General features: G+C 38.8%; 59 protein-coding genes and 6 tRNA genes (1 of these 65 only partly in view). 10 read left to right on the forward strand and 55 right to left on the reverse strand.

Annotation, left to right across the window (positions count from 1 at the left end; translation table 11 throughout):
* Positions 1–138: 138 nt before the first annotated feature.
* Entirely contained in the window at positions 139–324 is a 186-nt protein-coding gene (locus CARFE_RS15920) for a tyrosine-type recombinase/integrase (RefSeq protein ID WP_322785334.1), read from the forward strand.
* A 103-nt stretch (positions 325–427) separates the two neighbouring features.
* Here the strand turns inward: CARFE_RS15920 and CARFE_RS0106195 are convergent.
* From CARFE_RS0106195 to speE, 7 genes are all read right to left on the reverse strand, one after another.
* A tRNA-Pro gene (locus CARFE_RS0106195) sits at positions 428–504 on the reverse strand.
* A 34-nt stretch (positions 505–538) separates the two neighbouring features.
* Positions 539–1,063, reverse strand: coding sequence for a hypothetical protein (locus CARFE_RS0106200; RefSeq protein ID WP_028052127.1), 525 nt, complete (start codon positions 1,061–1,063; stop codon positions 539–541).
* The gene (locus tag CARFE_RS0106205) at positions 1,054–1,419 is read right to left on the reverse strand and encodes a tetratricopeptide repeat protein (RefSeq protein ID WP_028052128.1); all 366 of its coding nucleotides are present in this window, start codon (positions 1,417–1,419) and stop codon (positions 1,054–1,056) included. Before CARFE_RS0106205 ends, CARFE_RS0106200 begins: the two co-directional genes overlap by 10 nt.
* Positions 1,373–2,230, reverse strand: a complete 858-nt coding sequence (locus tag CARFE_RS0106210; protein ID WP_028052129.1) for a DUF5685 family protein — start codon at positions 2,228–2,230, stop codon at positions 1,373–1,375. The genes CARFE_RS0106205 and CARFE_RS0106210 overlap by 47 nt, the downstream gene beginning before the upstream one ends.
* A 6-nt stretch (positions 2,231–2,236) precedes the next feature.
* Positions 2,237–2,782, reverse strand: coding sequence for a DUF3786 domain-containing protein (locus CARFE_RS0106215; protein WP_028052130.1), 546 nt, complete (start codon positions 2,780–2,782; stop codon positions 2,237–2,239).
* A gap of 1 nt (position 2,783) precedes the next feature.
* Positions 2,784–3,212, reverse strand: coding sequence for a hypothetical protein (locus CARFE_RS0106220; protein WP_028052131.1), 429 nt, complete (start codon positions 3,210–3,212; stop codon positions 2,784–2,786).
* 74 nt (positions 3,213–3,286) lie between these two features.
* Positions 3,287–4,108 carry a polyamine aminopropyltransferase gene (speE, locus tag CARFE_RS0106225; RefSeq protein WP_051250197.1) on the reverse strand — a complete coding sequence of 274 codons (822 nt, stop codon included), beginning with the start codon at positions 4,106–4,108 and terminating at the stop codon, positions 3,287–3,289.
* A gap of 52 nt (positions 4,109–4,160) precedes the next feature.
* Here speE and CARFE_RS0106230 point away from each other — a divergent pair, with 52 nt between their 5' ends.
* Positions 4,161–4,970, forward strand: coding sequence for a hypothetical protein (locus CARFE_RS0106230; protein WP_028052133.1), 810 nt, complete (start codon positions 4,161–4,163; stop codon positions 4,968–4,970).
* On the opposite strand, the gene CARFE_RS0106235 is transcribed toward CARFE_RS0106230, so the two are convergent.
* From CARFE_RS0106235 to CARFE_RS0106340, 22 genes are all read right to left on the reverse strand, one after another.
* On the reverse strand, positions 4,963–6,069 hold the full coding sequence (locus CARFE_RS0106235; protein ID WP_011344152.1) for a DUF362 domain-containing protein: 1,107 nt from the start codon (positions 6,067–6,069) through the stop codon (positions 4,963–4,965). The genes CARFE_RS0106230 and CARFE_RS0106235 overlap by 8 nt on opposite strands.
* Before the next feature lie 16 nt (positions 6,070–6,085).
* Positions 6,086–7,669, reverse strand: coding sequence for an ABC1 kinase family protein (locus CARFE_RS0106240; RefSeq protein ID WP_028052134.1), 1,584 nt, complete (start codon positions 7,667–7,669; stop codon positions 6,086–6,088).
* Between the two features lie 55 nt (positions 7,670–7,724).
* Positions 7,725–8,438, reverse strand: coding sequence for an ATP-binding protein (locus CARFE_RS14500; protein ID WP_034541775.1), 714 nt, complete (start codon positions 8,436–8,438; stop codon positions 7,725–7,727).
* 9 nt (positions 8,439–8,447) lie between these two features.
* Complete coding sequence (locus CARFE_RS14505; RefSeq protein WP_051250198.1) at positions 8,448–9,185, reverse strand: DnaD domain protein; 738 nt, start codon at positions 9,183–9,185, stop codon at positions 8,448–8,450.
* Complete coding sequence (locus CARFE_RS14510) at positions 9,185–10,033, reverse strand: histidinol-phosphatase (protein ID WP_051250199.1); 849 nt, start codon at positions 10,031–10,033, stop codon at positions 9,185–9,187. The genes CARFE_RS14505 and CARFE_RS14510 overlap by 1 nt, the downstream gene beginning before the upstream one ends.
* Positions 10,034–10,104: 71 nt before the next feature.
* Entirely contained in the window at positions 10,105–11,022 is a 918-nt protein-coding gene (locus tag CARFE_RS0106260; RefSeq protein ID WP_028052135.1) for a methylenetetrahydrofolate reductase, read from the reverse strand.
* Positions 11,019–11,687, reverse strand: a complete 669-nt coding sequence (locus tag CARFE_RS0106265) for a methylenetetrahydrofolate reductase C-terminal domain-containing protein (protein ID WP_011344146.1) — start codon at positions 11,685–11,687, stop codon at positions 11,019–11,021. Before CARFE_RS0106265 ends, CARFE_RS0106260 begins: the two co-directional genes overlap by 4 nt.
* A gap of 26 nt (positions 11,688–11,713) precedes the next feature.
* Entirely contained in the window at positions 11,714–12,073 is a 360-nt protein-coding gene (locus CARFE_RS14515; protein ID WP_051250200.1) for a hydrogenase iron-sulfur subunit, read from the reverse strand.
* The gene (locus CARFE_RS0106275; RefSeq protein WP_028052136.1) at positions 12,073–14,754 is read right to left on the reverse strand and encodes an FAD-dependent oxidoreductase; all 2,682 of its coding nucleotides are present in this window, start codon (positions 14,752–14,754) and stop codon (positions 12,073–12,075) included. The genes CARFE_RS14515 and CARFE_RS0106275 overlap by 1 nt, the downstream gene beginning before the upstream one ends.
* A gap of 21 nt (positions 14,755–14,775) precedes the next feature.
* On the reverse strand, positions 14,776–15,633 hold the full coding sequence (locus tag CARFE_RS0106280; RefSeq protein WP_011344143.1) for a CoB--CoM heterodisulfide reductase iron-sulfur subunit B family protein: 858 nt from the start codon (positions 15,631–15,633) through the stop codon (positions 14,776–14,778).
* Positions 15,633–16,166, reverse strand: a complete 534-nt coding sequence (locus CARFE_RS0106285; protein WP_034541777.1) for a 4Fe-4S dicluster domain-containing protein — start codon at positions 16,164–16,166, stop codon at positions 15,633–15,635. The genes CARFE_RS0106280 and CARFE_RS0106285 overlap by 1 nt, the downstream gene beginning before the upstream one ends.
* A gap of 64 nt (positions 16,167–16,230) precedes the next feature.
* The gene (locus CARFE_RS0106290) at positions 16,231–17,022 is read right to left on the reverse strand and encodes a methyltetrahydrofolate cobalamin methyltransferase (protein WP_011344141.1); all 792 of its coding nucleotides are present in this window, start codon (positions 17,020–17,022) and stop codon (positions 16,231–16,233) included.
* 21 nt (positions 17,023–17,043) lie between these two features.
* Positions 17,044–17,976: an acetyl-CoA decarbonylase/synthase complex subunit delta gene (locus CARFE_RS0106295; protein WP_011344140.1), complete on the reverse strand. Its 933-nt coding sequence runs from the start codon at positions 17,974–17,976 to the stop codon at positions 17,044–17,046.
* A 28-nt stretch (positions 17,977–18,004) separates the two neighbouring features.
* Complete coding sequence (locus CARFE_RS0106300) at positions 18,005–18,763, reverse strand: ATP-binding protein (RefSeq protein ID WP_028052138.1); 759 nt, start codon at positions 18,761–18,763, stop codon at positions 18,005–18,007.
* Positions 18,764–18,784: 21 nt separating this feature from the next.
* Positions 18,785–20,680 carry an ASKHA domain-containing protein gene (locus tag CARFE_RS0106305; RefSeq protein ID WP_028052139.1) on the reverse strand — a complete coding sequence of 632 codons (1,896 nt, stop codon included), beginning with the start codon at positions 20,678–20,680 and terminating at the stop codon, positions 18,785–18,787.
* Between the two features lie 32 nt (positions 20,681–20,712).
* The gene (gene acsC, locus CARFE_RS0106310; RefSeq protein ID WP_011344137.1) at positions 20,713–22,050 is read right to left on the reverse strand and encodes an acetyl-CoA decarbonylase/synthase complex subunit gamma; all 1,338 of its coding nucleotides are present in this window, start codon (positions 22,048–22,050) and stop codon (positions 20,713–20,715) included.
* An 88-nt stretch (positions 22,051–22,138) separates the two neighbouring features.
* Positions 22,139–24,337, reverse strand: coding sequence for an acetyl-CoA decarbonylase/synthase complex subunit alpha/beta (gene acsB / locus CARFE_RS0106315; protein ID WP_011344136.1), 2,199 nt, complete (start codon positions 24,335–24,337; stop codon positions 22,139–22,141).
* A gap of 17 nt (positions 24,338–24,354) precedes the next feature.
* Complete coding sequence (gene cooS / locus CARFE_RS0106320; protein WP_028052140.1) at positions 24,355–26,367, reverse strand: anaerobic carbon-monoxide dehydrogenase catalytic subunit; 2,013 nt, start codon at positions 26,365–26,367, stop codon at positions 24,355–24,357.
* Between the two features lie 63 nt (positions 26,368–26,430).
* Complete coding sequence (locus CARFE_RS0106325) at positions 26,431–27,195, reverse strand: carbon monoxide dehydrogenase accessory protein CooC (protein WP_028052141.1); 765 nt, start codon at positions 27,193–27,195, stop codon at positions 26,431–26,433.
* Positions 27,196–27,394: 199 nt separating this feature from the next.
* Positions 27,395–28,384: a hypothetical protein gene (locus tag CARFE_RS0106330; protein ID WP_028052142.1), complete on the reverse strand. Its 990-nt coding sequence runs from the start codon at positions 28,382–28,384 to the stop codon at positions 27,395–27,397.
* 61 nt (positions 28,385–28,445) lie between these two features.
* Entirely contained in the window at positions 28,446–30,071 is a 1,626-nt protein-coding gene (locus CARFE_RS14520; protein WP_051250201.1) for an ABC1 kinase family protein, read from the reverse strand.
* A gap of 31 nt (positions 30,072–30,102) precedes the next feature.
* Positions 30,103–30,408: a phasin family protein gene (locus CARFE_RS0106340; protein ID WP_034541779.1), complete on the reverse strand. Its 306-nt coding sequence runs from the start codon at positions 30,406–30,408 to the stop codon at positions 30,103–30,105.
* 166 nt (positions 30,409–30,574) lie between these two features.
* On the opposite strand from CARFE_RS0106340, the gene CARFE_RS0106345 reads away from it, so the two are divergent.
* From CARFE_RS0106345 to CARFE_RS0106360, 4 genes are all read left to right on the forward strand, one after another.
* Positions 30,575–30,652 (forward strand) — tRNA-Pro (locus CARFE_RS0106345).
* Between the two features lie 29 nt (positions 30,653–30,681).
* Positions 30,682–30,767 (forward strand) — tRNA-Tyr (locus CARFE_RS0106350).
* Between the two features lie 62 nt (positions 30,768–30,829).
* Positions 30,830–30,904: transfer RNA gene (locus tag CARFE_RS0106355), tRNA-Gln, on the forward strand.
* Positions 30,905–30,915: 11 nt separating this feature from the next.
* Positions 30,916–31,001: transfer RNA gene (locus tag CARFE_RS0106360), tRNA-Leu, on the forward strand.
* A 52-nt stretch (positions 31,002–31,053) separates the two neighbouring features.
* On the opposite strand, the gene hemL is transcribed toward CARFE_RS0106360, so the two are convergent.
* The 7 genes from hemL to CARFE_RS0106395 all read right to left on the reverse strand — a co-directional run bounded on the left by hemL (position 31,054) and on the right by CARFE_RS0106395 (position 38,660).
* A complete protein-coding gene (gene hemL / locus CARFE_RS0106365; RefSeq protein ID WP_028052144.1) occupies positions 31,054–32,352 on the reverse strand; it encodes a glutamate-1-semialdehyde 2,1-aminomutase in 1,299 nt (432 codons plus the stop codon).
* Positions 32,353–32,369: 17 nt separating this feature from the next.
* Positions 32,370–33,365: a putative heme d1 biosynthesis radical SAM protein NirJ2 gene (gene nirJ2, locus CARFE_RS0106370; RefSeq protein ID WP_028052145.1), complete on the reverse strand. Its 996-nt coding sequence runs from the start codon at positions 33,363–33,365 to the stop codon at positions 32,370–32,372.
* Positions 33,366–34,343, reverse strand: a complete 978-nt coding sequence (gene hemB / locus CARFE_RS0106375) for a porphobilinogen synthase (RefSeq protein WP_011344129.1) — start codon at positions 34,341–34,343, stop codon at positions 33,366–33,368.
* Between the two features lie 8 nt (positions 34,344–34,351).
* Positions 34,352–35,383 (reverse strand): uroporphyrinogen-III synthase, encoded by a 1,032-nt coding sequence (locus CARFE_RS0106380; RefSeq protein ID WP_028052146.1) that lies wholly within the window; start codon positions 35,381–35,383, stop codon positions 34,352–34,354.
* Complete coding sequence (gene hemC, locus CARFE_RS0106385) at positions 35,376–36,311, reverse strand: hydroxymethylbilane synthase (protein ID WP_028052147.1); 936 nt, start codon at positions 36,309–36,311, stop codon at positions 35,376–35,378. The genes CARFE_RS0106380 and hemC overlap by 8 nt, the downstream gene beginning before the upstream one ends.
* Positions 36,277–37,626: a glutamyl-tRNA reductase gene (gene hemA / locus CARFE_RS0106390; protein ID WP_028052148.1), complete on the reverse strand. Its 1,350-nt coding sequence runs from the start codon at positions 37,624–37,626 to the stop codon at positions 36,277–36,279. The genes hemC and hemA overlap by 35 nt, the downstream gene beginning before the upstream one ends.
* Before the next feature lie 83 nt (positions 37,627–37,709).
* Positions 37,710–38,660, reverse strand: coding sequence for a polyprenyl synthetase family protein (locus CARFE_RS0106395; RefSeq protein ID WP_245570760.1), 951 nt, complete (start codon positions 38,658–38,660; stop codon positions 37,710–37,712).
* 139 nt (positions 38,661–38,799) lie between these two features.
* Between CARFE_RS0106395 and CARFE_RS0106400 the strand changes: the two genes are divergently transcribed.
* Positions 38,800–38,896, forward strand: a tRNA-Sec gene (locus CARFE_RS0106400).
* A gap of 41 nt (positions 38,897–38,937) precedes the next feature.
* Here the strand turns inward: CARFE_RS0106400 and CARFE_RS16170 are convergent.
* From CARFE_RS16170 to recD2, 12 genes are all read right to left on the reverse strand, one after another.
* On the reverse strand, positions 38,938–39,111 hold the full coding sequence (locus tag CARFE_RS16170; protein WP_154652732.1) for a hypothetical protein: 174 nt from the start codon (positions 39,109–39,111) through the stop codon (positions 38,938–38,940).
* Positions 39,112–39,130: 19 nt separating this feature from the next.
* Complete coding sequence (locus tag CARFE_RS0106410) at positions 39,131–40,471, reverse strand: SpoVR family protein (RefSeq protein WP_028052150.1); 1,341 nt, start codon at positions 40,469–40,471, stop codon at positions 39,131–39,133.
* A gap of 16 nt (positions 40,472–40,487) precedes the next feature.
* The gene (yhbH, locus tag CARFE_RS0106415) at positions 40,488–41,624 is read right to left on the reverse strand and encodes a sporulation protein YhbH (RefSeq protein ID WP_028052151.1); all 1,137 of its coding nucleotides are present in this window, start codon (positions 41,622–41,624) and stop codon (positions 40,488–40,490) included.
* A 9-nt stretch (positions 41,625–41,633) separates the two neighbouring features.
* Complete coding sequence (locus tag CARFE_RS0106420; protein ID WP_028052152.1) at positions 41,634–43,529, reverse strand: PrkA family serine protein kinase; 1,896 nt, start codon at positions 43,527–43,529, stop codon at positions 41,634–41,636.
* Between the two features lie 92 nt (positions 43,530–43,621).
* Entirely contained in the window at positions 43,622–43,744 is a 123-nt protein-coding gene (locus tag CARFE_RS16695) for a hypothetical protein (protein WP_264357890.1), read from the reverse strand.
* A gap of 97 nt (positions 43,745–43,841) precedes the next feature.
* Positions 43,842–44,339: a YajQ family cyclic di-GMP-binding protein gene (locus CARFE_RS0106430; RefSeq protein ID WP_028052153.1), complete on the reverse strand. Its 498-nt coding sequence runs from the start codon at positions 44,337–44,339 to the stop codon at positions 43,842–43,844.
* Positions 44,340–44,385: 46 nt separating this feature from the next.
* Positions 44,386–45,270: a YifB family Mg chelatase-like AAA ATPase gene (locus tag CARFE_RS14525; RefSeq protein ID WP_084138840.1), complete on the reverse strand. Its 885-nt coding sequence runs from the start codon at positions 45,268–45,270 to the stop codon at positions 44,386–44,388.
* Positions 45,230–46,855, reverse strand: a complete 1,626-nt coding sequence (locus CARFE_RS0106440) for a recombinase family protein (RefSeq protein WP_028052154.1) — start codon at positions 46,853–46,855, stop codon at positions 45,230–45,232. The genes CARFE_RS14525 and CARFE_RS0106440 overlap by 41 nt, the downstream gene beginning before the upstream one ends.
* An 11-nt stretch (positions 46,856–46,866) precedes the next feature.
* Positions 46,867–47,007, reverse strand: coding sequence for a hypothetical protein (locus tag CARFE_RS16175; protein WP_154652733.1), 141 nt, complete (start codon positions 47,005–47,007; stop codon positions 46,867–46,869).
* Positions 47,008–47,080: 73 nt separating this feature from the next.
* The gene (gene lepB, locus CARFE_RS14530; RefSeq protein WP_051250203.1) at positions 47,081–47,590 is read right to left on the reverse strand and encodes a signal peptidase I; all 510 of its coding nucleotides are present in this window, start codon (positions 47,588–47,590) and stop codon (positions 47,081–47,083) included.
* A 140-nt stretch (positions 47,591–47,730) separates the two neighbouring features.
* Positions 47,731–48,036, reverse strand: a complete 306-nt coding sequence (locus CARFE_RS0106455) for a hypothetical protein (RefSeq protein ID WP_028052155.1) — start codon at positions 48,034–48,036, stop codon at positions 47,731–47,733.
* Positions 48,037–48,110: 74 nt separating this feature from the next.
* Positions 48,111–50,255 carry an SF1B family DNA helicase RecD2 gene (gene recD2 / locus CARFE_RS0106460; protein ID WP_028052156.1) on the reverse strand — a complete coding sequence of 715 codons (2,145 nt, stop codon included), beginning with the start codon at positions 50,253–50,255 and terminating at the stop codon, positions 48,111–48,113.
* 309 nt (positions 50,256–50,564) lie between these two features.
* Here recD2 and CARFE_RS15550 point away from each other — a divergent pair, with 309 nt between their 5' ends.
* Together CARFE_RS15550 and CARFE_RS0106470 are read left to right on the forward strand one after the other, a co-directional pair.
* A complete protein-coding gene (locus tag CARFE_RS15550; protein ID WP_051250205.1) occupies positions 50,565–51,014 on the forward strand; it encodes a helix-turn-helix domain-containing protein in 450 nt (149 codons plus the stop codon).
* Positions 51,015–51,074: 60 nt separating this feature from the next.
* Positions 51,075–51,572 (forward strand): hypothetical protein, encoded by a 498-nt coding sequence (locus CARFE_RS0106470; protein WP_028052157.1) that lies wholly within the window; start codon positions 51,075–51,077, stop codon positions 51,570–51,572.
* Positions 51,573–51,620: 48 nt separating this feature from the next.
* On the opposite strand, the gene CARFE_RS14540 is transcribed toward CARFE_RS0106470, so the two are convergent.
* The 4 genes from CARFE_RS14540 to CARFE_RS15925 form a co-directional block, all read right to left on the reverse strand.
* Positions 51,621–52,454, reverse strand: coding sequence for a GGDEF domain-containing protein (locus CARFE_RS14540; RefSeq protein WP_051250206.1), 834 nt, complete (start codon positions 52,452–52,454; stop codon positions 51,621–51,623).
* The gene (locus tag CARFE_RS0106480; RefSeq protein ID WP_028052158.1) at positions 52,451–52,789 is read right to left on the reverse strand and encodes a hypothetical protein; all 339 of its coding nucleotides are present in this window, start codon (positions 52,787–52,789) and stop codon (positions 52,451–52,453) included. Before CARFE_RS0106480 ends, CARFE_RS14540 begins: the two co-directional genes overlap by 4 nt.
* A gap of 43 nt (positions 52,790–52,832) precedes the next feature.
* Positions 52,833–53,861: an HD-GYP domain-containing protein gene (locus tag CARFE_RS15555; protein WP_051250207.1), complete on the reverse strand. Its 1,029-nt coding sequence runs from the start codon at positions 53,859–53,861 to the stop codon at positions 52,833–52,835.
* A gap of 102 nt (positions 53,862–53,963) precedes the next feature.
* On the reverse strand, positions 53,964–54,116 hold the full coding sequence (locus CARFE_RS15925; protein ID WP_084138846.1) for a Spo0E family sporulation regulatory protein-aspartic acid phosphatase: 153 nt from the start codon (positions 54,114–54,116) through the stop codon (positions 53,964–53,966).
* A gap of 170 nt (positions 54,117–54,286) precedes the next feature.
* On the opposite strand from CARFE_RS15925, the gene CARFE_RS0106495 reads away from it, so the two are divergent.
* Positions 54,287–54,778: an ImmA/IrrE family metallo-endopeptidase gene (locus tag CARFE_RS0106495; protein WP_028052159.1), complete on the forward strand. Its 492-nt coding sequence runs from the start codon at positions 54,287–54,289 to the stop codon at positions 54,776–54,778.
* Positions 54,779–54,937: 159 nt separating this feature from the next.
* Here CARFE_RS0106495 and CARFE_RS14550 read toward each other — a convergent pair whose 3' ends face one another.
* The 3 genes from CARFE_RS14550 to CARFE_RS0106510 form a co-directional block, all read right to left on the reverse strand.
* The gene (locus CARFE_RS14550; protein WP_051250208.1) at positions 54,938–55,681 is read right to left on the reverse strand and encodes an HIRAN domain-containing protein; all 744 of its coding nucleotides are present in this window, start codon (positions 55,679–55,681) and stop codon (positions 54,938–54,940) included.
* A 6-nt stretch (positions 55,682–55,687) separates the two neighbouring features.
* Entirely contained in the window at positions 55,688–56,626 is a 939-nt protein-coding gene (locus CARFE_RS15560; RefSeq protein ID WP_028052160.1) for a HipA domain-containing protein, read from the reverse strand.
* 106 nt (positions 56,627–56,732) lie between these two features.
* Positions 56,733–57,246 carry the 3' portion of an HAD family hydrolase gene (locus CARFE_RS0106510; protein WP_028052161.1) on the reverse strand. 17 nt of this gene lie beyond the right edge of the window, so 514 of the gene's 531 nt are visible here — the last part of the coding sequence; its start codon lies beyond the right edge, outside the window; its stop codon occupies positions 56,733–56,735.

Here is a 57,246-nt window from a genome sequence, read left to right on the forward strand (position 1 = left end):
TTTCCTTTTTCTCCTTCTTTAGATTTTTTCTCCAATTATTCGCCATTATCTAAACAAATTCCTTTTCTATTTGGCCACGAAATCTGAGCATTGGACGGTTATTTTATGTGAGTAGAAACACTTGGGATTCAGGCACGTATTCATGATCTCCGGCATTTTCACGCCACTTTTCTTTTAGCGGCCGGCGTTCCCGCAAAAATAATTTCCGAAAGTTTGGGACATTCGGATATCCGTATTACTCTGGATATTTATTCCCATGTTCTTCCAGAATCCCATCGTTCTGCCGCCGAAATTGTTGACAACCTCTGGAATAAAGGTAAATAAGCTGGTCAAAAAAATTCTTTAGCAATCCTTTAGCAATCATACAATTAAGTGCTCCTGGTAAAAATAGTAAAGCCCCGCAATCTTTGCGGGGCTTTAGTTTCAATGGTCGGGTTGGCGGGACTTGAACCCACGGCCTCCACATCCCGAATGTGGCGCGCTACCAAACTGCGCTACAACCCGTTGTCGCTATTATATTATGCATCATTTTTTTTTGTTAGTCAAGAATATTTGATAAATAATTTAAGAAATTTGCCGGAATATTTTTTCTTATGCAAGTCCATCCGTAAGTTAAAATTAAATAATACACAGCTGCGCCAAAAATTGAAATTACTGTTAAGTATCCAATACTATTTATTTTATAACTTAGGATATAAATAAATTTAAAGTACTTTAAATAAGCTAATAAGTATAAAAATATTCCTCCGCTACCAATAATAAGGGTTAAGATTTTTAAAGAAAGTTTACCATCACCTATTGCCAGTAAGAGTGGCATAAGTAGGTAAAGCAAGAAATATTTTAAAGCAACTATAGGATTAAGAAATAATACCGCTAAAATAGTTAATATCAGCACGTAAAGAAATGCCTGGCGCTTTCCTAAAAAATTGCTGCAAAATAACACCAAAAAACCAACACCAATGCCTATTACCCTTGGAGCGATGTGAAAATATTCTGCAACAAATGTTGCTAAAAAAGCCAAACTTCCAAGAAAAGTTGCCATAAGATCTTTCTTTAACAGCACGAAATGAAATCTCCTCCCATGCATTCGCAGCAGGTGTCTAACAAGCAGGCACCACACGCCACATCACATAAAGAAAGACCTTCTCTGCGGTAGCCACGGGGATGATGGGGATAATAATTAAAAATTTTATCTTGAAGAAATGGTTCTGCTTTTTCAAAGGCCCGAAAAGCTTTTGAAAACTCACCAGCAAGATCGTATAAAATTCCCAATAAATACCAGTACTCACCGCTAAGGCCGTTTTTTAAATCCGCTGTTACGTATTTTATTTGTTCAGTTAGGGGCTTTTCCTTTATCTTTTCCCAGTAAAGTTCAAGATTTTTTGGTAAGTAGGCGCCAAGATTCAGGTAAGTTTCCATATTCATCCTCCCTTAGGGATAAGTTTTTTAAAAATAGCTCAATAGCTTTGATGTGACTATTTTGTAAGATAACTATCATTTCAGGAGCAAACCTGTTATTTAAATCAAATAAGTACTTTTTTATTATTTCCAAATGGCGGTACAAGACGAAATTAATTTCGTAAAAAGTTTTTCCGTACCTTTTATTTTTCAAATCCGGATAAGCTGCTAATATTGCATTAAATCTGCGTAAAATTATATCCTTTTTAAAATCGCTTAGGGCATCAACTAAATAAATATAGCGTCCAATAAAATAAGAAAGATTATAAGCAGCAAAAATTTTATCGAAAGAAACATGACGTTCGACCAATGTATCTGCCGTAATTATACCCAAAAGAACTCCCGAAATTTCTCCATAGTATTCTAGGGTCTGTAATTTATTTTTTTCTCTAAGATGTTGTTCGTGTAAAAGAGAGTCAAATAAATTCCGGGCAACAATATGCTTTATTGGTAGGTCCTGCAAAAAGTCGATTAACTTTAAGCGCATAAAAAGTTTTGTGTAATATGCTGCTTTTACGATGCCAAAAGTAGGTTTATTATAACGAAATTTCTTTTTTACAGTATACGGGCAAAAAAAACTAACCACGTTAGGATTTTCATCAAAAAAAGAATCTATAAAAAGTGCCCAGAAGGTGAAATCGTAATTGTTGAATAGTTTAAAGCCTTCGAATTTTGAGCCTAATTCTTTACAGAGGGTACAATAAGTAGCCTTGAATTTTAACCCGAATTCAGTTTCTGCAAGGTTTTTGGGAAGTTTAAAGAAACCAAACATATATTTTTATATCCCGCCTGTCAAGTAGTTTACCGTTTTTATGCCCAGAACATATAAATCTACGGTTTTCAAGTAAGATAAGCAAACCTGGTCAAACAAAACTTGACTTTTTTTGTTATCCCACTTAATTACAGCAAGAGGAAGCCTGGGTAAAGGGTAAATTTGGTAAGACTCCGAACCAAAGGCTAATTTTACGGCATTTAAAGAACTTAATCTTTCGGGTAAAAACGCCTTTTCAGCCAGAGGCTTTAAGGCTTCATAAATAAATGGCTGGTAATGGTGCATTCCTTCCGGCAAATCTAAAAAGGAAAGCCACCTATTTTTTGGAGGAAAACCACTTGCCTGATAAAAATACCGAATTATTAAAGTTTTATCAAACTCATCAAGTTTTAAAGAACTAAAAGTAAAGCGGGTTAAATCAAAATAAATATTTTGCCCTAAGTATTTAAGATAAATCTTATCACCGCAAAGCTTTCCCCCGGTACGTTCGGCGATACGATGCCTTCCCGCATAAAAGATAAATTCTTTGAGAGCGTTTTTAAAGGGGCTCAAGTTAACCCCTCCTGGTGATAAGAATGTAGAAAAACAAGATAAAAAATATTAAAAGCCAGACCAGAAAGGTATAATTGTTAGTTTGCAGCGAAAGTTTTATGTTTTTTTCCCGAGCTTTTGCATTTAATAAACGGTAAAAGTCGAAAGAGCCCAATGCTTTAATTACAGTGGAATTTAAAGTGTTTATAACCCCTTTATTGTCAAGAACTTCTGACACTATTGCATTTAAATATTTCTCCCGCATTGCCGGATTGGCTTTAAATAAATTTTGGAGATCCTTCCGCAATGCTTTAAGCTCCGGCTCAATTTCTTGAAAATATTTTCGCCGTTCTTCCCGGGTTAAGGAATTAAGTGGCTTTAATAAAATTTTTTCAGAAGCTTTAAAAACAATTTTATCCTGTTTGAGCATTTCCAGTACTTTGCTTTCCATTTCCTTCCCTCATTATTTAATTTATTCGGTTTAAAAATTAAAACTCCTTTTTTTATAAAAAAATCCGCTAAAAATTAGCGGATTTTTAGCATATCTAAGATAAAGTTTGGTAATGCAAAGCAAGCATTATGGATTTCTTCATTGTAGTATTTAGTAGGAAACGTAATGTTGGGAGTTGTTTCTTTAGGATTATAAACTTTTGAAGCAACGGTAAAAGCAAAGAAACCACTAATATATGACGGAACGGGAGCTAAGGCGACATTTACCTTGGGAAAAATATCTCGCAAAGTAGTTACGATTTTAACGAAAATATCGGGGTAGAAATTGGGCGATTCCGATTGAACCGCAGCTATTCCGTCAGCAGTTAAAGCATCAAAAAGGGAACGGTAAAATTCTTCACTGTATAAAACCACTGCAGGTCCCACGGGGTCTGAGGCATCCACAAAGATCAGGTCGTAATAATTTTTTATTTTTTTAACGTAACGGATACCATCATCAATAATAACTTCAACCCGGGGATCATTAAAACTTTCACTTAAAGATGGTAAGAATTGCTTTGAAGCTTTGATAACCTCTTCATCTATTTCAACTAAATCAACTTTTTCAATAGTTTTATGTTTTAATACTTCTCTTAAAGTGCCTCCGTCACCACCTCCTATAATCAGGGCCCGACGGGGAGACTTATGGGTAAAAGCTGCAGGATGAACTAACATTTCATGGTAAACATATTCATCTTTTTCTGTGGTCTGAACCGCATCATCTAAAATTAAGGATCTACCGAATTCAGCAAATTCAACAATTGCCAGGTTTTGATACGGGGTTTTTTTCTGATATAATATATCAGAAACCCTCCAACCAACTTGATAATTTTCATTGTGTTTTTCAATATACCACATTTGCAAAACACCTCCAAATTAAATATTTTTTAATTAGGAAGGAGTATCTAAAATGGCTACAATAGGCTTTGTAGGACCCAGCGGTACAGGAAAAAGTCATAGAGCTGCTTTAATTGCTTTTGAAAATAATTGTCAAATTATTATCGACGATGGCTTAATAATTAAAGGTCAAAAAATTTTAGGAGGAATTTCGGCAAAAAAGCAAATATCAAAAATTGCTGCTATTCGCACCGCTTTATTTCAGGATACTTTTCACCGGGAAATGGCAAAAAAAATCCTGGAAAACTACCAATCGGAAAATATTTTAGTTTTAGGAACATCCAAGGATATGGTCGAAAAAATATGTGAAAATTTATCCCTCGAAAAACCCGAAAGGTTTATTTACATAAATGAAGTCGCATCACCCGATGAAATAAAAATTGCCCGTTTTCACCGTTCGCGCCTTGGAAAACACGTTATACCGGTACCTGCCTTTGAAGTAAAAAAATCTTTTCCAGCAATATTTTTTGAACCAGTAAAAATTTATTTTAAAAGAGGAAAAAAAGTAAAGACTGTTTTCGATAAAACAATAGTTAAACCGTTTTACAACGAATTGGGTAAATTGTCGATTGCGGAAGAAGCGTTAGAAAAAATTTTAGCTTTTATTTTATCCCAAAATAAACCTGTAAAAAAGGTTTTAAACATTGATCTAACTTATTCATACGGACTGTTAGCCGTAACGGTGGAAGTAGCTGTGGAAAAAAGTTCAGATATCCCCCAGCAAATTAAAAAATTTATACCACACGTTATCAAGGAATTTGAAGGACAAACCGGTATTGAAATTGTTAAGTTAGATGTAATTGTCAAAAAGATTATTATTTAACTTCAATTAACTTGTATTTTCGGGAGCCAAGACCTATTGCTTCCCCATAAATCAACTGTTTCTCCCAGTTAATTGAAGGCTTGTTAGCTTTAATCTTATCAACCCCCGGAGCTAATTTACCTATAACGGAGTTCTCAATAGACCCAGCATTATTCACTAAATCTACGGCTGCTTGGTCAATAGCTATGGGATCAAAGGAAGCTAAAATACCTATATCTGGCACCAAGGGAACATCATTCCAACTGCAGCAATCGCAATCCGGGGAAATGTCAGTTAAAAAAGTAATAAAAGCAGCTTTTCCTTTTTTGTCTTTTAAAACGCCATAGGTGTATTCAACAATTTTTTCCTGAATAACATCATTTTCATCTTTCCAGTTAATTTTTATGGCATGGTAATTGCAGGTTACGGTACATTCACCGCAACCTATGCAGAGCTCATAGTTTATGACGGCTTTGCCGTTTTCATACGAAATGGCTTGAGCCGGACACCAGCGGGCACATTTTCGGCAGCCGGTACAGATTTCCGCATTAACTTCCGGCAGCAGATCGGAGTGCATTTGCTGTTTTCCCGAACGGCTTCCCAAACCCATTCCTATATTTTTCAGGGTTCCGCCAAAACCGGTAGCTTCGTGGCCCTTAAAATGGGTTACAGCAATTAGGGCATCGGCTAAGACGGCAGCACTTCCAATGTTTACTTCTTTAAAATGTTTTAAATTAACTGGCACTTTTATGTAATCTTTTCCGGTAAGACCATCGGCAATTATTAAGGGAGCACCCACTACAGCATAGTCAAAACCATTTTCAATAGCAGTTTCCAGGTGATCGACGGCATTGGCCCTGCTCCCGACATACAAGGTATTGGCATCGGTCAGAAAGGGTTTTCCTTTTTTGGCTTTAACTTTGTTAACTATTCTCCTGATAAATTGAGGTCTAATATAAGCGGTATTTCCCCTTTCGCCAAAATGAAGCTTAATTGCCACTAAATCATTTGGTGCTACAATATCCATTAACCCGCTCCGGTCAATCAAGCGTTCCAGTTTTTCCAGTAAACTTGCTCCTTTCTGGGCACGCACATTCACAAAATAAACTTCGGAACTCATAAATCTCCCCCTTCGTTTAATGCCATTTTCCTGACTTAAAAATTAAATAAATTAAATAACCGGCGGCAAGTATTGATAATATGTAGGTGGCAGTCCCTAAAGTTTGCAAAAGCCGGCCATCGGCAGCCACAATTAAACCTGAAGCAATAAGTAATGAAGAAATTATTAACCCAAAAGTGATTCTCATTGAAGTCCTGTCCAAAGCTTTGATGAAGATTTCTAATCCGGCATGCCGAAAAATTACCTGGAAGGTTCCCTCATCAAACTTTTTTAAGATTGAAAAGAAAAGCAACGGTAATTTTCCCTTAATTTCCAAGTGCCTGTATAAATTTAAAGCTATATCGGACGGTGCCAATGTGTTTAAGGTAGTTTTTATTAAAGCTTCTTCGCCATATTTTTTAGCGATTTCAAAAAAATTAAAACGCGTTCCCAGGGAAATAGCAGTACTTTCCAGAGTTAACGCAGCTTTACCGATATAAACAAGATTTACCGGCAAATTAATACCATACTTGATACTAATTTTAATAATATCAAGAATTAGCTTTCCCGCCAAGACCTCTCCCTTACCCACTTCCGAAACGAGTTCAAGTAACTTGTACATTTCCTGGTAAAAAGTAAACTCATCAATTTCTCCCCGGTATTGTCCCAGGCGAAAAATTAAATTAATTACTCCATTTAAATTTTTTTCACATAAATAAATAAATAGTTCGGCCAGGATTTCAACGGTGCTCGGGTCTACAAAACCAACAGCACCCAAGTCCAAAAAGCAAAGCTTTTTATTTTTGGTAAAAATAATATTACCCGGATGAGGGTCTGCATGAAATATCCTTTCCCAAAATAAAAGACGGCAAAAGTTATGGATTAGCTTTTCTCCTAAGGTTGGGTAATATACCTTTTGCTCTAAAAAATTTTTTAAAAGATTGCCGTCCACGTACTCCATTACTAAAACATTCCGTCCCGATAATTCCTTAAATGCTTTCGGAATTATCAGGTCTTCATAATTTTTAAGAGCCCTGTGAAATATTTTTAAGTTTTGCAGTTCGTTTAAAAAATCTAATTCTTCTTTAAGTTTGATTTCAAATAGATTGAAAATCTTGGTCAAATCGAAATGGGAAATAAATCCTAAAGCTCTTAATTGTGGTAGTAAATACTTTTTGATAACTTCCAAATCGGTTTTTATAGTTTCTTCTATATCTGGCCTTTTAATTTTAAGAACAACTTTTTCCCCACTTTTTAAAATTCCGAAATAAACCTGAGCAATTGATGCACTGGCTATAGGTCGGGGGTCAATTTCCTTAAAGTTAGCAAAGTAATTTACCGCAAAAGTTTCTTCAATAAATTTTTTGCACACCGTAAAGGAAACCGCTGGTACGTTATCCTGTAAATTACGAAGTACTGTTATAAACCTTTCGTCTACCAGGTCAGGGCGCGTACTTAAAAACTGCCCAAATTTTATAAACGTAGGGCCTAAATCGGTGAAAAGTTGTAAGACCTGGGAATCCGTTAATACAACTTGTTTTTGTAACTTGTTTTTCAGGACCGTTAGCCCATATTTACTTAAAACCCGAAGAATTTCTCCAAGCCTTTGGGATTCTTGCATGTCAATCAGCCCGTTGTTTTTTTTTAAACAGTAATAGTTTTCCCTAATTATTTTTCTACATTCCTCCGGTTTTCCTTAGGCGAATATCTAAATCCACCGGTAGCCAGTAGTGATGGCAAAGCTCAAAAATGCGCGAAGTGGTTCTTTCTCCTAAGTAATTTTCTAAATCTTCAAGACTTATATTTGTGGTTATTACTACCGGTAATTGATAGTACAACCGGTGATTTATTATTAAATACAAAGTATTTTTTGTCCATTCGGTATAATTATGAGCACCCAAATCATCTAAAATTAATAGTTCGGTGGATAACGCTTTTTCAATTAAGTAACCATCGTTTTCATCACCAAAGCTTTGCTTAATTTTTTCTAAGTATTCAGGTACAACTACAAATAAAACATCTTTCCCTGCTTTAAGCGCTTCATTGGCAATTATCGCTGCTAAAAGCGTTTTCCCACTCCCCACCGGTCCAGAAAAATACAATCCTTTTACCGGTTGATTGGTGGTAAGAAGTTTAACAAAATTTATAGCAGCCTTTAAAGCCCTTTGGGCACTTTCGTAATAGGAAATGTTTCTCTCGCGGTCGATGTGATATTTTGAATAATAGCTCAAATCAAAATCAGCAAAAGTCATATTCCGGTATAATGGTGGAATAAAACTTTTTTCCTGCTTTAAGCTTAAATCTTTTTTGCTAAGGCATTGGCATTTTTCATATTCTCCCTTTTCATTTAAAATTAGCCCACGATCCTGGCAAATTAAACATTTTGGCATTTAAATCACCTAACTTAAATAAAGTTTTTTAATTAGCTCCTTCTTTTTCTCGTCCATGTCATTATTTTCATTTTTACTGGCTTTAGCAGTCTTCTTTTTCTTCATTTGCTCTTCAAAGTTATTAACTTCTTCAATAGTTTTAATATTATTACTTTCCCAGCGGTAAAGAATAGCATCAATATACCGAAAACTTTTTTTATTTAAAATTACTGCCCTTTTTAAGGCCTCGTAGATTAATTCTTCTGAGTATTTTTTTTGATTTAACCAGTTATCAATAAGTTCAATTTCAATAGGAGATAGTCCTCTTCCAAATTCCCGGCTAAAAACCTCTACCACTCTTGCCGCAGAATCTACGCTACCTTTTTCTAAAGGCCTATTGTTTACTTCATTTAAAACTTTTTGGGCAGCCCATAGATCGGTTAATTTTTCGAAAAGAGGAATGTAATCAATTGTTTCTACATATTTTCCAGATTTTTCATCAAATTTCTTGCTCACAGAAATAATGCCTTTTTTTATTAACTCGCGATAATTCTTTTTAATTTCTCCTAAATCCTCTCCTAAGCTTTTGGCTAAAAACTCAGCCGAAGGTAATAAGTTTCCTTCATTATTAAAACTCATCAGTTGAAGTAAAAATACCAATTCTTTTTCCGTTAAATTTAGATGCCGGTAATTTTTTAATAAAAAAACGGGAACACTTAGCAATCCTTGATTAAATAGCTCAGCTAAAAACAAAGTTAACCCGCTCATCAGAAGTCCTCCCAAATTACCCATTTGCCTCTTGCCAACGAAACCGGCTTTAAATTATATTTTTTAAGAAGTTCTAACGCTTTTTGGCTTTCATAACCAAGCTCCGAAAGGGTATGGGCATCGGACCCAATTACAAATTTATCGATACCTGCCAAGAGCAATTTTTCAAAATAAAATTGATGAGGATGAATGAAATTATGACCGCGCCTGAGCGCCGAGGTGTTGAATTCAATAATTTGACCTTTTTGCTTGATCAAATAGAAAATATCCCTAATTTTTTCATCAAAAACCAACAATTTTTCGAGCTCAAAAAAATTAAGCCCGTATCGCAAAAATAAATCCAAATGCCCTATAACTTCAAATAACCCGGATTTAACAAGGTTTTCAAGCCGCACAAAATATTTATTAATGATTTCTTCAGCCGAATACCGAACAAACAATTGATATGCTTCTTTTTTTGAAGAAATAGCAAGATGATCTAAGGTATGAATGGAACCTATTAAAAAGTCAAAGGGGTACTTTTCTTTTAATTTGCTAATTTTTTCTTCAATTCCTTCAAAATATCCTACCTCTAACCCAATTTTTATAGCTAAGCGGTCTTTATATTCTTCTTTTAACTTTTCTATTTCGGCAAAATAGAACTTTAACCATTCATCAACTTCCATAGGTCGTATCTCGCCGTTTACTCTTACAAACCAATCCAGGTGCCTTCTTTCTGGCTCTGCCTCAAAATGCGTTGTAAAGGCAATTTCTTTAAGATTTAGGGCAAGAGCTCTTTCGCAGTAATCTTTTAGCGGACAATCGGCTGCATCTATTGAGTAACCGGGGTGTATATGGTAATCCTGCAATCCTACCCCTCCAATCTCGCAATAATAATATATCAGAAAATCAGGAAGTTTAAAAGAAAAAAGCCTGAAGTTTAAACTTCAGGCCGTGGAAGCAGTCCAGCTCTTTCCACAATAACCGGAACAATATCTTCCCAGGCAATTGCCATGATATGAACCCCAGCAACGCCTTTAACATTCTTTAAGTGTTCAATCATTTCAACGGCAATTTTTACCCCTTCTTCTTTTTGGTCTTCGGCTTTCTCCATCCGTTCTATTATATGGTCAGGCATTATCATTCCGGCAACGTTTTTCATATACTTAGCAGCTTTCGCTGATTTTAATGGCGTAATGCCTGCTAAAATATACGCCCTTTCGTGGAGCCCTCTTTCTCTAACCATTTCCATAAATCTTTCAAATCTTTCCATATCAAAGATACACTGGGTTTGAATAAACTGGGCCCCCGCTTCTATTTTTTTCTCAAGGCGTAAAACTCGAAACTCAAAGGGATCACCAAAAGGATTTTCTACGGCTCCAATGAAAAAGCGCGGTTCATGTTCTTTAATTGGTTCACCGGATAAAAATTGTTTTTCATCTCTTAATTTTTTGATAGTTTGAATTAACTGGATCGAATCCAAATCGTAGACGTTTTTAGCAGTAGGATGGTTACCGAATGATTGGTGGTCCCCGGTCAGGGCCAAAACATTGCGTATTCCAAGACTATACGCTCCTAATAAGTCCGATTGAAGCCCAATGCGATTTCTATCCCGGCAGGTCATTTGAATGATTGGTTCAACTCCCTCGGATAATACATGAAAACCAGCGGCAATACTGGATAATCTAACCACCGCCGTTTGGTTATCGGTTAAGTTTGCTCCATCAATGTAATTCTTTAAGTTACGAGCATGTTTGCGTACTACTTCTCCGTTACTGTTTTTGGGAGGTCCAATTTCTGCCGTAACCACAAAATGACCTTCGGCAAATAATTTTTCCAGGCGGCTTTCCGTTATCATAACCGGACCTCCTCCTTAATTACTTTCCTGGGGCCACCATCCCGGGCTTTAGACCAATCTTTGGGTGGTTGAATCTTAAGGATTAGGTCAAGGCTATTTAAACTTTTTAGCCGATCATAAATCAACTGCCAAGCACAGTCGATTTCACTGGAAACCTCGCATTTGCCGTTCTGCGAGCCACCACAAGGACCATTTAACAAGCTCTTAGAACAACGGATTACCGGACATACCCCACCAGTTAGGTGTAAAATACATTCTCCGCAAAGGCCACATCTTTCTCCCCAAACTCCCAACTCTAAATTTGCTCCAGCAAACTTTGTATTTAGAGCAGGATAAACCCATTTACCAGGATAGTTCTCGGCCATAAATTGAACTCCGACACCGCAAGCGGTTGATAAAACAGCATCGACTTTGGCAACTTCTTCCGCAACGGACTTAACATATTCTGGATCGCACTGCCGGGTAATAGTGGTGGTAATAGTTTTAAACGGTTTGTTTTCTTTTTGGAAGTAAAGCCGCAGGGTCGTAGCGAGCTGTTCTGCTTCTTTCTCACCCCCGGCCAAACATACCGTAACGCAACCGCCGCATCCCAAGACTAAAATACTTTCATGCTTTTCCACCATCTTAATTATTTCTTCGAGCGGTTTTCTTTCAGCAACAATCAAGGTTTGGTCACCCTTTCCTCAGGTAATTAAATCGTACTTAAGATGTTTTTCAGACTATCAACATCTCCCGGCTTTAAGCCGTAAAAAGCAATGGTTGCTCTGTCATAACCGATTTCCTTTAAAATCTTGACCGCCTCTTCTACTCGTTTTTGTGCCCTTTGACTACCTTTTAAAAAGCGGCAATCATTACCGGTTCCGCCTAAAACAAATACCTTTTCAAAACCATTTTCTACCGCTTCTAATAACATATTTACTGATATGGTGCCGGTACAGGGGAGATCGGTAAGAACAATGTTATCCGGTAAATGGACTTTATATTGACTTAACAAATCAAAAGTTAAGTAGGAACAGTATGAACACTGATAAATTAAAACTTTAGCTGTCATTATTTACCCTCCCCTGCTAATACCCTTATTTCAGCCAATACCCCGTGATGGGGACGATTGTTCTGAACAATTGCTTTGTTAGGACATTCGGAAGCACATATACCGCAGCCCTGGCAGGAAATTGGATCGATATATGCAACGTTTTTGCCATTAATCACTACTGGAACCGAGTATGGGCAAACCCGAACACAGGTTAGGCAGGCAGCGCACTTTTCTTCAATAACTTCACTGTAATTGATTTTTAACTGGGAATTTTGTAATTGATTTAGATAAGTCAACACATTTTTTGCGGTGTTTTGAGCAGAATAGAGGATTTCCCTTACAGTTTTGGGTCCTTGAGCTTCACCGGCCACAAAGACTCCCCATTTGGGGAAGTAACCTCCAGAAATATCCTGGTGGGATTCCCGTAAAAATCCAAATTCATCAAGCCCAACTTTGAACAATTCGGCCAGCTTTTCATTTTCCTTATTGGGAATAGCCCCTTCGGCTAAAACCAGTAAATCAAGGACAACATCGTCTAAATAGTTCTCGTTGGTAACAACTTGAATTTTACCGGCGGTAGATTTAATTTCCGGATATTGACCGCGATTATAAACCACAAACTTAATTCCTAACTCTCTTGCTTTTAAGTACTTGTATTCATATTTACCGTAAGCCATTATATCCTGATGAAAGATAAAGACATCCTTTTCCGGAAACTTTTCTTTAATAAAGATTGCCGCATCTAAACTTGAAACGCAACAATTGCGACTGCAAATGGGGTTTAAATCATTTCGACTACCGGCACATTGCAAAAAACCAATTGAGTCACATTGCGAAAGCAAGTCCGCCGAGGAAAATAAGTCTTCCTGGAAGATAACTTGCGAAGTTTTTTTATAGCGGCCGTAACTCTTTTGCGTTCCGGTTGCTAAAATGACGGCAGCAGCGTTGATGTTCAAACGCTTACCAAAGCGTTCAATAATTAATTGATAATTACCTGGCCCACCTGAGACTTCCACAATTTCTGCATTTTTTAGTAAAAGAGCCCCGCGGTTTTCTAATTTTAAAAGGATTTTTTCAATAAACTCCTTTAAATTAATTCCCTCTAAGGGTATGACTTTATTTTTATGCTTACCGCCAAAGGAATCTTGTTTTTCAACAACTGTTACCGAAACGCCTTTTTCGGTTAGTGCTTCCGCTACTTTTAACCCTGCAAGACCACCGCCTATTACAACTACATCAAAGTTGATATCATTTTTCACCTTAAGTGCCGGGTTAGTGCTGAATTTTAGGCGAGCTAAAGTTCCTGCTACCAATTTTGGCGCGATAGCTTTAAACTTTTCCTTGCCGTATAAAGCGTACCCCTGTTCTTTCAGGTTAACCACTTCAAACCTTGTACCGATTGATTCCTCATAAGCTAACTTTTCCAACCCGGGCAAAATTTTTATCTTGCTACAACCGGCAAAAACTGCATTGCCAATTTGGTTGTCGAGTAAGAAACTTCTTACTTTGCCCAGCTCGTCTTCATTCAAACAGTCGGAAATAGTAATATTTGGTAAATCTGCTGCTGTACCTTTTAGCTCATCAACCGGCAATGACCCTCGACAATTACAGAAAATAATACCGGTGTTGGTAAAATATTTAATTTCCCTGGGGCTTTGGACATTTTCTTTTAAATTTATTTCCGGAAAAGTTGCAGAACCTGCGGAGACCATGCTGTCTGCGCCATCCATTGGATTTAAGAACGAACCGGCAAAGTATATTCCCGGTCGAATTTGATGGGGATTTTCCGGTGTACCGTAAAATTCCAGGAGCTCATTTTCGGCAATGTTGAGACTGGCCAAAAGAGTTTTAATATTTGGGCTTATTTCTGCTCCCTGTGCTAAAACTACCAAATCAAAAAGTTCATCTTTAAAACGTCCATTGTTTAAATAACGAATAATCGGCTTATAGCTTTTTGGTTCTTCTTTTATAGCCGAAATCATGTTGCGAATAAAACTTACATTATTTTCGACCGCTCTCTGATATAACTTTTCAGCACCCTTATTGTAAAGCCTTAAGTCCAAATAAAAGACCTTGACAACGGTATCAGGCAAAACTTTTTTCAGAAGGTCAATTTCTTTTAAACTATATAAACAACAAAAGCCAGAGCAATAAGGCTTTCCAGCCCCAATTCCGTTATTTCGGGAACCTACACACTGGATAAACGCCACTTTTTCCGGTGGATTCTTTTTTATTTCTCCAGTTTTTAGTAAATTCTCTAATTCTAAGCCCGTTAAGACAAAATTATTTATCCCGTACAAGTATTCGGCTCTTTCTTCAGGATTAAAGGGCACAAAGCCAGGGGTAAAATACACTCCATCAAAAACTTTGGTGTAGTTTTCCTTAGGAGCGATAATTTCGGTATAAAATTTTCCCTTTTCTTCATTAATCACCGAAACCTTTGAACCATAAAGGACCTTTACCCGTTTGGAAGCCATCAGACTTACTGCTTTGCTGGTAAACAAATAATCTCCGGGATGGTAGGTTCCGCTAAAATAAGCAAGGTTTATTCCCGGTTCCAAAGGTTTTTGGCTGTTAAACTTTCCTCCCGGCATGGCTGATTCTTCTACCAGCCAAACTTCATGCCCATTTTCTTCTAAATCCTGGGCTATTTGTAATCCCACTGCGCCGGCACCGATTACCAGATAGCTTTTTGTCATATAAACCTCCCCACCTTCCCCTTAAGCTTTTAACGAAGGGGGAACAAGATGTTTGGCAAACCACTTTTCTACAGGTAAACCCAAAGCATAACCAATTAGCTCCGAAATGTATAAAACCGGTAAAAGCTGTTTGTTTTGTTCCGGTGAATCCCAGTTTATCTGCCGTCCATCTAAATTTGCCTGGCAGAGGGGACAAGCCGTAACTATCAGTTCTGCTTCATTATCGCGGGCATTGGCAACAATATTATTAACCAGTTTCACAACCAATTCCGGTTTTGAAAGAGCTTGGCTACCACCGCAGCATTCATTTTTTGCATTCCAACGAACCGGCGAAGCTCCTAAAGCTTCCAGAAGTTTTTCCATTTTTGTTGGCCTTTCGGGATTATCAAATCCAACTACATTGTGTGGTCTTAAAAGCAAGCAACCGTAGTAAGCAGCAACTTTTATTCCTCCTAACGGCCTTTTAATTAATTTTTTTATTTTTTCGATATTTTCTGGTTTTAAAACATATTCAATAAAATTTAAAACGTTTATTTTATTTTGGTATGTTAACCCTAATTGATGTTCCATGTCGGCAACTAAATCTTGCTTTTGTCCATGGGCAACTTCAAATTGTGCGGTTTTGAAAAGATTATAGCAAGCCGCACAGGGCACCAACAATTCGTCAAATCCTTCCTTTTCCGCAAGCATTAAATTACGAAGGGGAAGTCCAATTGCCAGTTCCGATGAAGTGCTGTGGCCGGCGGTAGCTCCACAACAATTCCAATCATCGATTTCTTTTACCTCGTTGTTAATTGCCTTTACAACGGCCAAAACTGACTCGTTATATTCGGTAGCCGTTGAATGAAGTGAACATCCGGGATAATATCCGGTTTTCATTACTCACTCCCCTTTACACTGGAAAATAAATTTTTGACTTCCCATATTTTGTTGATTTTATGGGGAGCAATCTTTATTTTTCCTTTTAAAAACATCTGTAACCCCATTTTCATATCCTGAGTAAAGTTTTTGGTCTTTAACTTGTGTTTCACTATCATCCCTAATTCGTAAGCCCGTCCATAGTCATAAACCGTATCCAAAAAGCTTTCGTAAAAATCAGCAACCGCTTTAACTCCGACAGGTAATTTAAGTTTAAAATGAATATTTTTAAGAGCATCGTGGATAGCCCCAATATCAATACCATTTGGACACCGCTGAACACAGGTTTTGCAGCTAACGCAAATCCAAGAGGCATTGCTGCCAATTAATTTTTCTGAAAGGTTTTTATTTATTAAATCAACTACCTGGTGGGGAAGATAGTCCATTTCTTCCGCCACCGGACAGCCTAAACTACATTTTTGACATTGAAAGCAGCGACTTACCGGCTGATGGGATAGTTCCGCAATTTCCATAGTTAAGGTGTTATTGGCCATTACAATCCCTCGCCTTAAATTGAATTAAATAAATGGTATTAAGACGGGGCAGAGCCCCGTCCTTTTACTTCTGTCTAAAGGTTTTAAGATAAGAATCGCAGTAAATTTCTTTATTAAGCAAGATATGTGCAGTGGCCGCCGCATCTACCAGGGCATCATCATCAACATCCATTATTGCCGCATCTAAGCCGGCAGTCATAGCCATAACCAGATAAGTTCTATTGATAAGCGGCCGATCCGGGCATTTTTGGGAAACGTTGCTTAAGCCCAGAACTGTTCTTGGAGCCGGATTAGCCATTAGTTTAATTTGGCGGATAGTTTCTAATACCTCAACCGCATGTTCCTGGGCAACGTTTACCGGCAAGATAAGGGGGTCAATATAAAGCTCAGTCATAGGAATACCATGAGCATCAGCATTTGCCACAAGTTCCATTGCCAATTGGGAACGGTCATTGGCATCTTTGGGCACGCCCTTTTCATTCATGGTAAGACCGATAATCGCTGCTTCGTATTTTTTGGCCATGGGGAAGAATATATCCATTTTCCACTGATCTGCCGAAGTAGAGTTTATCATAGCATGACCCCGGTGAACCTTTAAACCGGCTTCGATGGCATCAGGGTTAGTAGAGTCAAGGCAACAAGGTAAATCAACAACTTCTTGAATTGTTTTTACCAGCCATTCCATTACGCGCACCGGATCATCGGCAGTTGGACCGGTATTAACATCCAAGTAATGGGCACCCTTCTCAGCCTGCCTTCTCGCCCATTCTTGAATCGGACGTGGGTCCTTATTTAAAATAGCCTCCCGAATGTCCTTAAACATTCCGTTAATACGCTCACCGATCATTATAAACATCTTAAATTTCCCTCCTGTAAATTATTTTAAAATTCTTTTTAGATGTTCTTTAACTTCAGCCAAAGACTTGGGATGGCGCATAACAAAGAGGTGCCCTCCCGCTTGAATAAGCGCAACGGTAGTTACGGTTTCCCAGTGGATTGCCCGCAGGGCATAATCACCCCATTCGGCAACCTCGGGATCTTTAGCTTCCTTTGCTTTCCAGGCTTCCTGACCAATAAAACAGACTACCGGCATGGCCAAAATTTTATCACCGGTTAAGGCTCCCAGGCGCATTCTTTCAATAATGGAATACGAATATTCAATACCGTATCCCAATGCGCCAATAAGCGGGTCCATAATGATGCGGTTAGGAGCAAGGTTCATTTCCATTATCATGATGTTTAGCTGTTTTGATAAGTTAATATCCAGAGGCGCGGAAGCCACTACCGAATGACCGTGAACCATACAGGTTGCAACTATTGGCTTATAATTGTCTTTTGTTGCCGAAGAAAGCAGGCAGTTTCTTCCCGATAAAGCTTCCCCAATAACCGGGAAAATCTCCGCATCTTTTTCTTCCACACCACAGCCGATAATCATCAAGGGAACGTCAATAGCATCAGCAACAGCCTTGCAAACTTCAGCTAACTCTGCTCCGGACCGGTTTTGGCCATCGGGGTGAGCGGATACCAGCCTTAAAGCTACGATGTCTGCTCCGTACTCAACGCATTTTTTGGCCCAAGCTACCGGGTCGTTTATTACATCTTTGAAAGGCTCAACTAAAATATCTGGCCAGTCGGTGGGCGGTGTATCAAATACTTCTAATGCAAAGCGAGGTGGATTTGGCATTTCCCCTTCAAAAGTTAAGAAAGGTAGAGTACTGTCGCCACCCAAAGTTACCGTTTTATCGCCAGTGCCTAAGGTTACTTCTACAACTTTTGAATTCCACTTTTCTTTTAAAACCTCAACAGCCATCTAAATCTCTCCTTTCCGTTATTTCTTATCAGATAATACCCGCATTTTGTAAAATTTTCTTGACTGCCACTACCGCTTTACTATCCTCGGGTAGATTAATTAACGGTTTGCTATACCGGTCAAATTCCATCACTAACTCATCATTGGGTATTACACCAATTAACTTTAACCCGGTTTTCTCAATTTCTTCTTGAACTTCAGGGATATCTTTTTCCTCAATCCGGGTTATAACTAAGTATTTTTCTTTGATTTTTAAATCCAAGGAATCGATAAGCTGTTTGATTCTTCCTGCCGACCTTATTCCCCGCACACTACCGTCACTTATGACAAAAAATACATCTACCTCATCGGTAGTTCTACGGCTCAAGTGCTCCATACCAGCCTCGTTATCCATTACGATATAGGGATAATTATTGCTGAGAGTTAAAATAAACTGCCGTAATAAATTATTAGCATAACAGTAACATCCTTGACCCTCGGGGCCTCCCATTACTAAAAGGTCCACATCATCCCCCTCGGAAAGGGTTTCATGAATTTTAAAACTTATATACTGGTCTTTAGTCATACCTGCCGGAATGGGATCCATATTTTTCGCTAACCGGTTTATTACATCGGAAATCGCCTGTTCAACTTGTAAACCCAGAGCTTCATTTAGATTAGCATTGGCATCCGCATCCACAGCCAGGATGGGCCTTTTACCAGACATTAGCAACTGTTTGATAACTAATGCCGAGAAGGTGGTTTTTCCCGTACCGCCTTTTCCTGCAACCGCAATTTTAAAGGCCATGACAACTCCTCCTGCCTTTTCTTATTCTACTGAAGGAAATAGATGCAAATCGGTATGGGGAATAAACGATGCCGAAACAAACTCATCCATGAAAGTAGTACCTACACTTAATTCAAGGTAGGTCATTTTCCTGGCTATTTCCTTAACCTCAGCACAAGCTTTTCGGGAAAGCAAGGCTTTCCTTGCACCTTTTAGCGAGCTATTCCCCACATAGGAAAACTTATTAATATCGATGTCCGGTAAAAGGCCGATGGTTATAGCATCTTTTATGTTGAGATATTTACCAAATCCTCCAGCAATGATAACCCGGTCAATAGCTTCTAAGGGCAAATCAACCATAGCCAACATCGTCCGAACTCCTGCAAAAATAGCAGCTTTAGCCCGAATTAAATTTTGGATGTCCGCTTCGGTAATGACTATGTCCTTATTGTTACCGCTTTCATTGGCCCAGGCTAAGACAAATTCCAGCCCATCTTCCCCTTCGCGGATTCGTTCTTTATTTACTGTTCGGTCGATTTTGCCGCTACGGTCAATAATTCCGGCCCTTTTTAAGTTAGCAAGCAGGTCAATTAAACCCGAACCACAAATACCTACAGGCGGTATTCCTCCAACGGTTTGGTATTTAACATTTAAGCCTGCTTCAGAAATGCTAACCCGTTCAATGGCTCCCTGCATAGCCCGCATACCGTGCTTAATTCCGCTTCCTTCAAACGCAGGACCTGCTGAGCAGGCACAGGTTACAAGCCAGTCTTTATTACCAAGAACCATTTCTCCGTTTGTCCCGATATCGATAAATAGGGTTATCTCGTCGGAATTTGCCAGCCCGGTATATAAAACCCCTGAGGTAATATCACCACCCACGTAGCTGGCAACGTTGGGCATAACGTAAACAAAGCCCTTGGGATTCATTTCAATTTTAGCTTCTGTTGCCGGTACCGGTGGTATAAACAGAGCAGCTGGAGTATACGGTTCTAAACGGATATATCGTGGATCTATCTCTAAAAAGAGGTGGGTCATGGTAGTATTGCCGGCAACTACTGCAGCCATAATTTCCTTTTTCTCTACACCATGTTCCTTGCAAAGTTGAAAGATAAGCTCGTTTATTGTGGATAATACAGCTTTTCGTAATTTTTCTGCACCATCTGGATTTTCGTCCACATAGATAATTCTGCTGATGACATCATCACCAAAAGCTGCTTGTTTGTTATAATTCCCTTTTGTTCCCAACACTTTACCAGATACAAGATCCACCAATTGCACCACAACAGTAGTGGTGCCAATATCAATTGCTAAACCAAAGACCCTCTGGCTTGCACTTCCGGATTTAATATACAGGGCTTTATTCAGTCCCAGATAATCACTAACTCCCACCGTTACGGAAAAGTTTTTGTTTCGTAAGATTTGTGGAAGGTCCTTTAACTGTTCGTATTCTACAATCAGATTACCATTTTCCTGGCGGGAAAAGGTTGCCGTAAGTCTTGATAGATCATCCCTTGGGTCATCTAAGGTTGGTACCGGTAATTCCAGTGATACTTCTTTAAAAAGTGGGTCCAATTCATCTTCTTCAGCTAAATCTAATTCATTCATAACTCCAGAAGCTTTTTCATCATCAGTTACTATTTGGTGTTGAGTAAGGCGTGAGTCAAAAGGAATTTCAATAATTAAATCACTTTCGGGGTATGTTTGACAGGCAAGCACATAACCTTGGGCAATTTCTTCTTGTTTTAATTTTCCGTAGCTTTCTACTCTTTTTTGCCCGTCCACCACCCGAACTAGGCATTTACCGCAAGTACCGGCACCACCGCAAACAGTTTTAATATTAATTCCCGCTAAATTTAAAGCTTCCATTAAATTGGTATTTTCGGAAATTGCTACTTCCTTTTGGTCTGGTTTAAACAAAACTTTATATTCTGCCATTACAGTACCTTCTTTCATTTTTAAAACTCAGATTAGACATTCCAGCGTTGCTTTATAAACGAGTTAATACCCGAAGATTCTCTCGGACCCACCAAGATTTCCCAGCCCGATAATTCCTGAAGTTTTCCGCTTAATACGGCAACCCCACCGGGGAGGATTGCTTTTCTGTGGTTAACTTTTTCAGCAATTCCGCTTTCCTTTAAGAACTGAGCTATTTTTTCAGGAGTGAATTTTCCGGCTGCCCAGGCTGTTAATACGGAAGTTCCGTCGGTATCCACCGGAAGGATATAAGCCGGAATTCTTGCTCCTTCTACATCACCGGCAACGCAGAAGTAAGTCAACGAGAAGTTGGTGGTTATAAATACAGGAGCATCCGGACCGGGATTCAAAATTTCGTAAACCTTAGGTTCAACCGCAATTGGTTTCTGCGGGTCGGTGTAAATGTTAAGTCTTAAGGTTATTAGAGGTAAAATATCTGCCGGTTCTACGGTGTTTAAAACAATGATACCGGCATATTTGGCAATGTAAACCGAAGCTTCCATCACTGCCTGATACGGATTTTCATCTAAGGCAAAGGCTATGGTTGGGTAGCCAAAAGGCCGGAAAAGTTTTTTGATAGCCAGGCGTCTAATTTGCGTTTGATAGAATAAGCCTTCACTAATGTTTTCCGGTTGCGGATCTAAAATAAGGTTTTTATAACCTAAAGCAGTTATCTTTTGCACTAACTCCGCCAACGCATCTAAACCTTTTGCACTAACAGTTAACGGAACATTGTATTTTTTAGCAAGTTCTACCATTTGCTCGTAATTATCAGCAGTTGCTGCATAAAGTAGCGGATTATTCGCGCCTTCTGTTTCTAATGCTGCGGCTAATTGTTCAGGGGTACCGATTAAAATAAAAGGCAGATCGGTAACTTCCCGGGCAGTAGCAACAGCTTTGGCAAAGGTCGCCGCATCTTGAGAGCTACCTTTTAAAGCTACAAGATTTACCGAATGCATTTGCCCAACCCGGTCAAAAACCAGTTTATTTATTTTTTCAACTCTTTCTTTAATTTCTCCCTCACTTAAAGTATCTTCTACCAAAATAGCCAAACCGCAGGGATGTTCAAACCGTTTATCGTGACGGAATAATACCGTTTCGTGACCGATTTCCAATACTTTTTCCCCTTTACCCACTTTAATTAAAGCTACCGGTGGAGCTGAAGCGGATTCCAAAAGCTCTTTAGCCTCATCACTGACATATGGACAAGCATCCAACCCCGCCTTACCGGCGGCAATTTGCATGGCAAAAGCAAGACAAGTTGGTTGACCACATTCTTTACAGTTTTTCTTTGGCAGATGCTTATAAATTTCCAATCCCGTTAAGCCCATTTCCGATTCTCCTTTCTTTAGTTATTTTTTAAATCTTTAAATCTTTAAGCAGGCGGAAGGAAATTCCTTCCGCCTGGAAAGTGCTTTTTTAGAGTAGTGGCTCCATGGAAAGAGCTGGATGCCCTTTTTCTTCTAAGAATGGCAGAACTTCGTCAACGGTAGTACCTACTGTTTCATCGGCAATTTTATCAATAAAGTCCCTACCAAGCCCTTCTTCTTCAGCTCTTTCTTCAATAATTGACCGTAATTGTTCTTTTAAGTCTTTTGGCATCCAAACTACCCGGGCAAGGCCTCCATCGGCTTTAACAAATTTGCGCGAGCCGATATAGGACTTACCAATTCCCATAAACCCTGGAGTCTGGGTACCTCCACCCACCATACCGGCTAAAGTGGAGAAAGTCATACCAATAGGAGTCATCCCGCTGTGTTCCCGGTTAACAATCATGAAACCATTTAATTCGGGCAAGTAGGCCATGATCGCTTCAAAACAACCGCAGGAAGTCATCGGGTACTCCATAATGGTATAGAGGTTCATTCTTTCAATGGTGCGTTGTGAATTCTTGTAAATGTACTCGTTAAATGACTCCCACTGACCTTTAACCGGGTCAATTAATCCTTCCTTAGGAATGGGCTGGTTGGGACCATTGGGGTTAATTTCGTAAGCCGCCTTAGCGTCCAACCAGCTGATCGCTCCGCACAACCCCACTCTTTCCGGTGAAACTATGCACACGTGGGTTGGAGCAAACGACTGACAGAGCAAGCAGGAGTAATAGGTATCTACAGCTTCATCACTTAATTCTCTCAACCGTGCATCCCGTTCAGCATATTTCTTCCGGGCAATTTCCCGCAATTCTAAGACTTTTTGTTCATCGGTATAAATTGTTACCTGGACCCGGTCAACGATAGATGGAAACTCTTGCTTGAATTTAGCATAAAGAAGTTGTCCTAAATGTTTCAGCCGCGCTCCCTTGGCAAATGCTTCTTTACTAATGCGAACCCAGGTTAAATCCCGCTGCGCGGTATGCCAGAAACCTTCACCGTAGTTGGTAAAGTAGTGAATCCTTCTTTCCAGCACCGGTTCAAAATCTTCCTGCATCTTTCGACCGTAAATGTCAACGACAATACCAATGGGCAGTCTACCACCGGGCTCCACCGAATCAATATCCGGTCCAATTACTTCAACTTTACCGTCTTCAATTTCATCTGGTCCAACCATTCTTACTAATTCAAAGCTTGGAGTCTTACCACCGCCAAATTCAACGTGCATATCACCCTTCCGAATGGACTCGCCTTCAAAGGCAGGTCCAAAGTTAATAGGAAGGTCAATATCGATAGAAGTTATCTTGATACCACGGACTTCTAAGGCAGTTTGTACAATTTTATCATAATCCGGTTCAGAAATAAACCAGTCTTTAATTTGTTTGTCTTCGGGAAGAGGCTGGTCGGTAATCACCGGAAAACCGGTAAAGATAGCTCCCATTGCTGCCGCAGTCTTGACCATATCATGTTCGCCAAGATAGAGAACAAAAGCTAAAACCCGGCGGCGCTGGTAATCCCTATGAGCATCACGAAGTCCTGGAGCAATACCTCCAAACATCAAACCTGCCCGTAATGCATAGTTTGCCGCATGGACCACCTGGGTAAAGTTACCCAAAGGATAGGCAATATAGTCAACTCCCAGTTTAACATTTTCTTCTAAAAGCTGTTCAATAATTTCATCACAAAGGAAAAGCATTAAACCTTTACCCATCAGGTCATCGACAATCTTCTTCGCAGCTTTGCTATCTTTTGCCCGTCCAATAATAATCGCTTCTCCGGGAATGGTCCAGTCAACCATTTTTATACCGTACTGCCGGACCACCGGGTCACCAATAAATCCGGTCCAGGGAGGTACAACAATCGGGTTTTCCGGAGTGTGTTTAAGATAGCGTAAAGCCTCGATAATTTCTGCTGCGTACCAGGTTGCTTCACCGGCCAAGCGAGCATTTTCAAAAGTAAGCTCGCTTTTAATTTGAGCACGCATCCGGTTTAAAATTGGTACCATATCTTTTAATGTTCTGACTTCTTCACCGCTAAAAGCCCGAATTACCGGCAGAAAATAGGCAGTATCAGGATAACCTACCGGATGGTCGGGTCCATATTTTTCAATGGCCCGGGAAAGGAGAATTTCCGCATAACTGGTCGCAGTTATTGCTCCTTCATAAACCTCTTTAAAAAGCCTTTTGGGTTCTTTACCCGGTTCAATTGCCCCTTCAAAAATTTGATCAAAATTAATAACTTCGCTCATATACTCCCCTCCTTACCTTAATAGTTTTGGCAGAGGGCGGTCTCGAACTTTTCTGCCGTTTGCTTGTGAACGCCCAACTTCCAAGTTCTGTATTCAAGCGCATTTAATATCTTCCTGGCAGCAACCACTGGATCAACTTCAAACATGAAATAACCACCGTAAACATCGGAAGCAATTTGCGTGGTAATGCTATAGAACAGTTCACTTCCTTCAAGCGGCGGCATGGTACCTACGTGTACCGGCACACCGAGTGTTACAAACCAGGTACCAATTGATACTGCTTTACCGCTCATAGCTTCAGGAGCTGACGCTACAAAAGGTACTTTCGGTGTATCCACACCAAGATCTTTTGCCATGGCTACCAAAATATCCGAAGCGCGGGTATTATCTACGCATGAACCCATGAAAAATGCTGGGGGTAGTTGACCCTGAAGTCCTGCTTTTTCTTCAAGCATCTTGATAAAGGACTTAAGGCCTTCTCCTGCAAGTTCTAATGCTTCAGGCCGTAAGAAGCCGTGTTTTGCAAAAGCTTGAGCTGAACATCCGGTAGCTACTACAAATACATCGTTTTTGAGCATTTCCTTTAAGATAGTAATATGGCTTTCATCCTGCGGCCGTTTTAAGTTGTTGCACCCGGCAAACAAGACAACACCTTTTAATTGACCGGATAAAATAGCATCGTTTAATACCCTAATGGGATTTTCCTGATTGACATGGGCGAATATTTCCATTAAAGCTTCATAGCTAAATCCAGCCACAACTTTATGTTTAACCTCAGGAATATGAACGGGCTTGCCAACTCTTTGTTTGAATGCTTCAATTCCTAAACGGACAATTTCCTTGGCGCTTTCAAAGGCGTTTTCTATATGGAAAGGAACATGGTAGGTTCCGGGCATTTTTGCAATGTTTGATGTGGTAATAAGTCTGGTATGATAACATTCGGTGACTTGTTTTAATCCCGGCATTATGCACTGTACATCAACCACAACGGCATCCATAGCTCCGGTAACGATCGCAAGTTCGCTGGAAGCAAAGGAAGTTGCTAAATGAACACCTCTTCTCATTAATACTTCATTTCCGGTACAGCACATACCCACAATATTTATACCTTCCGCTCCGGCAACTTTAGCTTCCTCTTCTAATTCTTTCGCCGCATCTACAACTTTTTCACTTAAGAGGGGGTTGTGTCCGTGGACAGCAATATTCACTTTATTAGCATCTAAAACCCCCAAGTTTGCCTCCGTAACAATTGGTTTAGGAGTACCAAAAAGAACATCCGAAAAATCGGTAGCAATATGCATCCCGGCATAATCGGTTAAGGCAACCCTTAAAGCACTGAAAGTAATGTTAACCGGGTCATCGTCATTTCCAATATGAGCTTGTGCTAAAAGATCGGAAATATCCCCAAAAATACCGGAAGGCATAATATTGCATTCATCATATTTTTCCAACCGTTCTTTATTTAAGGTAGTTTTGATCCAGAGGTTTTCACCAAATCCGGGTAAACGCGCAAAATCTTCAAGAGCTAATTCGGCAACTTCCTTTGCTAAGGTCATATCGTCTTTTCCTTGAGTATCCAGCCCAAGCCTTTGAGCAATTCTTCTTAATTTGTCCGGGTCAGTAATCTTATAATCGGGAGCTTTACCTTCTGCTAATTCCTTTAAAGCATGGGCAATGTGGCGAGCGTGTTCATTATGAGCAGCCGCTCCGGTCAAGATTAATGTTCCGACAGACCTGGCTGCAATGGTCCACGCGGAAGCTCCACAAATTCCCTTCTTGCTAGGATCATCGTTTGGTAAACGACAAGGTCCCTGTAAGCAAAAACGACAGCATAATCCCTTATAACCAAACTGACATTGGGGCTGCATTTCTACAAAACGATCAAACGCCGTTTTAACCCCATCTTTTTCGGCTTTCTCCAGCATTTCCAAAGCAGCAGGATCGGTAGTTCTTTTCCGATTCTTGGGTTCCCAAACCCGATCTGCTTTGGAAGGTTTTGAGGTATGTTCTAAATCTCTAAACCTTGGCATTTAATAACCTCCTTTTTAAATAATTTTTAAGAAAATTTTAAAAGCACCCCCTTCTTGTTTCGGTTATCCCACCTCCAAACGCAATTTTTGGTATATGTCATGAAGATTTATAAAAGCCGGATTTGTAGACCGCCAAATCTCTTCGCCTTTTAATGAAAGTTCTATAAATAGTTCATTATACGGTATAATGCCCAGAATCTTATCTTCGGGCAAATGCTTTTTAATAAGCTCTTCTTCCTTAATATTCCTAACTTTGTTAATCACATAGCGCACCTTTTTTATGCCCAAATCCCCCGCTAATTTTTCAATATTTAAGCCAGTTTTAATGCTGTTTAAATTCGGTTCAATTACCGCAATCATCATATCAACCGCTTTGGCCGTACCCCGGGTTAAGTGTTCAATACCAGCTCCCATATCCATGACAACCGCTTCTTTTTTATCCAAAAATAACGCACTTACAACTGAACCCAAAAAAGAATTTTCCCGGCAGTAACATTGGGATCCACCTTTTTTTATTTCCCCCATGCGAATTAAGAAAATTTTGTCATCAATATAACGACCGTACCTCTCAAGATCGCCATCAACTTTAGGATTTAAGATTAAAAGCCCCCCATCCCCGGTTTTTTCTCTTATTTCATCTTTCATTTCAATTAAAGGAGTTATAGCATAAGCTTCTTCAATGGACAAACCCAAGGCCTGCCCTAAACAGCTATCAGGGTCGCCATCAACGGCATAAATCTTATCGTAATCGGAAGCCATAATTTTTATTAAGCCTGCTGCCACTGTGGTTTTTCCCACTCCGCCTTTTCCTGCAACCGCTAACTTCAACTTTTTCCCCTCCACTGACCGTCGTTTAACTTAAATATTCGACCATTTAACTTAATTTTCCTACCACTCACGGAAAAGTTTTTCAATTTTACATAAAAATTTTTTCGACATTCTACTTAAAATTCCTGCTTATAAAGTATAAAATTTTCTGAATTATTTGTGATTTTTATAACATTAAAAAAACAACCCTTTACCGGGTTTAAAAAAGCAAATATTTCTTTTTTAAGAATTTATATTCAAGGAAAAGCACTAACAATCCTGTTATAAAGATGAGTAATGTTAAAAGTTTTAATGCTGAAATTAACCTATTTAACTTTTTTATAACAACGGTCAAACGCTGGTTTTCAGCGTTTTTCACCGCTAATTTTGTTAAAAGTTTCTCTTTTTCTAAAGAATATCTTGCAATTTCTAAATCTTTATCCTTCAGTGACTGTCGAAGCTTTAAAACATAGTTCAAAATTTCTTTTTGCTCTTTAAGCTTATTTTGATTATCCTTTTCCCAGTCTCCGGTATAGATTGCACTCCATAAAATTGGACCCCATTCCCCCTGCGGATAAATACCTAATGCTAAAGAAATTATTGAAATTATTCCATCATCCACAAGGATTTCTGCCCGGGTATTCTTTTTAAGTTTTTGGGCAAATACACCAAAAACTCCTTCATTGCCGCTCCCAATTATGGCAACAACTGTATTTTGGAGACTACCTGTTTCATACAGCTTTTCTATGATTTTATCAGCTAATTTTTCTTGACCTTTTTTAAAAGCGAGAATAAAACCGTATTTTTCCTTTGAACCGAGCTTTGTTTCAAAATAATTTAAATTAGGCAGGTATTTAAACCCGGAATAATTTTTTAAGTTAAATCCATACCCATAAACCTTATAACCATACTTTTCAGCCAAAACAGGGAAATTCGTTGCAAAACCTTTTAATTTTAATACCCGTTCAATTGTTTTTTGAAAAGCCATATCTTGACCTTCAATTACACCGCTATATCCCATTTCGTAAAGATTAACTAAGTTTGGAAGGTAAATTTGATAAAGTTTCTCTCGATTAAAATCTTCAATAAAAATTAATACAAATTTCGATGTGTTCGTAGTTGTTCCTTCGGTGGATTTTAACTGTTCGGCATAAGCGAGAGAATTTAAAAGAAGAAAAATAATTATTACTTTAAAAAAATTTTTTAACATTCTCCCGTACCCCCTTAGGGTTTATTCTAAAAAAAAATATGCCCTAAGAGGACAATCTATGCTAAAGCTGATGCTTTTTCCATAAAATGTATCCGCCAGTAAAATAAACAACAGTTATAAAAATAAAGATTTTACCTTTCTGGTCTGCCGGAAGAGCATTTAAAATTGCCGGAGAACCCAAAAAATAAGCTGCATAAAAGATAACCATTGCTAAAAACTGAATACTTTTAGCAAAAGAAGTTACTTGTCTTTCCAATTGACGTTCTTCTATCTTGAGAGTGAATTTAGCTTTTTCTAAGTTTGCTAAACTACTTTCTAACATTCCTGGCAAAGCAAAAAGCTTGTCAACTAAGTTATATAAATCTAAAGCAACTTTTTTAAAAGATGGAAACTTAAAAATTCGTCTCCGTAAAAGATTGGTTGCTAACGGCTCCGCTAATTCGGCTACCGATAAGTTACTGTTTAAATTCTTCACTATTCCTTCTAAAGCAATAATTGTTTTAGCTACTAAAACAATTTCCGGTGGAATTATTATTTCGTGCTTTTGGGCAAGGCTTAATAACTCTTTTAATAATTCTCCTAACGATAAAGAAGATAATGGGACGAAATAATAGCGATTTAAAATTTCCCGAACATCTTTTTTTATTTCAGCTGGAATTATGTCCTGTCTTTGACTTAATTCAATTAATAACTCGGAAATCCTTGCAAAATCCTTCCTTACTACACTTATTAATAAAGTGATTAGTATTTCCCTTAACCACGGATTTAAAAAACCTACCATCCCAAAGTCATACAAAATAATGTCCCCCAGCGGAGTTATTGCAATGTTGCCCGGATGGGGATCAGCATGAAAATAGCCGTCTTCTAAAATCTGCAAAATAAAAATTTCCACTAAATCTCGAGCTAACTGGTCCAAATCGATACCCATTTCAATTAGCTGGAAGCGTTCACTTACTTTAATACCGTAAACCGCTTCTAAAACTAAGATGTTTTCATTGGTAAAGTTCCAGAACACTTCGGGAATAATTAGTTTTTTATATTTTATATTTTGCCTGAAATTTTCTATATTCCGTGCTTCCCCGGTGTAATCTAATTCCCTTTCCAAGCTTGATTTTAATTCTTCCCACATTCGCAAAGGTTTATTAATTTTTCCCCAGTTGGTTTTGTTTTCAATAAAAGAAGCAATCTGGTATAAAATTTGCAAGTCAGTTTTAATTAGTTCATCAACCCCCGGTCGTTTTACTTTTACGACCACATTTTTTCCGTTTTTAAGCTTGGCCCGGTATACTTGCCCTATGGAAGCGCTGGCAATGGGATTTTCATCAAACTCAATAAAGATATCGTGCAGGGGAGAGCCCAAATTCTTCTCAATATATGAAGCTATAATTTCAAAAGGAACCGGGGTTACTTTATCCTGTAATTTTTCCAATTCAGCTTGAAAGGGCTTGGGAAGTAAGTCTCTTTGCGTACTTAAAACTTGTCCAAGTTTGATAAATGTTGGTCCTAATTTTTCTAACATTTCCCTTAAATTCCCGGCCAGTTCAATTAAACGGTATTCGTTGATTTCCACTTTATCCAGTGCTGCTGGCCTTTTTAAATAAGTTAAAATAAAGCCAAAACCAAATTCAGTAAAAACACGGGCAATTTCACGAAACCTTGAAAGGTGCTTTGGTGTTAAAGGAAACACAATTGATCCCCCTTAAAAAAACAAGGGGTTGCTACCCCCTGTTTTGTTCCTGGATTTTATTTTCTAATTCATTTAAGCGGTTTTCTAAAAGCTTTAGTTCATCCCGCGTTACTAAGTTTAACTCTTTAATTATTTTTTGCAATTCCTCTTTTATTTCCGCTTTTAATTCTTCCTTATGGGTTTTGCCTTTTTCAATTATTTCATTTAGAAAACTCTGGGCTTCATCTTTACTCATTTTCCCTTTTTCCATTAGTTCCTTCAAAAACTCCTCGGTTTTTTCTTTCGTAAGAGTTATCAAACCTAAACCTAACAAAATGCTCCGCTTAAAGATATCCATAAATATCACTCTCCTTATGGCAAATTATAACATAAAATTTAATTGCATACCACTATTTTATTCTTTAAATAAACATGTTATACCTTGCTTTTTTTAATTTAATACTTGACGACCTTACACCAAATATATATAATAAAAAATGTCCGGAATGAACAGTTCAAAATTGCGGGATGTAGCGCAGTTTGGCTAGCGCGCCTGCCTTGGGAGCAGGAAGTCGGGGGTTCAAATCCCTCCATCCCGACCAGTGAAAAATAAAATTACTTTAGATAACTCGGAGGGGTTCCCGAGTGGCCAAAGGGAGCAGACTGTAAATCTGCCGGCGAATGCCTTCGTAGGTTCGAATCCTACCCCCTCCACCATTATAAGAATAAACGTCAGAGGTCACTTGATCTCTGACTTTATTTAACTTAATACATTTTACTGGGGCGTCGCCAAGCGGTAAGGCAGCGGTCTTTGGAACCGCCATTCGTTGGTTCGAATCCAGCCGCCCCAGCCATTTTTATATGTGCGGCAGTGGCGGAACGGCAGACGCGCTAGACTCAGGATCTAGTGGGTTTATACCCGTGGAGGTTCAAATCCTCTCTGCCGCACCATTTATGAGAAAAAACCCCTTGAAGTTTTACTTCAAGGGGTTTTTCATTGCCATTAGTTTTCTGCTACAGCTTTAAATGCCTTATATGAAGCTTCAATGGTTTTATCTAAATCGTCTTTGGAATGGGCAAGGGATACAAACATGGCTTCAAATTGCGAAGGTGCAATATAAACTCCATTTTCTAAGAGAGTCTTAAAGAACACCGCAAACTTTTGAGTATCGGAAGTGCAAGCAGTTTTATAATCCACCACTTCCTCCGAGGTAAAGAAAGTGCAAAGCATTGATCCGACCCGGTTAAACCAGAGCTTTAAGCCCGCGGCTCTTGCCGCTTCTTTTAAACCGCTTTCCAGATAACTTGATTTTTCTTCTAACTGCTCATAAACCCCTTCTTCCTTTAAAACAGTTAACGTGGCAATACCGGCGGTCATTGCCAAGGGATTACCCGAAAGAGTACCTGCTTGGTAAACAGGTCCGGCCGGTGCCACCATTTCCATGATTTCCCGCCTGCCACCATAAGCTCCTACCGGTAAGCCTCCACCAATAATTTTTCCGAGCGTTGTTATATCCGGTTCAACGTTATAGAGAACCTGAGCTCCACCCCAGTGAACCCTAAAACCGGTCATAACCTCGTCCATTATTAGTAAAGCACCATATTTTCTGGTAAGCTCCCGAACCCCTTCTAAAAAGCCGGGCTTAGGCGGGACTACTCCCATGTTTCCGGCAACCGGTTCTAAAATAACGGCAGCAATATCATTACCTTCCTGGGCAAATATTTCTTCTAAGAGAGCTAAGTCATTAAATTGAGCAGTTATCGTGTTGTTGGCAATATTCGCCGGTACCCCGGGGCTTGTAGGAACACCTAAGGTTAAAGCTCCAGAACCTGCTTTAATCAACAAAGAATCCGCATGGCCGTGATAACAACCTTCAAATTTTACAATTTTATTTCGTCCGGTAAAACCCCGGGCCAAACGGATGGCACTCATGGTTGCTTCGGTACCCGAGTTTACCATCCGTACCATATCCATTGCGGGAAAAGCATTAACAATAATTTCCGCCATCTCGGTTTCCAAAAGAGTTGGAGCCCCGAAACTCGTACCTTTTTTTAAGCAATTGGCTAAAGCTTCTTCCACTTTGGGGTGGCGATGCCCTAAAATAAGCGGACCCCATGAGCCAACATAATCAATATAACAATTCCCGTCAATATCGTAAATTTTTGAGCCTTCGCCCCGTTCAATAAAAACCGGATTTAAGCCCACCGATTTAAAAGCCCGAACGGGACTATTAACTCCACCGGGAATAACTTTCTTAGCTTCGCTAAAAGCTTCGATTGATCTATCGATTTTTAAAGGCATTCTCTCACTCCTTACTTTTAATATCCCTTACGCCCCTGGTATAGGCACCACGGCTCTTCAGCCATGTAATCGCCATCATGGTAGAAATAAGCCCGAGCCCGACAACCGCCACAAATTTCTTTGTATTTACAGGTACCGCATCCACCCTTATAGTTTAATGTACGCAGCTCGTTTAAAACCGGATTATTTTTCCAGATTTCACTAAACGGGATTTCCCTTACGTTACCTAAGGGAATATTAAGATAGGCACACGGTTGCACATCGCCTTTAGGGCTTATAATGCAGTAAGAAATTCCCGCCAGGCAGCCTCTTCCAAACCGCAAATCCATGCCCATTTGTTTGGCAATCCGCATAAACTGGGGAGCACAGGTAGGTTTTAATTCAATAGGGACTTCCTTTTGCTTTTTCATTATACGATGAAGAAGTTTTTCGTACTGTTCAGCCCTTAAAGACTCTTGCTCAATATTTACCGCACGTCCGGTTGGAACTAAAAAGAAGATATGATGAGCTATTGCGCCTATTTCTACGGCAAAATCGGTTAATTGCTCTACCTCATCGTAATTCCATTCCACCACTGTAGTGTGAATTTGAAAGGGTAACCCTGCAGCTTTACAATTTTTCATCCCTTCCACAGCCTTTTCCCAGGAGCCAGGAGAAGCCCGAAAACGGTCGTGTTTGTCGGGGTCAACGCTATCCAAGCTAATTCCCATAGCTAAAGCTCCGGCTTTTTTGAGCTTTTGCGCCATTTCCAGGGTAATTAAAGTGCCATTAGTACCAAAAACCGGTTTTAAGCCTTTTTGGGAAGCATATTCTACCAGTTCAAGGATATCTTCCCGCATTAAAGGCTCGCCCCCGGAAAATATCATTATCTTAAACCCGGCTTTAACAATTTCATCAATTAATGCCTTACCTTCCTCAGTAGATAGTTCTTCTTCAACCTTTGCTCCCGCATCCCGGTAACAATGTTCACAATACAAATTGCATTGATTGGTGGTATTCCAGGAAACTAACATTTATTTTGCCTCCTTTAGCCATTTAACAACATCTTTAGCATGATAAGAAATGATTAAATCTGCTCCGGCCCGTTTCATTGAGGTTAAGATCTCCAATACAATCCGCTTTTCCTCAACCCAACCATTACGGGCAGCAGCTTTTACCAAAGCGTATTCTCCACTAACATTATAAACACAAACCGGATAGCCAAACTCTTGTTTTACCCGCCAAACTATATCGAGATAGCTTAAAGCCGGTTTTACCATTACTATGTCAGCACCTTCTTCAATATCTAACCATACTTCCCTTAAGGCCTCATTCCCATTGGCCGGATCCATCTGGTAGGAACGGCGATCGCCAAATTGCGGTGCTGACTCAGCTGCTTCCCTAAAAGGCCCGTAAAAAGCTGACGCATATTTTGCTGAATAAGCCATGATCGGGATATGCGAAAATCCATTTTCATCCAAAGCCTCACGAATAGCCCTTACCCTTCCATCCATCATATCCGAAGGCGCAACCATGTCCGCTCCTGCTTTGGCATGTGATACGGCGGTTTTTGCTAAAAGTTCTAAGGTTTCATCGTTTATCACTTCTCCGTTACGCACAACACCGCAATGACCGTGACTGGTATATTCGCAAAGACAAACATCGGTTATAACATAAAGTTCAGGAATTTCTTTTTTTATTGCTTTTATAGCCCTCTGGACGATACCATCGTCCTGATAGGCTTCACACCCAAACTCATCTTTATGCTCGGGAATACCAAAAAGGATCACCGCTGGAATACCAAGCTCATGCACCTCTTTTGCCTCTTTAACTGCTTCATCAATGGATAACTGAAATACTCCGGGCATGGAACTAACTTCTTTGCGGTATTTTTCCCCCGGTGCGATAAATAAAGGATAGATAAAATCTTCGGGATGTAAGTGGTTTTCCCGAACCATAGAACGTATTTTCTCATTAGCCCGAAGCCGCCGCATCCGTAGCTTTAAATCCATAACCCAATTCACTCTCCTTGCCAATGATTTTTCAAAGTTTGCCATAAACCCTCAAGGGTATGTTCTGAGGAAAAATATTTTCTCCGAATATCTTTTTGCAAAAAAGCCTCAAAGGTGGTGGGCCCAATAGCAAAATGCGGTAGATTTTTTGCTAAGTTTTCATCACCAATAAATTGATAGAAATTATTAAATGTTGAAGGACTTGTAAAGAAAAGCACGTCAATTAAATTAGCTTTCAATAAACCATTTAAAAAAGGTTTAATATCGACATTGGGAGCATTTTCATAAACAACCAGTTTTTTAGTGGGAATATTATTTCGGGCCAAAATCTCCAAAAGCTCGGGTCTTCCAAGATTTCCTTGAATGACTATAACCCCTTTTTGAATCATCCCGGAGGTAGTTAGCTCCAGGGCTAAATCTTTTGCCGTAAATTTTTGGGGAGAAAAATCCGCGGTAAGACCATATTTTTTTAATGCTTTTGCTGTTTTTTCCCCAACAACCGCAATTTTCCCAATGAAATTTTCTAAACTTACATTAAAATAATTTAAATTGAAAAAAAAGCCCTCTACACCGTGGGCACTGGTAAAGATAAGCCAATCATAAGCGGAAAAATCTAACTGTAAAATCCTTTCATCAGGAATATACGTTATTTTTAACAACGGTACTTCAATACCTATGGCACCAAAGCGCCCGCATTCTCGCTTTTCATCAACTTCTGCCCTTGGAATTAAAACCCGCACTCCCGCCAGAGGACCATTATTTAAAAAATGTTGTAAATTGTAAAAACAATAATTTTTTAAAGGAAAAGTCTTTAACAAATCTTCTTTTTTAGTAATTAATATTACATCTTCTCCGGTAACGTTGCTGGGCAGGTTATTTACCAATTGAGTATTTACAAAATTTTTTAAAATAAAATCAAGTTCTTCATCAAAAAAATAAATATTTTTTGCGTCCCGTAATCCCCGAAAAAACAATTCCGAACTTAAAAAGTAATCAACTTTTTCTCCTACCAAAACCCGGCAGGTAAGCGAATTACTCATTGGCATCCCGCCTGATTTCCGCTAAGATTTTTTGGGCGCCTTTCGTTAAAAGTTCCTCCGCTAAACTAATCCCCACTTTCTCCGGCTCCTCAATATTTCCCTCTTTTTCCCCTTTAATAATTAACTTCCCATCTAAACTGGCAACAACGCCTTTCAAAAGAAGTCGGTTTTCTTTAACCTCAGAATAGGCACCAATGGGGATTTGACATCCTCCTTCCAAGCGCTTTAAGAAGGCCCTTTCTGCTCTAATAGCTCGATTTGTTGCAAAATGATCGATTGGTTTTAAAAGCTCTTCGATAAAAGTATCATCGGTACGGATTTCCACACCTATCGAACCTTGACCAACCGCCGGTAAACAGAGGTCAAAACTTAACATCTCGGTAATTTTATCCTCATACCCCAATCTTTTCACACCGGCATAAGCCAAGATAATGCCATCTAAGTCCATTTCCTCCATTTTACGAAAACGTGTAGGTAGGTTTCCGCGCAGCGGTATGGCTTGTAAATCCGGCCTTACGGCTAAAATTTGGGCTATCCGCCGCAAACTGCTGGTACCAATTCTCGCCCCCTGAGGTAGTTCCAAAAACTTAAAACCCTTGGGGGAAATAAAAACATCTCCCGGGTACTCCCTTTCACAAAACGCACCAATTTTCAAGCCTTCGGGCAAAACTGTTGGTAAGTCTTTCATGCTATGGACAGCCATATCTACGGTTTTATTTAACAAGGCATGTTCTAATTCTTTAGTGAAAAGCCCTTTATCCCCAATTTTGGCCAGAGCTACGTCCAGGATTTTATCCCCTTTTGTTTTCATGGTTACAATTTTAAAATTTATTTCGGGGTGAATTTTGCTTAATCTTTCCACTACCCAATTTGTTTGCCATAAAGCTAAGGCACTATCTCGACTCCCCACAATAACCTCTTTCTTCATCGTTTTCCTCCATTTCGTCTCTCGGATGGGAGATATTTTTCGGGCGTTCCCCTTCAACTTGTAAATCAAATAAGTTTTGCAAAATTTCGGTGTACAAATGGCCCTGAGGAGTTAAAGCATACTGTTTTAACTTCACTATAGGCGTATGCAGTAATCGATTAATAATAGTATGAGCAAGGGCACAAACGATATTTTTTTCCCGTTCACTGATATTTCCCAGTTTATTTAAAGCTTTGGTAAGCTCCTTTTGCTTGATCTCCTCGGCTTTTTTCTTAAGGGCTACAATGGTTGGAACTACAAACTGGGTGCTATGCCATTCAATAAAAGCTTTTAGTTCAGTTTCAATGATGTTTTCAGCCATTTCAGCCAGTTTTTTTCTTTCTTCCAAATTTTTGGTGACCACATTTTGCAATTTATCAATATCATAGAGAAAAACATTTGGAAGTTTAGCTATTTCGGGATCAATATCCCGGGGAACTGCTATATCTATAAGGTATAATGGATGCTGCCTGTTTCCGATAACTAACTCTAATTGCTCTTTATGGATAATTAGGTGAGGTGCTCCCGTACAGCTTATTACCAAATCCACCTCGGCGAGGATATCATAGATTTTGGCAAAGGGAACAGCTATTCCATTAAACTCCCGGGCAAACTGTTCGGCTTTCTCAAAGGAACGGTTAGCAACAATGATTTCTTTAATTCCATAGTAATTTAAATGCTTCGCTGTTAAACTACCCATTTTCCCAGCACCAATTAGAAGCGCCTTCTTGTCCTTTAAACTGCCAAAAAATGAACACGCCAATTGAACTGCGGCATAACTAATCGAAACTGGATTTTTGTCAATGCCAGTTTCGGTTCGAACTTTTTTGCCCACAGTTATAGCGTGTTGAAATAGGGTATTTAATATTTTATTGGACGCTTTTAAAGATGAGGCTTTTAAAAAAGCATCGCGAACCTGACCCAAGATCTGGGTTTCCCCTAAAATCATGGAATCAAGGCCTGATGCTACGCGAAAAAGATGATGAACAGCATCGTACAATGTATAATTGTAAGTATAATTCTTAATATCCGACAAAGATAAACCGGCCCAATTCGCCAAAAATTCCCTTACTACCTTTAATCCGGTATCAACATCCAAGGACGCCACATATACCTCAGTACGGTTGCAAGTAGAAAGAATAACCGAACCATCAATGGAAGGATAAGACAGCAAAGCGGAAAAAGCATCTTTTAATTGGTGGTCGGAAAAAGATAACTTTTCCCGCACCTCAACCGGAGCAGTCCTGTGATTTACCCCCACAACCACTAAATACATACTAAACGCGCTCCTTTATCTAAGGATTAAATACGGTTTTCACAAATTATTTCTACAAAGTTGATTAAATCTCCTGCTAATATTTAATAATTTCTTTGCACGATAAATTGGGCAATTTCTAAAAAAGTATCTTTAACTGGTGACTTTGGCACCATTTCAAAAGCAGAAATTGCTTTTTCAATGTAATTTTTTGCCCAGGCATAAGCTTCACTTATACCGCCAAGGTTTTTTATCTCCTTGATTATTTGCTCAATGTTAGCATTATTTCGGGGAAGATTTTGTAACTCCCGCCAAAGCTCATGCTTTTTGTCCCTTTTCAAAGCCAAGAGCACCGGTAAGGTTATTAAGCCTTGCCGTAAATCACTACCAACCGGTTTTCCCAAAACCTTTTCATCAGCAGTAAAATCCAAAATATCATCGATAATTTGAAAAGCCATCCCAACATATAAGCCATACTGTTTTAACGCATTAACAACCCTGGGCGAAACGTTGGCCATAACTCCACCAAGTTCACAGCTTGCGGATAATAATAGGGCTGTTTTTCTTTTAATTTTTATTAAATAGTCTTTAATACTTGTAGAAATGTTTTTTGCACCGTTTAACTGTTGAATTTCACCGGTAGTCATTTTAACACTTACCTCAGCTAAAACTTTAGCCACATAATTATTTTTACAGGAATCGATTAAAAGTAAGGATTTGGCAAAAATTCGGTCGCCAATATGGATTGACATCTTATTACCCCAATTAGCTTTAACCGTGGGAAGCCCCCGGCGCAACATTGAGTTATCAACAACATCGTCGTGAACTAAAGTAGCCATATGAATAAGTTCCAAAGCTACAGCTAAAGGTTTAACTTTCTCGAAATCATAATCCCCTAACTTTGCTGCTAAAAGAGCAAAAGCAGGTCTTAACCTTTTTCCTCCGGCTTTTAGCAAGTGCGTTGAAGGGTCGTGTAAATATTTGTTCCTCTCGCTAACTTCATTAATTAACTCCTGTTCAATTTTTCTTAAATCATCTTTTACAAGTTCAAACAATTTCTTTTCCTCCATTTAAAATCTTACACAACTACATTTAAAATATAAAAAAGTATTCTTCCTCTAAAGTCCAAAATCCTTCTACGATTTTGACTAATGAGTAATTTTATTATATAATAAACTTTGCAGCAATAAAAGCGGGAGTGACTGGGTCCTGGTGGGCCCCGCGGGCTTCAAACCCGTTGTTGGGCGGTAAAACCGTCCATGGTAGGTTCGATTCCTATTCACTCCCGCCAGAAAAAATCACCGGTCCCTTGGACCGGTTTTTTTATAGATATTAATTATCTTCTTTATTGGCATCAAAAAATTTTGGTGTTGTAGTTTTTAAACCCATTGGAAGTTTTTCTCTTTCCGCTGAAATTCCTTCCTTAGTTTGATTTACTTTTCGCCAAAAATGTTCCGTTTTGTTCTCAAGTAATTCTCCGTAAGGGTCTGGTTTTTTAAGCTTCATCGTTATAACCTCCTCTTTTTTAGTATTTGCCCGAGCCTTCAATAATTTTTCTTAAATGTTTTTCCCCATTGAAGGTAAATAATACATGTTTTCTATCCACTACCGTTTCCAAGTGAACCGGCTTACCCCAGAGTTCATAAACGTACGGTAGGGTTCTTTCTAAGTAATAAATATCCAATTCCATACCTTCATAACGATGTCTTAGATAAAGTTCACCGTTTTTTCCATAATCATCATCTAAAATTTCAATATAAGGAAACCCGCAATTATTTAAACTTAACACTAAGTTATCTCTTACTTTTTCCCAGGATTTTTCCGTAACCCGCCATTCGCTCCCCACCTTTTGAAAATTATACAAATCAAGTTCCTCCACCAACTTTTCGTTTAAATAATTTCTTAAAAAAGAAACATCGCAATCAATTTCTCGAACCTCAAATATCATTTCTTTACCAAACCTTTTTTCAATATCTTCAAATACTTTAAGTCCTAAAAGATAAGGGTTTATACCAAAACGCGTTGGCTGTAATATTTGAGCGTTTAATTTGGCATATTCAATACTTTCATTTTCATCCAAGTCCAATTCCCTCATAATTCTAATATGCCAGTAAGCAGCCCACCCTTCATTAATAATCTTTGTTTTTAACTGGGGCCAAAAGTATTTCATTTCTTCGCGGACCATAAAAATAATTTCTCGCTGCCAATCGTCTAAATACCTGCTATTATTTCCAATAAAACCCAGAATGTCTTTCACAGGCTTTTTTTCTTTTTCTTCCTCATCTTTCAAAACATCCGTTTCAAACCAAAGATCCGCATACGGGTTCTTAGTTTCTTTTGCTTTTTTCTTTTTACTCTGTTCTTTTATTATTCCCTCAAAAGGATCGATATGTTCTTCTATGGAAAGGACTGCGTCTAAAAATTTTTCTACTTTTTCCTTTCCATAACGAAAAGAAAACTCATCAATTCTCCGGGCATGTACTGACATGGTTTCCAGCATTTTTCGATTAGTATTTTTAAAGTGCCAGTTATTTTTAAAAAAGTCGGAATGACCGTAAACATGGGCAATTACCAGTTTATTTTGAACCAAAGAATTACCTTCCAGCAAAAAAGCATAGCAGGGATTGGTATTGATAACTAATTCATATATTCTACTTAGATTGTAGTCATACTGGGTTTTCATTTTATGATACGCTTTACCAAAAGTCCAGTGGGAAAAGCGAGTGGGCATACCGTATGCTCCAAAGGTATAGATAATTTCCGCCGGACAAATTTCAAAGCGCATCGGAAAAAAGTCAAGTCCTAAATTTGCAGCTATTTCCCCAATTTTTTCCACCGCCTCTTCCAAATACGTTAACTCTTCCATAACAATTCCCCCAAAATTAACCATCTTTTTTTAAAAAAGCTTTTAACGCGGTATAAATCCCCGCTTTATCTTTGATTGAAGTCAGAACAAAGTTGGGACTGGTTATTTTTTTAAACTCATTTTTCAAAGTGGCGGTATAATAATATGGGCCTTCGATTTCTCCGTAACCGACTAAATTACATACCTTTAAAAGTTCAAGCACAAGCTGTAAACACCGTTCATTATCTGAAGATAAATTATCCCCATCCGAAAAGTGAAACGCATACAAATTGTATTGCTGCGGATTATAACGCTGTTTAATTATGTCTAAAGCTAATTGGTATACCGAGGAGCATTTGGTACCTCCGCTTTCACCCTTGGTAAAAAACTCCTTTTCCGTAACTTCTTTGGCTTCGGTATGATGGGATAAATAAATTATTTCAACATTTTGATATTTTAATTTTAAAACTTTCACCAACCAGAAGAAAAAAGTTCGGGCAATGTATTTCTCAAAAGGCCCCATGGAACCGGAACTATCCATCATGGCAATAACCACTGCTTTGGACTCGGGTTTTTCTACTTCGTCCCAGGTCTTAAACCTTAAATCGTCTTGGGTGATTTGATACAGATTTTCACTATTTTTTAAAAGATTTCTTTTTAAAGCTTCATATACTGTTTTTTTCCGGTCAATATTACCCATTAAGCCTTTTTTTCTAACATCGCGAAAGTCGTAATTTTCATGGGTTATTTTATCTTTACTTTTGTTTTTTAAATGGGGGAGTTCTAAATCTTCCAAAAGAATTTCCGTTAATTCGTCAAGCGAAACTTCCGCTTCATAGTAATCATAACCGGGTAAACCTCCTGCTCCTTTGCCTTTGTCACCCTTGGCACTCCCACTTTCTTTACCTAAAACATCTCCAACTTTTGTACCCCCACTTCCCTGCCCGGTATGTTTTTGTTTATTAAAATCGTAGCGAAAGTGATAATGTTCAATGCTGCGAATCGGAACCTTGATTATTTTTTTGCCATCGCTCATGATTATGGCTTCGTCACTTAATATTTCCGGCAGGTTTCTTTTAATTGCTTCCCGTACTTTTTCCTGATGCCGTTCTTTATCTAATTCTCCTTTGCGGTGAAGACTCCAATCTTCTCTGGAAATAATAAAATTGCCCATTTCCCTCACCTACCTGTTTAACAAACTCCCCACGTATTTTAAAAGTTCATTGGCACAAACCGGACAATAACCATGGTGGTTAATAAGCCTTTCGCCTACTTCGTTTAACTTTTTCAGCTGCTGGGCATCCGGCGTTTTGGTGGAAGTGGTTATCTTTACCACATCTTTTAAATCAGCAAAAAGCTTTTTTTCTATCGCTTCTTTTAAACGCTCATGCGCGTTATAATCAAAAACCTTACCTTTACGGGCATAAATCGATAGCCGAATTAAAATTTCCTCCCGAAAACTCTTCTTGGCCGTTTCCGAAATACCTATTTGCTCTTCTATAGAACGCATCAACTTTTCATCCGGGTCTAATTCTTCGTCGGTAATGGGATCTTTTAGTTTTGTACCGTTACAATAGGCTTCAACATTATCCAAATAATTGTTAAATAAGTTTCTGGCCGACTCCTCAAAGGAGTAAACAAAAGCTTTTTGCACCTCTTTCTTGGCAATTTCATCATATTCCTTTCTAACTAAAGACACTAAATTTAAATACCTTTCTTTTTCCTCTTTGGTTATGGACGGGTGCTGATCTAAACCATCTTTTAAAGCTCGCAAAACATCCAAAGGATTTATACAGGCAGTATCGGTTTTAATTAAAGCTGAAGACAGCCTATTTATAACATACCGGGGGTCAACTCCGGACATGCCTTCTTCTTCTACCTCGTTTTGTAACTCAGCCACATCTTTGGGCATAAATCCTTCCACATGTTCACCGTCATAAAGCTTCATTTTCTTTATTAAATCCATCCCCTGCTTTTTACTTTCTTTTAATCTTGATAAAACCGAAAACATAGCAGCTACCCGCAGGGCATGGGGAGCAAGATGAATATTGGTTAAATCGCTTTGTTTAATTAATTTTTCATAAATTTTTACTTCCTCGGAAACTTTTAAGTTATACGGAATTTTTATGACGATCATACGGGAACGCAAGGCTTCATTTTTTTTGTTGCTGATAAACGCCTTATATTCCGCTTCGTTGGTATGGGCAACGATTAGTTCATCGGCATATATTAAGGCAAATCGCCCGGCTTTAAAATTCCCTTCCTGGGACAAACTCAGTAAGTTCCATAAAAATTTTTCATCACACTTTAACATCTCTTGAAATTCCATTATTCCCCGGTTGGCGATATTTAACTCACCATCAAAACGATAGGCCCGGGGGTCGGATTCGGCTCCGTATTTGGGCAGGGCGCTAAAATCAACACTCCCGGTTAATTCTGCGATATCCTGAGATTTGGGATCCGAAGGAGAAAAAGTTCCAATCCCGATACGTTTTTCTTCCGAGAAAAAGATTCGCTCTACTCTAACTTCCTCAATATTTCCCTGGTATTCTTCCTCAAGCATGACCTGACACCTGGGACATAGTTCACCTTCAATATATACACCAAACTCTTTTTCAAAATCTTCCCTCAATTCTTTAGGTATTAAATGGAGAGGTTCTTCATGCATTGGGCAACCTTTGATAGCATATAGGGCCCCCTCCTCGGTCCGACTGTACTTTTCTAAACCCCGTTTTAATAATGTTACTAAAGTTGATTTACCTCCGCTCACCGGACCCATCAGAAGCAATATCCTTTTGCGTACATCAAGCCTTCTGGCTGCGGGGTGAAAGTATTCTTCCACCAATTTTGCCAAGGTTTTATCTAAACCAAAAAGTTCCGAGGCAAAAAAGCGGTATTTTTTGCCTTCCTCGGTCTCCTCTATACCATATGATTTAATCATGTTATATATACGGCTATGAGCAAGCTGAGCAACATACGGCCGCTTTTTAACTATATCTAAATATTCTTTAAAACTGCCTTCCCAGGCAAGTTCCCTTTCTCTTTTTTTGTAAGCCTCAAGTTTTTCTAAAAACTCCATGGGCTTACCTCCCTTCGTGTTATTACATTATATGCAAAATGAGTTTTAAATAAGAAAGCTTCCTTTAACAAAAATACCGGCAAAAGCCGGCATTAGTTTTGTAATTTAACCACAATTAAATTTTTATCTAAAAGGTCCCAGGATATTGTTTTAAAAACTTGGGTAAAAAGATACCGCACTTCCTCCCCTTCGCAAAAAGTGATTAAATAAACCACTTTTAAACCCCCGTAAATGTTTTCTTTGGTAAATATATATGTATACATAATCCATTTATGCTAAAAACAAAAAAACCGCCAATTTGGGCGGCCTGGATTAACGGTAGTTCGTAAACTGCAATACAAGCCCAAACTCTTTTTCTTTTAAAAGCTTTATTACTGCCTGCAGGTCATCCTTCTTTTTCCCGGAAACCCGAAGTTTATCGTCTAAAATCTGTGTCTGAACTTTTAGTTTTGTTTGTTTAATCGTATCAATTATCTCTTTGGCTTTTTCCCTTGGTATACCCGACTTTAACTTAATTGTTTGCTTAACGGTTCCACCCAAAGCCGGTTCAATCTTACCGTAATCTAAAAATTTTAAAGAAACCTGTCTTTTGACAAGTTTTGCTTCAAGAACATCAACCGCACTTTTCAGGCGATACTCGTCATCGGCAGTAATTCTAATTTCTTTTTCTTTTTCATTTAACTCAATTTCCACATTGCTACCTTTAAAATCATAACGCTGGGAAATTTCTTTTAGGGCCTGATTTACCGCATTTTTAACTTCCGGAAGATTAACTTCCGAAACAACATCAAAACTATAATCGCTGGCCATTTTTGTCCTCCTTAAGCTTCTTTTTATCAATTATACCAATATTTGCTTAAACTTGCCAGTATTTCTGCTCCAAAAGCCTAAACTGCAAAGCCTCAGCAACTTCTTCAACATCAACCTGTTCTTTTTCTCCTAAGTCGGCAATGGTCCGGGCTACTTTTAACAAGCGGTCATAAGCCCGGTTAGATAGGACTTTTTGCTCAAATACTTCTTTTAAAAAATCCTGAGCTTCTCTTGTAAGCTTAAGATACCGTTTTATCTGCCGCGGTGAAAGCTCAGAGTTAGTAGTAATATTTAACTTAAGCTCCCGGTATCTTTGTGCCTGGATTGCGCGAGCTTTAAGTACTCGGGTACGAATCTCGGCCGAAGTTTCATTATTTTTAATGTTTTCCATCTCCTGATAACGAACCCGCATGACTTCAACCTGTAAATCAATTCTATCTAAGAGAGGACCGGATATCTTTGCTTGGTATTTATGTACCTGGTGAGGTGTACAGGTACAAGGCCGTTCTTCATCCCCAAAAAATCCGCAGGGGCAGGGATTCATGGCAGCTATTAGCATAAACCTTGCCGGATAAGTAACCACCGATTCCACCCGGGCAATGGTTACCTCTCCCTCTTCCAAGGGCTGACGCATCGCTTCTAAAACATCTTTTCCAAACTCCGGCAGTTCATCTAAAAACAACACCCCAAGATGGGCTAAAGTAATCTCCCCGGGACGGGGCTTTTTACCGCCGCCGGTTAAGCTTATTTTGGACGCGGTATGGTGGGGACTGCGAAAGGGTCTCTGGGTAATAAACGGCTTATTTTTTAAAAGTCCCGCCACACTGTAAATTTTGGTCACTTCAAGCATTTCTTCATACGTTAAATCCGGTAAAATTGAAACTAAGCGTTTAGCAAGCATAGTTTTCCCTGTTCCCGGCGGACCGATCATCAGCACGGTTGGGCCTATTTCCGTCTTTTTGTTGTTTCATCGGCAAATCAAACGGCCATTCAACCGTTATACTTTTATCCTGCTGAACAATTACTTTTATGTCAAGCAGGTCTATTATCTCCCGCTTTTCTTCAAAGGTTAGATTGTCAATTCTGTTTAATACCCTGTCAAGGAGTTTTTTCGTATCATTTATAATTTCTTCTGGGGTTTTTAGTGCTGACAATTTGCTTTTAATTTCAGCGATTTTGCTTTCTGTTTCGTTTAGTTTTACTTTTAGTTTTTCTGCCCGCACTTTTAGTTCCCTTTCGGTTATTATTCCTTCTAAAAGCCAGTCAAAAAGTTTATCCTTCTGTTCAAGGATATTTTCCTTTAACTTTATAAGCTTGTTCAATTCTTTTTGCAGTTCTTCCCACTTTTCTTCCTGTTTTTCAGGGGCAAGCTGGTTTTCAAGTTCCTGAAGTATGGCTTCAGGATTTTTTAAAACTTCCTGCACCGCTGACCAGACTATTTCGTCTACCCCTTTTGTTCTGCTGTTGCTAATTGCAGGAACGCTTGGTGATTTGCAGGTATTCTCTCCTGCTATTTCTCTTTTGCTTCCTGCACATCGGTAGTACGGTACTCCGTGACCGGGATAGGAATAATACCTTCTTCCGCAGGTTCCGCAGTAAATATGACCAGATAGGAGGTATTTATAAGTATAAGCCGAATTTGTTTTTACCCTGTTTTCAATGATTTTCCTTTGTACTAACTCCCAGAGTTCCGCTGAAACAATTGCCGGTACCTGAACAGCTATCCAGTTCTCTCTTGGCTGTAAAACAACTTTCCGAATTGTTCCTCCTTCTTTTACAGCTTTTAAGCGATTATGGTAAAATTCGCCTTTATAAAGCGGGCTTTTAAGTATTCTTGAAACGGTTGATTTTGCCCACTTACCACCTTTTGGAGCAGGAATTTTTAGTTTGTTTAATTCCTGAACAACGCTGCGTATGCTCTTGTTTTCGTAGGCAACCCATTCGTACATTTGCCGGACTATCTTGGCTTCTTCTTCTACGACTTCCAGTTTCGGGTTTAAAGGGTCAAGATTGTAACTGTAGCCGTAAGCTCCGGGATGCCCTGCCCAGCCTCCCGGGTTAACTATTTTCCCGGCAAGTGCTTTTCTTTTCCTGCCGGAAAGAGTTCTTTGCCGTATCTTTGCCCTTTCGTATTGAGCAAATGCCCCTTTGATTTGGAAGAAAAGCGTATCCTCCGGTGAATTTGGATCTCCCCGGCGGTGAGTGTAAAATTCTAACTTGGCGTATTTTTCTACCATTTCCGTAAAAGCAAGCTGGTCGCCCAGATCCCTTGCCCACCTGTCAATATCATAGCAAACCACAAGGTCAAACTTCTTTTCGGCTACTTCCTGCAATAATCTTTGTAATGCCGGTCTATTTGGATCTGCTCCGGAATAGCCGTCGTCTATGAAATGTTCAAAATGGGTTGCACCAAGTTCCCTTGCAAGTTCTTCGCATTTGGCTATCTGGTCTTGAATGGAATATCCAGTTTTTGCCTGTTCCTCCGTTGAAACCCGTGCGTAAATTGCTGCAAACAAAATAACCACCCCTAAATCGCTTCTCTTTTTTTCTCTTTGTCTTTTTCTATTTCTTTATAATCACTTAAAACTGTTTCAACCAGCTTCCTAAATATCTTTTTCAGGTTTTCCTCTGCTGTTTTGTTCTCTACTTTCTTAAATTCTACACGCATTACTTTTTCCCTCCCTGATGTGCCCTGTAAAAAATAAAACCCGGCATTTGCCGGGTTGAAGAAAGGGGAGTGGTTATGGAATATTTGCAAAATGAAGTTGTTTCCCAATTATGTCTGCAATTTTACCAACCGTTATGTTGTTGACGTAAGCTATAACCTTACCCTCAAGATTTTTGGCCATCACAGGGCCGTAGTGTCTGCTGTCCTTACTGATTTCCCGGTTGTCTCCAAGCAGAAAGTAACTGTCTTTGGGAATATTAAGGACATCTGTGAAGTACCATTCGGTTTTAGTTCCTTTTGGAAGATAGGGCTCATTTAAAACTCTGCCGTTTATATAAACCCTGCCGTTCTTGATTTGGATTTTTTCTCCGGGCAAACCGATTACCCGCTTAATTACCACTTCGCCATCGTTGGCTTTAATGCTTACAATATCTCCACGCTTGATTTCGGCAGGTTTAACCTTTTCGATTACGCATACAGCGTTGTAAATGTTAGGGTACATAGAAGACCCCACAGTATAACCAAAGGTGATGTTTGAAGTTAACAAGCCCCATAACGCAAAGACTGCTAATGCTTTCTTCATATCATCATCCCCCTAAAAAACAAAAAAGGAGAGCAAGGCAACTGCTCTCTTGTAGGAAGGGAGGGGGAGATGGGGGCTTTTCAAAAACTAAAAGGCCGGGAAACCTGATTTGGTTAAACCCGACCTTTTGTTTGTGGTTTTTAATAAACTGCAAGTATCATACTTACAGAAAATCCGGGAATGCAGTAGATAGTGTAGGGATAAATTGTCCCCGATGCTTTGATTGTTTTTCCAACATACTTGGAAAAATCAAACGGCCCGGATAAAACGTACTTCATACCTGCATACATACCCGTGGTTACCCACAATTCATAGTGAGGCTTTTCAATCGTGGAATAAACCACTTTACCCGTTAAAGTAACAGTGGTTGCGGCAGAAGCCACAGCGGTAAAGACCATCAATGCCAGTAGGCCAAGTACAAGAAGCAATGCGGCCTTCTTTTTCACGGTTTCACCTCCTTCCCAAAAAGAAAAACCGGAGAACAGGATAACCTGCTCTCCGGTAGGAGTGGGGGAGGGGTCTATATGGTACTGGCAAGAATTCCTTGTTCTTGCAGGAACTCCGCCAGCCGGGTTTGCCTTTTCTGGGTGTTCTCACGGCTTATTGCCATCATCAGTGCTTTGTACTGGCCCACTATTGTTATGCCCTTCTTCGCCCGGGTTACTGCCGTGTATAAAAGGCTTCGGTTAAGCATTATATAATGTTCGCTTAGCAATGGTACTATTACATAGTCGTATTCAGAACCCTGTGATTTATGAACGGTGATGGCATATGCCAAATCCAAGTTTTTCAGATCGTCGTAGTCGTACTGAACTGTACCCTGCGGGAATTCTACTTCCAGAGTTTCTTCTTCAAGGTCTACCGTCTTGATAATACCTACCTCTCCGTTCATCACGCCCTTGTAATAGTCGTTCCGGCATTGGATTACTTTATCTACAACCTTGAAGATCTTACTGCCGTACTGTATGCCTTCGCTGTGCGGGTTCAGCATTTCTTGCAGTTGTTTATTTAACTCCTGCGTTCCGCACAGGCCTTTTTTCATCGGCGATAACACCTGCACTTCGCCTTCCTGCGAAAGTTTCTTTACTGCCTCCAGAACTTTAAACTGCGTTTCTTCCGGCGTTGAAGCAGGGATAAAGAAAAAGTCCTTTCCGGTTTCTAATTGCTTTATGCCGTCCCTTATTCTCTGGGAGTTTAATACTATCTGGCTTTCCCCTGCCTGCCGGAAGATTTCTGTTAAGTGAACTCTGGGTATATCTGACGCCAGTATGTCCCGCAGAACACTTCCCGGCCCGACGGAAGGAAGCTGATCCGTGTCGCCTACGAATAAAACCCGTGTTCCCGGCTTGATTGCGTCCAGCAGGTATTTTGCCATGAATATATCCAGCATTGAAGTTTCGTCTATAATGATTAAATCATACGGCAGGGGATTTCTGGCGTTAAATTCAGGTGCCAGTATCTCTTTTATGCCTTCTGAAGACTGAATTTCCTGCTTTCGCCAGCCTAACAGGCGGTGTACTGTCTGTGCAGGATAGCCAATCAGTTCTTCCATTCTTTTGGCCGCTCTTCCGGTGGGAGCGGCCAACGCTATGCTTTTATTCGGGTAGATACTGCCGAATACTTCAACTACCATTCTTACCGTGTAGGTTTTTCCTACCCCGGGCCCTCCGGTTAGTACCGAAAAGCCGTTGGTTAGTGCCATCAGCACGGCTTTCTTTTGCATGTCTGTAAGACTGGTGTTTTTGGCTTCAAGGAACTCTAAATACTTCTTAACTGCCTTCTGGTCGTAAAAGAGTATTCCTGACAGCCTTTTTATGCTTTCTGCGATTGCAAGCTCTATGCCAAGACTTTTTGTAAGCCCGACTATGCTGTTTTCAATGTAGATTTTGTCTTCCGCAATCAGCTGTTCCAGTGCCTCCCGGTTGGCCTTGCTGTATATCAGCCCGATTTTCTGCAGTTTATCGAAAAACTTTTTTATTTCAATGCAGGTATGCCCTTCGGTAAAAAGTGTTTCGGACAATAAGTAAAGCATACCCGCTCTTGCCCGGTATGGACTGTCTTCGGGTATGCCAACCAGTCTGGCTATTTCGTCAGCTTTATAAAAGCCGATTAAGTCCACTTCCGTAAGTGCATAAGGGTTTCTCTGGACTATTTCCGGAGCTGTTGCCCCAAACTTCTTGTAAATCCTGATTGCTGTTGCTGGTGTTATGCCTAAAGCAGTAAGCTGACTTACAACGGTGTTTATTTCGTACTTCTCCCTTACTGCTTGAACTATTGCCTCTTTTTTGCTGCCCAGTCCTTTTATGCCTTCCAGAACTTCTTCGCCGTGTTTATAGATTAGCTCCACCGCCCGGTCTCCTAAATGTGCCACTATTTTTTCGGCAGTTTTTCTTCTCACGCCGGGAATTAAGCCGGACGCAAGGAATTCCACCGCACTTGTCCGGTCGGTTGGGAGTGCTTTGCTCCAAGCTAAAACGGTGAACTGCCTGCCGTATTTTGTGTTTTCCCAGTTGCCTTCAACTGTAATTACTTCGTTTGGTTCAAGTCCGGCAAGCTGACCGACTATTTTTATTTCAGCCTCGTTACTTTCGGCTACGTAAACGCCGAAACCTGTTGGTGATGAAAAAATTTCTTTTTTGATTTTACAATTTATCTTCAGGTTAATTCCCCCTTTTTTTGCAAAGCTTTACAAAAAAAATAAAACCTGCAGAGTTTTCTCTGCAGGTTTGTTTTTCATAACCTTGTAAATGTTTTGCATGATTAATCCTGTTCTATTCCTTCCGGCTCAAGCTTTGTGAAGCGTTTATAATTGTCAATTTTTACACCCACCCCCGGTCGTGGGGTGCAATTTGTCTACTTTAATGATAGTACAAGGCTGCTTGTTTGTCAATAGTCTTTGAAATTTTTTTTGAAAAGTAAAAAGGTTTTTGTTAAAATTTAGCTGAAAATACTGGTTAAAAAGGAGTGGTTAAAATTGGCGAGACGGAAGAAAGACGCAGAAAAGCTTGTTGATAAAATTGACTGGGTTAGTGTTGGCAACAGAATTCGCAGTTTGATAAAGCTGTTCGGAGTTTCCCAGCCTCAGGTGGCTGAAGATATTGGTCTGGACTTTAGAAGCTTGAACAACGTAATTCTTGGAAGTGCTCAACCTTCCCTGAACACCATTCTTTCCATTGCAGAGTATTTCAATGTTTCAATTGATTATCTTCTCTGCAGAAGCGATGTTCCGTTTATTAACCTGTTCGATGATGCAGGTCAGGTAAAAAACCTTGATGAGGACAGTATTTTTCTTGCCCGGCAGTTTCAACTGCTTTCAGAAAAAGAAAAAGATGCTATCCGTGTTATTGTAGGATCATTAATTGGCGGGTTAGATAATTCCCCTCTTTTGAGTGAGGGGAACAAGGATGAAAAAGTTGACGGGTAGCTTGTTGTTTGCTATACTTTTTATCGAACAGCTGTTCTATTCAATAGTGGGGGGATTTTTATGGTACGTCCCAATTTGGTTAAGGTAGCGGCACAGAGGGTTTATGCTGAAATGGGAAGTCCCGTTCAGGTTTTAATGCCACATATTCTGGAATATATGAAAAGAAAGAACATTACAGTGCAGTTTGTTGAAGGTGAAGAAAAAAAGGTCTGGGCCAAAAAGAAAGCTGGCGGGTATGTAGCTTATGTTCCTGCTCTATCCGGCAGGACTTACTGGCTATGTAAGGCTCTTGGTTTTATCGTCCTTGGACATGCCGATAATTTTCTGGCGATAAAATACAGAAGAGACCCCTCTGAGGCCGAAGAAGAAATGGAAATGTTTGCAAAAGAATTGTTGCTTTTTAACAGTGGTGCACTGGCAAAAGAGTTTTTTGACGAAAACGAAGAACTTTTCCGGGAAATGACTGGAGCCGCCGGAATACCGTTTAACTGGGCTAAAGAGGAACTTGGCAGGGAAATAGAACGGTTAAAGAAATTTAAACGTGTGAAAAAGGCTTAAATAAGAGTACCCCGGGAATCCGGGGTTTATCTTAGAAGTTCACTGCTTTTAAAGGTCGTCATTTGACTTTTGAAAAAAATGTTTTTTGATAGCATTACACTTTAAACTTGCTTGGTTTATGCAGTAAAAAATATCATCAAAGATTTTAGTTTTTTCTGAAATAGTAACTTCTTTAATGCCAACAGCACACTTTAAATCTATATTTTCGGGCCATTGAACATTTTCAAAGGTAGTTAAAAGTTTTTTAGTAAAATCATTAGCTTTTTCTTCTTCAAAGGGCATTATCACTATAAATTCATCTCCGCCGTATCTTGCGGCAATCATACTTTCATCCAGTTGTTTTAATATTTCTGCAACTTTGATTAAAATTTGATCCCCCACTACATGGCCGTGCTTTTTGTTTAATTCTCCAAAATTGTTCAGGTCAATAAAAGCAATACTGCAGGGTTTGTTATTTTTAATAAGCTCAATACATTTATACAAAGCATATTCCTTCTTTGGCAGTCCTGTCATTGGATCGAAATATGAACCTATATATCGCTCAATTACTTTTCTGGTTATTATGCCAACAAGCTTACCTGTATCATCCACCACCGGCAGTCGTTCTATCTTGTTATTTATCATTTTTTGGTAAGCTTCAAACAAGTACGCACTTTTTTCTATTACCACTGGCTCTTTAGTCATGGCATCAATAACCAACCTGTTTTCCGGGTAAAAGATTAAATCCTTGGATGTTATTATGCCAATTACCTGATTGTTTTCCACTACCGGCAGTCCACCAATTCGCTTTGACCTCATCAGTTCTTTTACTTCCATAAGGCTCTGATATGGTTCGATAGTAACGGGATTTTCAGTCATTACCTCTTTGACCTGCAAAATCATACCTCTATCTCCTTCTTAATGCTCAAAGCTATATTTAAGCTTCCTTTAAAAATTGTGCGTTCATCGGAAATAGCATCAACTTCTTCCATCAAAGCATTAAGCAATACATTTTCTTCTATTATATTTAAGCAACTTTTTTTAATTACCACGCCCTCAAATTTGTCGTGGTTAAGTTTTATTGCTTTATACAGGTTTGGCGAAATAAATTCAACCATTTTGCTAAAAGCTTCAATTCCAATGGGAGCCTTTTTCCCTATAACAAGAAAATCCTGCACGGGAGGAACTTCAAATTCTGAAAGCCTTATGCTTAGCTCCGCAGTTCGATTTGAGTTCATGACCACCTTTGCAGTTAATACTGCACCCTCCTCTCAATGTTTTTTAGATTCTGCCCTCAAGCAGTAATTTTATCGTAAGTTCAGCTATATCCGAATCTATCTTATTATTTCTTGATTCACTTCTCAAAATGCTTACAACCTGTTCTTTTTTGAGTGAATTCCGGTAGCTTCTATCTTCCGTTAAAGCCGCGGTAATGTCTGCAACTTGTATGATACGTGCTTCAAGATCTAAACCTTCCTTTTTAATTTTAAACGGATATCCGCTCCCGTCAAGTTTTTCGTGATGGTATCCCGCCCACTTTGCGGCTTCCTCTAATCCCCTAACCATTTCAAAAAGTTTATATGTATAAAAAGGGTGTGATTTTACCAGTAAAAATTCATTTTCACTTAACTTTCCCGGCTTGTTAAGTATTTTTGCAGGAATTGCAACTTTTCCAATATCATGTAAAAGTCCAGCTATTTCAATTATCTTCAATGTTTCTGCAGGAATTTTCAATTCTTCGCCTATTTTTAAAGCAATCAGCGCTACCCTTTCAGAATGCATTCTTGTAGATATATCCTTGCCGTCAATTAGTCTTGTAAGTAAACCAAACACTTTTTTAATTTCAGGTTCCGTTAAAATTAATAAATCATTCCACCCCATTGCCAGTTTGAGAATATCCAAAAAGAGAAAATCTTCTTCTAAATTAAACCAAAAAGCATCTTCTTCCATTAATTCAAACAGCACCAAAACCGCTGGAGTTTTAGGGAAAACACTAAGATACTCATTTAAAAAGTACCTTTTCATTTTGTTTTTGGTAAAAATACACACATTTCTTCCACGTAAAAATTCAGCAACTTTTCCGGCTATAAAAATTATTTCGGCAATCTGGGCTGAAAGCTCATTCTGCAAATTATTAATTAATGAATAAAGGAAAATCTTTTTTTGTTCGTTTTCACTTAAATTAAGCTTTTTCCCAAGCTGAAGGCCAATCAATGTCCTTCTCATCTTGTGAAGTCTTTCGTGCTTTTCAAGCAGTCCGAGGGTTCGGTTAAAAGCAAAAGCAAAAGAAGTGATGTCAACTGCTAACATCTTTTTCCCCCATCTTTAGAGCTTTTTTTACATAATAAGTCATTTTTTAAAGATTGAAAAGTATGATTAATGCAACATTTTTCGCCATATTTAGACATCACTTTAATTCATTTTTTCCTTTAATTTGTAATAAAGCACAATTAGCTCATCCAGCTTCTGGCTTATTTTTATCAACTTTTCCCTTTCACTCAGGTCAATATTCATTAAAGTCCTTCTTGTTTTTTCTATTTTTATCAATATCTTACCAATATTCATTTTCCCCTCTCCCGTATAAAAAACTCACATTCAGGATTAAATCATTTGTGAGCTGGCAAAGTCAAGAAATGTTTTGTCGAATATTGTCATTTTTGTAAATTCATTGACCGTAAGAGATTTTCCTGTTAAAATAAAATAGAACATATGTTCTATTATGGGGAGGGTATAAAATGAATAAACCTTATGTGCGGGAAAGGCTTGTTAAAGCAAAAGCCAGAATAGTGAGAAAGACCTGTGATTATCCGGTAAGAATAATAGATTTAGAGAAATATCTTGAAAGAAACGATATACCATTTCAATTTGAAGTACATAGAGAACTTATTAGGGCAACTGTTTCAAAGAAAGAAAATATTTATTTAATGTCTTTACCTGCCATCAATGAAATGCTCTGGTACTATGCATTATGTTTGGGTCATATTCTTCTTGGTCATTTAGATTTTACTGAATATCCTGCGGTTTCGTCTAATCTTTACAATAAGCTAAAAAGAACTTTTGAAGCAGAAGCCGAACTATTTGCAAAAGAGCTAATAGTACCTTTGGTTTATGTAAAGCACGAAGCCGTGCCGCCGATTACAGAAGAAAAAATAAACAGCTTACAAAAATTTTTTCAAGTTCCCAAAACAATAATTGTTGAAAGGCTGAAAGAGATAGGCTTACTGTAGAAACCAAGCGAGAAAGCACCGGAATTCATTTCTAAGAGTTGCCGTTAACAAATTACAACATCAAATAAAAGGCAATATTAAAGCCCCGGAAGTCCCGGGGCTTCTAAGAAAGAGCTCTTAGTTAACGATTTAGTTTTGAAATTGCATAATTAACCACATTTACGTGCCGGTTTCCAATTTTCTTGAACGTTCTAACGACTTAATAATATACTGTTCAGCTCTTCCCTCCATTCTAATCTTTAAGGTTTTCTGACCAAGCCAGTCGTGACCTTTTTCAATGACTTCTGCCTTGTAGTTGCCTTTTTGAACAACAGTATCAATATAGCTGCTGTAAATGACCGGAACATATCCAATTTTCTTACCTGTATACAAGACCTCTACCGCGTGGGGATCGTATTCGTTTTCTAATTCTGCTCTTAATTCAACTGTATCGCCAATTTTAATTTTATTGTAAAGGTTTTCATCAAAGTAGTATCTTAAACCTGCTACTAAAAATTCTATTTCAAAATTGCCGTCTTCTTCAAATTCGATTGGCTCAAAAAATTCAAAAGTATCTGTTGCCAAAATTCCTCCTGTAATCCGAAGTAAATCAAACTCATCCTTAACATCTTTTTCATCTAATTTATAGCGTTTTAAAAGCTCTTTGTAAGTAATGTCTTTTTTATCAGGCAGTCTTGAAGCAAAACTGCCAAACAATTTACTTGACCTATAGATTTGATTTTTCTTTGTAAATGGCAGGTAGTAAAAGAATCCTGCTTTTTCTGCTTTTTTAAGTTCTTCATCAAGATATTTAAAATAATATTCCTCATTTTCTTTCCACAGTCTACCTACAGGGTAACGTAAGCGGGTTTTTGGGTCTTTCCACACTAAAATTAATTCTTTTTCCTTTTCTTTAACAACCATAAATTATCAGCCACCCATTAAAATTTCATTTAAAATTCTACGCCGCTCAAAGATAATTTTTTGAGCAAAATTTTTTTGGTTTATGCACATTATTTCTTCAGGTATTTTATTAATCACATCTATGATTTGTTCATCAGAAATTCTTGCAATAATGTTTTCCCAAATCCTTATTAAACGGTCTCCATTTTTTGAATTAACAATTTTTTGTATCAAATTAAAATGGCTTTCAGGAGTGCAAGTATCATATAGGATAAGACTTTTTGCTTTTATAAGGTAATTTGAGAAATCTTTTGGGGAATTCAATTTTTGTAAAATCTTCTTGCAACCAATTTCTGTATTGCAATTATTTATTTTACTGCAAAACTCTCTTCCTAAACAACTACCATTATCATAAAGAGGCGCAAAGCTAATTTTACCTTCAGAAAATAATAAACCCCAATTCTCGCAATGCCTATCTGTATATCCCATTAATGCATCAAAAATAATCATTGTAAAAAAGTCATTTAAGATATTCTCTAAATCAACCCTTTCTACAATTCCAGAAAACTGGCTTTTAACAATTTTCAAGGTGTTGGATACATTATATCTGATGTCATTTCTTTTGTCAAAATTATTATATTCCGTGCTAAAGAGTTCATAAGCTTCTATTAGGTTTTCAGATTTTCTTGCGATGTTTTCACAAATAATTCCTATAATATAACTACCATCAAAACTCATTCGTTTTGCAAAATATACATTATGAGTCTTAATTCCCACTAATTTACCAACTTCTGAAAAAATTTTTTCAGCCCATATTTCTCCAGTATTTTGTCTCGGGACTTTGAATAAAAAATATTTATTTAGTTCTGGAGATACAAGCCACGTTTTAGGTATTTTGCCTTTTACAGGTAAACCCACATATTCCGTCCAATCGCTAACGTCATTAATTTCAAAGGGTTTAAGCATTTTGAAATTTCCTCCACAAACTAATGATATTTATATTTGACACTCAAATATTAAATTCCTGCAAAATTGCAACCCCACACCGCAGAGTGCAGGGCTGCTTTTGAACTTATTTAAATGCCGATAATGCAACCCCCAACTGCCATACCTCCATAAAATCTTCTACAACCACCACAAGAGGATTTCTTTCTAAACTGCAGTTGTAAGGTTGCTTTTTGACTATGACCGGAACTCTTAACTCTGTGTATGCTTTAGCTATTTTAGGATCGTCCTCAAGTGCAAATACTGGATTGAAAATTTTAGCATATCTTGCTTTGTCTTTTACCCCGATCAGGAGTTCCCCCTCCGGGAAACCCCAGAGTTTCAGCCATCGAAGAGTAACAAAGGTTGCAATTTTTGGCCTTGAAGTGATATAAACCACCTCAAAGTCCTCCGCCAACTTCTGGATTGCTTCAGCACTCCCCGGAAATGGAAGTGCTTCGGCAAAAACCTTTAACCATTCCTCTGTTCCAAAATTTACTTTAGAGGGGTAGACGGTAGTGTCTACCCCTCTTTTTTGGAGTTCTGAATTGACATCTGCAATAGAGTTGCAAATATCAACGAACACTCGAAAAGGCTTTTCT

The sequence above is a fragment of the Carboxydothermus ferrireducens DSM 11255 genome, assembly GCF_000427565.1.
Classification (GTDB): Bacteria; Bacillota; Z-2901; order Carboxydothermales; family Carboxydothermaceae; genus Carboxydothermus; species Carboxydothermus hydrogenoformans.

Bases quoted from the DNA above. Each gene is read 5' to 3' on its own strand.
- CARFE_RS0106285 (WP_034541777.1), bottom strand. From the start codon at position 16,166: ATGGCCAATAACACCTTAACTATGGAAATTGCGGAACTATCCCATCAG.
- CARFE_RS0106340 (WP_034541779.1), bottom strand. From the start codon at position 30,408: ATGGATATCTTTAAGCGGAGCATTTTGTTAGGTTTAGGTTTGATAACT.
- CARFE_RS0106380 (WP_028052146.1), bottom strand. From the start codon at position 35,383: ATGAGTAATTCGCTTACCTGCCGGGTTTTGGTAGGAGAAAAAGTTGAT.
- CARFE_RS0106220 (WP_028052131.1), bottom strand. From the start codon at position 3,212: ATGGAAAGCAAAGTACTGGAAATGCTCAAACAGGATAAAATTGTTTTT.
- CARFE_RS0106430 (WP_028052153.1), bottom strand. From the start codon at position 44,339: ATGGCCAGCGATTATAGTTTTGATGTTGTTTCGGAAGTTAATCTTCCG.
- CARFE_RS16170 (WP_154652732.1), bottom strand. From the start codon at position 39,111: ATGAAGCTTAAAAAACCAGACCCTTACGGAGAATTACTTGAGAACAAA.
- CARFE_RS15560 (WP_028052160.1), bottom strand. From the start codon at position 56,626: ATGCTTAAACCCTTTGAAATTAATGACGTTAGCGATTGGACGGAATAT.
- hemA (WP_028052148.1), bottom strand. From the start codon at position 37,626: ATGTATTTAGTGGTTGTGGGGGTAAATCACAGGACTGCTCCGGTTGAG.
- lepB (WP_051250203.1), bottom strand. From the start codon at position 47,590: ATGAAGAAAGCATTAGCAGTCTTTGCGTTATGGGGCTTGTTAACTTCA.
- CARFE_RS0106410 (WP_028052150.1), bottom strand. From the start codon at position 40,471: ATGGAAGAGTTAACGTATTTGGAAGAGGCGGTGGAAAAAATTGGGGAA.
- CARFE_RS0106280 (WP_011344143.1), bottom strand. From the start codon at position 15,633: ATGAAAACCGGATATTATCCCGGATGTTCACTTCATTCAACGGCTACC.
- CARFE_RS0106290 (WP_011344141.1), bottom strand. From the start codon at position 17,022: ATGTTTATAATGATCGGTGAGCGTATTAACGGAATGTTTAAGGACATT.
- CARFE_RS0106330 (WP_028052142.1), bottom strand. From the start codon at position 28,384: ATGTTAAAAAATTTTTTTAAAGTAATAATTATTTTTCTTCTTTTAAAT.
- CARFE_RS0106210 (WP_028052129.1), bottom strand. From the start codon at position 2,230: ATGTTTGGTTTCTTTAAACTTCCCAAAAACCTTGCAGAAACTGAATTC.
- CARFE_RS0106230 (WP_028052133.1), top strand. From the start codon at position 4,161: ATGGCTACAATAGGCTTTGTAGGACCCAGCGGTACAGGAAAAAGTCAT.
- yhbH (WP_028052151.1), bottom strand. From the start codon at position 41,624: ATGGGCAATTTTATTATTTCCAGAGAAGATTGGAGTCTTCACCGCAAA.
- CARFE_RS0106480 (WP_028052158.1), bottom strand. From the start codon at position 52,789: ATGAACTCAAATCGAACTGCGGAGCTAAGCATAAGGCTTTCAGAATTT.
- CARFE_RS0106240 (WP_028052134.1), bottom strand. From the start codon at position 7,669: ATGCAAGAATCCCAAAGGCTTGGAGAAATTCTTCGGGTTTTAAGTAAA.
- CARFE_RS15925 (WP_084138846.1), bottom strand. From the start codon at position 54,116: ATGAATATTGGTAAGATATTGATAAAAATAGAAAAAACAAGAAGGACT.
- CARFE_RS14550 (WP_051250208.1), bottom strand. From the start codon at position 55,681: ATGGTTGTTAAAGAAAAGGAAAAAGAATTAATTTTAGTGTGGAAAGAC.
- CARFE_RS14540 (WP_051250206.1), bottom strand. From the start codon at position 52,454: ATGATTTTGCAGGTCAAAGAGGTAATGACTGAAAATCCCGTTACTATC.
- speE (WP_051250197.1), bottom strand. From the start codon at position 4,108: ATGTGGTATATTGAAAAACACAATGAAAATTATCAAGTTGGTTGGAGG.
- nirJ2 (WP_028052145.1), bottom strand. From the start codon at position 33,365: ATGTTAGTTTCCTGGAATACCACCAATCAATGCAATTTGTATTGTGAA.
- hemB (WP_011344129.1), bottom strand. From the start codon at position 34,343: ATGGATTTAAAGCTACGGATGCGGCGGCTTCGGGCTAATGAGAAAATA.
- acsB (WP_011344136.1), bottom strand. From the start codon at position 24,337: ATGAGCGAAGTTATTAATTTTGATCAAATTTTTGAAGGGGCAATTGAA.
- CARFE_RS0106300 (WP_028052138.1), bottom strand. From the start codon at position 18,763: ATGGCCTTTAAAATTGCGGTTGCAGGAAAAGGCGGTACGGGAAAAACC.
- CARFE_RS14515 (WP_051250200.1), bottom strand. From the start codon at position 12,073: ATGACAGCTAAAGTTTTAATTTATCAGTGTTCATACTGTTCCTACTTA.
- CARFE_RS0106420 (WP_028052152.1), bottom strand. From the start codon at position 43,529: ATGGAGTTTTTAGAAAAACTTGAGGCTTACAAAAAAAGAGAAAGGGAA.
- CARFE_RS0106305 (WP_028052139.1), bottom strand. From the start codon at position 20,680: ATGGCAGAATATAAAGTTTTGTTTAAACCAGACCAAAAGGAAGTAGCA.
- CARFE_RS0106275 (WP_028052136.1), bottom strand. From the start codon at position 14,754: ATGACAAAAAGCTATCTGGTAATCGGTGCCGGCGCAGTGGGATTACAA.
- hemC (WP_028052147.1), bottom strand. From the start codon at position 36,311: ATGAAGAAAGAGGTTATTGTGGGGAGTCGAGATAGTGCCTTAGCTTTA.
- CARFE_RS0106205 (WP_028052128.1), bottom strand. From the start codon at position 1,419: ATGGAAACTTACCTGAATCTTGGCGCCTACTTACCAAAAAATCTTGAA.
- acsC (WP_011344137.1), bottom strand. From the start codon at position 22,050: ATGGGCTTAACGGGATTGGAAATTTATAAGCATCTGCCAAAGAAAAAC.
- CARFE_RS0106260 (WP_028052135.1), bottom strand. From the start codon at position 11,022: ATGATAACGGAAAGCCGCCTGGAAAAATTATTTGCCGAAGGTCATTTT.
- CARFE_RS14505 (WP_051250198.1), bottom strand. From the start codon at position 9,185: ATGAGCGGGTTAACTTTGTTTTTAGCTGAGCTATTTAATCAAGGATTG.
- CARFE_RS14525 (WP_084138840.1), bottom strand. From the start codon at position 45,270: ATGATCGGTCCGCCGGGAACAGGGAAAACTATGCTTGCTAAACGCTTA.
- CARFE_RS15555 (WP_051250207.1), bottom strand. From the start codon at position 53,861: ATGTTAGCAGTTGACATCACTTCTTTTGCTTTTGCTTTTAACCGAACC.
- CARFE_RS0106495 (WP_028052159.1), top strand. From the start codon at position 54,287: ATGAATAAACCTTATGTGCGGGAAAGGCTTGTTAAAGCAAAAGCCAGA.
- CARFE_RS0106295 (WP_011344140.1), bottom strand. From the start codon at position 17,976: ATGGCTGTTGAGGTTTTAAAAGAAAAGTGGAATTCAAAAGTTGTAGAA.
- CARFE_RS0106470 (WP_028052157.1), top strand. From the start codon at position 51,075: ATGGTACGTCCCAATTTGGTTAAGGTAGCGGCACAGAGGGTTTATGCT.
- CARFE_RS16175 (WP_154652733.1), bottom strand. From the start codon at position 47,007: ATGCGTGTAGAATTTAAGAAAGTAGAGAACAAAACAGCAGAGGAAAAC.
- cooS (WP_028052140.1), bottom strand. From the start codon at position 26,367: ATGCCAAGGTTTAGAGATTTAGAACATACCTCAAAACCTTCCAAAGCA.
- CARFE_RS0106235 (WP_011344152.1), bottom strand. From the start codon at position 6,069: ATGAGTTCCGAAGTTTATTTTGTGAATGTGCGTGCCCAGAAAGGAGCA.
- CARFE_RS14500 (WP_034541775.1), bottom strand. From the start codon at position 8,438: ATGCCAAAATGTTTAATTTGCCAGGATCGTGGGCTAATTTTAAATGAA.
- hemL (WP_028052144.1), bottom strand. From the start codon at position 32,352: ATGCCTTTAAAAATCGATAGATCAATCGAAGCTTTTAGCGAAGCTAAG.